Annotated in this window: 50 protein-coding genes and 3 pseudogenes (2 of these 53 running past the window's edge); 24 read left to right on the forward strand and 29 right to left on the reverse strand. The window is 63.4% G+C overall.

Annotated elements, in window-relative coordinates:
* From V1273_RS12200 to V1273_RS12210, 3 genes are all read right to left on the reverse strand, one after another.
* Positions 1–57: the beginning of a DUF1254 domain-containing protein gene (locus tag V1273_RS12200; protein WP_334367916.1), read on the reverse strand. 564 nt of this gene lie to the left of the window's left edge; the window shows 57 of its 621 coding nt (coding positions 1–57); the start codon lies at positions 55–57; its stop codon lies off the left edge, out of view.
* Entirely contained in the window at positions 54–632 is a 579-nt protein-coding gene (locus V1273_RS12205) for a DUF1214 domain-containing protein (protein WP_028348906.1), read from the reverse strand. Before V1273_RS12205 ends, V1273_RS12200 begins: the two co-directional genes overlap by 4 nt.
* Positions 633–784: 152 nt before the next feature.
* Complete coding sequence (locus V1273_RS12210) at positions 785–3070, reverse strand: transglycosylase domain-containing protein (protein WP_334409745.1); 2286 nt, start codon at positions 3068–3070, stop codon at positions 785–787.
* Positions 3071–3345: 275 nt separating this feature from the next.
* On the opposite strand from V1273_RS12210, the gene V1273_RS12215 reads away from it, so the two are divergent.
* Positions 3346–3861: a YcgN family cysteine cluster protein gene (locus V1273_RS12215; RefSeq protein WP_028348904.1), complete on the forward strand. Its 516-nt coding sequence runs from the start codon at positions 3346–3348 to the stop codon at positions 3859–3861.
* A gap of 161 nt (positions 3862–4022) precedes the next feature.
* On the forward strand, positions 4023–5597 hold the full coding sequence (locus tag V1273_RS12220) for an MDR family MFS transporter (protein WP_334409746.1): 1575 nt from the start codon (positions 4023–4025) through the stop codon (positions 5595–5597).
* A gap of 5 nt (positions 5598–5602) precedes the next feature.
* Here the strand turns inward: V1273_RS12220 and V1273_RS12225 are convergent, their stop codons facing one another.
* The 5 genes and pseudogenes from V1273_RS12225 to V1273_RS12245 all read right to left on the reverse strand — a co-directional run bounded on the left by V1273_RS12225 (position 5603) and on the right by V1273_RS12245 (position 13915).
* On the reverse strand, positions 5603–6850 hold the full coding sequence (locus V1273_RS12225) for an adenylate/guanylate cyclase domain-containing protein (protein ID WP_334409747.1): 1248 nt from the start codon (positions 6848–6850) through the stop codon (positions 5603–5605).
* Positions 6847–7236 (reverse strand): response regulator, encoded by a 390-nt coding sequence (locus tag V1273_RS12230; protein ID WP_334367921.1) that lies wholly within the window; start codon positions 7234–7236, stop codon positions 6847–6849. Before V1273_RS12230 ends, V1273_RS12225 begins: the two co-directional genes overlap by 4 nt.
* 2 nt (positions 7237–7238) lie before the next feature.
* Complete coding sequence (locus V1273_RS12235) at positions 7239–11432, reverse strand: GAF domain-containing protein (protein WP_334409748.1); 4194 nt, start codon at positions 11430–11432, stop codon at positions 7239–7241.
* 135 nt (positions 11433–11567) lie between these two features.
* Positions 11568–12252 (reverse strand): annotated as a pseudogene (locus V1273_RS12240) (type 1 glutamine amidotransferase).
* Positions 12253–12280: 28 nt separating this feature from the next.
* The gene (locus V1273_RS12245) at positions 12281–13915 is read right to left on the reverse strand and encodes a thiamine pyrophosphate-requiring protein (protein WP_334409750.1); all 1635 of its coding nucleotides are present in this window, start codon (positions 13913–13915) and stop codon (positions 12281–12283) included.
* A 291-nt stretch (positions 13916–14206) separates the two neighbouring features.
* Between V1273_RS12245 and V1273_RS12250 the strand changes: the two genes are divergently transcribed.
* Complete coding sequence (locus V1273_RS12250) at positions 14207–14371, forward strand: Flp family type IVb pilin (protein WP_334367925.1); 165 nt, start codon at positions 14207–14209, stop codon at positions 14369–14371.
* A gap of 21 nt (positions 14372–14392) precedes the next feature.
* Entirely contained in the window at positions 14393–14596 is a 204-nt protein-coding gene (locus tag V1273_RS12255; RefSeq protein ID WP_334409751.1) for a hypothetical protein, read from the forward strand.
* Positions 14597–14604: 8 nt separating this feature from the next.
* Here V1273_RS12255 and V1273_RS12260 read toward each other — a convergent pair whose 3' ends face one another.
* Positions 14605–14841, reverse strand: a complete 237-nt coding sequence (locus V1273_RS12260; RefSeq protein ID WP_334409752.1) for a hypothetical protein — start codon at positions 14839–14841, stop codon at positions 14605–14607.
* A gap of 40 nt (positions 14842–14881) precedes the next feature.
* Complete coding sequence (gene ku, locus V1273_RS12265) at positions 14882–15847, reverse strand: non-homologous end joining protein Ku (protein WP_334382931.1); 966 nt, start codon at positions 15845–15847, stop codon at positions 14882–14884.
* Positions 15848–16107: 260 nt separating this feature from the next.
* On the opposite strand from ku, the gene V1273_RS12270 reads away from it, so the two are divergent.
* From V1273_RS12270 to V1273_RS12285, 4 genes are all read left to right on the forward strand, one after another.
* On the forward strand, positions 16108–16260 hold the full coding sequence (locus V1273_RS12270) for a hypothetical protein (RefSeq protein ID WP_176722012.1): 153 nt from the start codon (positions 16108–16110) through the stop codon (positions 16258–16260).
* A gap of 280 nt (positions 16261–16540) precedes the next feature.
* Entirely contained in the window at positions 16541–17212 is a 672-nt protein-coding gene (locus V1273_RS12275; RefSeq protein WP_028348898.1) for a response regulator transcription factor, read from the forward strand.
* A gap of 98 nt (positions 17213–17310) precedes the next feature.
* Positions 17311–18684 (forward strand): ATP-binding protein, encoded by a 1374-nt coding sequence (locus V1273_RS12280; RefSeq protein WP_334409753.1) that lies wholly within the window; start codon positions 17311–17313, stop codon positions 18682–18684.
* A gap of 162 nt (positions 18685–18846) precedes the next feature.
* Complete coding sequence (locus V1273_RS12285; RefSeq protein WP_334409754.1) at positions 18847–20253, forward strand: hypothetical protein; 1407 nt, start codon at positions 18847–18849, stop codon at positions 20251–20253.
* Between the two features lie 21 nt (positions 20254–20274).
* Here V1273_RS12285 and mntR read toward each other — a convergent pair whose 3' ends face one another.
* Positions 20275–20763 carry a manganese-binding transcriptional regulator MntR gene (gene mntR / locus V1273_RS12290; RefSeq protein WP_442893818.1) on the reverse strand — a complete coding sequence of 163 codons (489 nt, stop codon included), beginning with the start codon at positions 20761–20763 and terminating at the stop codon, positions 20275–20277.
* A gap of 469 nt (positions 20764–21232) precedes the next feature.
* Here mntR and V1273_RS12295 point away from each other — a divergent pair, with 469 nt between their 5' ends.
* Entirely contained in the window at positions 21233–24154 is a 2922-nt protein-coding gene (locus V1273_RS12295; protein WP_334409756.1) for a TonB-dependent receptor domain-containing protein, read from the forward strand.
* Positions 24155–24206: 52 nt separating this feature from the next.
* Here the strand turns inward: V1273_RS12295 and V1273_RS12300 are convergent, their stop codons facing one another.
* The 3 genes from V1273_RS12300 to exbB are packed head-to-tail and all read right to left on the reverse strand — an operon-like array spanning position 24207 to position 26250.
* Positions 24207–24911: an energy transducer TonB gene (locus V1273_RS12300; RefSeq protein WP_334409757.1), complete on the reverse strand. Its 705-nt coding sequence runs from the start codon at positions 24909–24911 to the stop codon at positions 24207–24209.
* A 41-nt stretch (positions 24912–24952) separates the two neighbouring features.
* A complete protein-coding gene (exbD, locus tag V1273_RS12305) occupies positions 24953–25378 on the reverse strand; it encodes a TonB system transport protein ExbD (protein WP_334367934.1) in 426 nt (141 codons plus the stop codon).
* 5 nt (positions 25379–25383) lie between these two features.
* Positions 25384–26250: a tonB-system energizer ExbB gene (gene exbB / locus V1273_RS12310; protein ID WP_442894083.1), complete on the reverse strand. Its 867-nt coding sequence runs from the start codon at positions 26248–26250 to the stop codon at positions 25384–25386.
* 325 nt (positions 26251–26575) lie between these two features.
* Here exbB and ccmI point away from each other — a divergent pair, with 325 nt between their 5' ends.
* The 5 genes from ccmI to V1273_RS12335 all read left to right on the forward strand — a co-directional run bounded on the left by ccmI (position 26576) and on the right by V1273_RS12335 (position 31290).
* Positions 26576–27679, forward strand: coding sequence for a c-type cytochrome biogenesis protein CcmI (gene ccmI / locus V1273_RS12315; protein ID WP_334409759.1), 1104 nt, complete (start codon positions 26576–26578; stop codon positions 27677–27679).
* 41 nt (positions 27680–27720) lie between these two features.
* The gene (gene ccmE / locus V1273_RS12320) at positions 27721–28212 is read left to right on the forward strand and encodes a cytochrome c maturation protein CcmE (protein ID WP_057848143.1); all 492 of its coding nucleotides are present in this window, start codon (positions 27721–27723) and stop codon (positions 28210–28212) included.
* Positions 28209–30191 carry a heme lyase CcmF/NrfE family subunit gene (locus V1273_RS12325; RefSeq protein ID WP_334409760.1) on the forward strand — a complete coding sequence of 661 codons (1983 nt, stop codon included), beginning with the start codon at positions 28209–28211 and terminating at the stop codon, positions 30189–30191. Before ccmE ends, V1273_RS12325 begins: the two co-directional genes overlap by 4 nt.
* A 4-nt stretch (positions 30192–30195) precedes the next feature.
* Entirely contained in the window at positions 30196–30693 is a 498-nt protein-coding gene (locus V1273_RS12330) for a cytochrome c-type biogenesis protein (protein WP_334409761.1), read from the forward strand.
* A gap of 75 nt (positions 30694–30768) precedes the next feature.
* Positions 30769–31290, forward strand: a complete 522-nt coding sequence (locus tag V1273_RS12335) for a DUF1993 domain-containing protein (protein ID WP_334409762.1) — start codon at positions 30769–30771, stop codon at positions 31288–31290.
* A gap of 41 nt (positions 31291–31331) precedes the next feature.
* Here V1273_RS12335 and V1273_RS12340 read toward each other — a convergent pair whose 3' ends face one another.
* The 3 genes from V1273_RS12340 to V1273_RS12350 form a co-directional block, all read right to left on the reverse strand.
* Positions 31332–31847, reverse strand: coding sequence for an MAPEG family protein (locus tag V1273_RS12340; protein ID WP_334367939.1), 516 nt, complete (start codon positions 31845–31847; stop codon positions 31332–31334).
* Positions 31848–31859: 12 nt separating this feature from the next.
* Positions 31860–32300: a hypothetical protein gene (locus V1273_RS12345; protein ID WP_334409763.1), complete on the reverse strand. Its 441-nt coding sequence runs from the start codon at positions 32298–32300 to the stop codon at positions 31860–31862.
* A 94-nt stretch (positions 32301–32394) separates the two neighbouring features.
* A complete protein-coding gene (locus V1273_RS12350; RefSeq protein WP_334409764.1) occupies positions 32395–33132 on the reverse strand; it encodes a TSUP family transporter in 738 nt (245 codons plus the stop codon).
* Between the two features lie 113 nt (positions 33133–33245).
* On the opposite strand from V1273_RS12350, the gene V1273_RS12355 reads away from it, so the two are divergent.
* The 6 genes from V1273_RS12355 to V1273_RS12380 all read left to right on the forward strand — a co-directional run bounded on the left by V1273_RS12355 (position 33246) and on the right by V1273_RS12380 (position 41574).
* On the forward strand, positions 33246–34124 hold the full coding sequence (locus V1273_RS12355; protein WP_334367942.1) for a LysR substrate-binding domain-containing protein: 879 nt from the start codon (positions 33246–33248) through the stop codon (positions 34122–34124).
* Positions 34125–34295: 171 nt separating this feature from the next.
* On the forward strand, positions 34296–35891 hold the full coding sequence (locus V1273_RS12360) for a Do family serine endopeptidase (protein WP_334367943.1): 1596 nt from the start codon (positions 34296–34298) through the stop codon (positions 35889–35891).
* A 291-nt stretch (positions 35892–36182) separates the two neighbouring features.
* The gene (locus V1273_RS12365; RefSeq protein WP_028348885.1) at positions 36183–36863 is read left to right on the forward strand and encodes a response regulator transcription factor; all 681 of its coding nucleotides are present in this window, start codon (positions 36183–36185) and stop codon (positions 36861–36863) included.
* A complete protein-coding gene (locus V1273_RS12370) occupies positions 36847–38313 on the forward strand; it encodes a sensor histidine kinase (RefSeq protein WP_334409765.1) in 1467 nt (488 codons plus the stop codon). Before V1273_RS12365 ends, V1273_RS12370 begins: the two co-directional genes overlap by 17 nt.
* On the forward strand, positions 38310–41246 hold the full coding sequence (locus V1273_RS12375) for a bifunctional [glutamine synthetase] adenylyltransferase/[glutamine synthetase]-adenylyl-L-tyrosine phosphorylase (RefSeq protein ID WP_334409766.1): 2937 nt from the start codon (positions 38310–38312) through the stop codon (positions 41244–41246). The genes V1273_RS12370 and V1273_RS12375 overlap by 4 nt, the downstream gene beginning before the upstream one ends.
* 133 nt (positions 41247–41379) lie before the next feature.
* The gene (locus tag V1273_RS12380) at positions 41380–41574 is read left to right on the forward strand and encodes a hypothetical protein (protein WP_334409767.1); all 195 of its coding nucleotides are present in this window, start codon (positions 41380–41382) and stop codon (positions 41572–41574) included.
* Between the two features lie 34 nt (positions 41575–41608).
* Here the strand turns inward: V1273_RS12380 and V1273_RS12385 are convergent, their stop codons facing one another.
* From V1273_RS12385 to V1273_RS12395, 3 genes are all read right to left on the reverse strand, one after another.
* A complete protein-coding gene (locus V1273_RS12385) occupies positions 41609–41830 on the reverse strand; it encodes a hypothetical protein (protein ID WP_334367947.1) in 222 nt (73 codons plus the stop codon).
* Between the two features lie 626 nt (positions 41831–42456).
* A complete protein-coding gene (locus tag V1273_RS12390) occupies positions 42457–43209 on the reverse strand; it encodes an anti-sigma factor (RefSeq protein WP_334382917.1) in 753 nt (250 codons plus the stop codon).
* Positions 43206–43784, reverse strand: coding sequence for a sigma-70 family RNA polymerase sigma factor (locus tag V1273_RS12395; protein WP_334409768.1), 579 nt, complete (start codon positions 43782–43784; stop codon positions 43206–43208). The genes V1273_RS12390 and V1273_RS12395 overlap by 4 nt, the downstream gene beginning before the upstream one ends.
* A gap of 153 nt (positions 43785–43937) precedes the next feature.
* Between V1273_RS12395 and V1273_RS12400 the strand changes: the two genes are divergently transcribed.
* Positions 43938–44714 carry a DUF4394 domain-containing protein gene (locus V1273_RS12400; RefSeq protein WP_334409769.1) on the forward strand — a complete coding sequence of 259 codons (777 nt, stop codon included), beginning with the start codon at positions 43938–43940 and terminating at the stop codon, positions 44712–44714.
* Positions 44715–44804: 90 nt separating this feature from the next.
* Here the strand turns inward: V1273_RS12400 and V1273_RS12405 are convergent.
* Together V1273_RS12405 and V1273_RS12410 are read right to left on the reverse strand one after the other, a co-directional pair.
* Positions 44805–45018: pseudogene (locus tag V1273_RS12405) on the reverse strand (formate dehydrogenase subunit delta).
* Positions 45008–45421: pseudogene (locus V1273_RS12410) on the reverse strand (formate dehydrogenase accessory sulfurtransferase FdhD); the annotation flags it as partial. The pseudogenes V1273_RS12405 and V1273_RS12410, both read right to left, overlap by 11 nt.
* A 120-nt stretch (positions 45422–45541) precedes the next feature.
* Here V1273_RS12410 and V1273_RS12415 point away from each other — a divergent pair.
* Positions 45542–46432 carry a LysR family transcriptional regulator gene (locus tag V1273_RS12415; protein WP_057847652.1) on the forward strand — a complete coding sequence of 297 codons (891 nt, stop codon included), beginning with the start codon at positions 45542–45544 and terminating at the stop codon, positions 46430–46432.
* 1 nt (position 46433) lies between these two features.
* Here the strand turns inward: V1273_RS12415 and V1273_RS12420 are convergent, their stop codons facing one another.
* The 3 genes from V1273_RS12420 to V1273_RS12430 all read right to left on the reverse strand — a co-directional run bounded on the left by V1273_RS12420 (position 46434) and on the right by V1273_RS12430 (position 52058).
* The gene (locus tag V1273_RS12420; protein WP_334367951.1) at positions 46434–48743 is read right to left on the reverse strand and encodes a sensor histidine kinase; all 2310 of its coding nucleotides are present in this window, start codon (positions 48741–48743) and stop codon (positions 46434–46436) included.
* A 189-nt stretch (positions 48744–48932) separates the two neighbouring features.
* Entirely contained in the window at positions 48933–50312 is a 1380-nt protein-coding gene (locus tag V1273_RS12425; RefSeq protein WP_334409770.1) for a cation-efflux pump, read from the reverse strand.
* A 1062-nt stretch (positions 50313–51374) separates the two neighbouring features.
* Positions 51375–52058 carry an alpha/beta fold hydrolase gene (locus V1273_RS12430; protein WP_334369232.1) on the reverse strand — a complete coding sequence of 228 codons (684 nt, stop codon included), beginning with the start codon at positions 52056–52058 and terminating at the stop codon, positions 51375–51377.
* Positions 52059–52863: 805 nt separating this feature from the next.
* On the opposite strand from V1273_RS12430, the gene V1273_RS12435 reads away from it, so the two are divergent.
* Positions 52864–53109 (forward strand): hypothetical protein, encoded by a 246-nt coding sequence (locus V1273_RS12435; RefSeq protein WP_334382912.1) that lies wholly within the window; start codon positions 52864–52866, stop codon positions 53107–53109.
* Positions 53110–53341: 232 nt separating this feature from the next.
* On the opposite strand, the gene V1273_RS12440 is transcribed toward V1273_RS12435, so the two are convergent.
* The gene (locus V1273_RS12440) at positions 53342–54130 is read right to left on the reverse strand and encodes a class I SAM-dependent methyltransferase (protein WP_334367954.1); all 789 of its coding nucleotides are present in this window, start codon (positions 54128–54130) and stop codon (positions 53342–53344) included.
* 564 nt (positions 54131–54694) lie between these two features.
* On the opposite strand from V1273_RS12440, the gene V1273_RS12445 reads away from it, so the two are divergent.
* Complete coding sequence (locus V1273_RS12445; RefSeq protein ID WP_334367955.1) at positions 54695–55231, forward strand: hypothetical protein; 537 nt, start codon at positions 54695–54697, stop codon at positions 55229–55231.
* A 196-nt stretch (positions 55232–55427) separates the two neighbouring features.
* Here the strand turns inward: V1273_RS12445 and V1273_RS12450 are convergent, their stop codons facing one another.
* The 3 genes from V1273_RS12450 to V1273_RS12460 all read right to left on the reverse strand — a co-directional run.
* Entirely contained in the window at positions 55428–56075 is a 648-nt protein-coding gene (locus tag V1273_RS12450; RefSeq protein WP_334409771.1) for a hypothetical protein, read from the reverse strand.
* Positions 56075–56611: a c-type cytochrome gene (locus V1273_RS12455; protein WP_334382910.1), complete on the reverse strand. Its 537-nt coding sequence runs from the start codon at positions 56609–56611 to the stop codon at positions 56075–56077. Before V1273_RS12455 ends, V1273_RS12450 begins: the two co-directional genes overlap by 1 nt.
* A gap of 88 nt (positions 56612–56699) precedes the next feature.
* Positions 56700–57187, reverse strand: partial view of a PQQ-dependent dehydrogenase, methanol/ethanol family gene (locus tag V1273_RS12460; protein ID WP_334409772.1) — the end only. It continues 1300 nt past the right edge of the window; 488 of the gene's 1788 nt are visible here — the last part of the coding sequence; the start codon falls outside the window, past its right edge — the gene reads right to left on this strand; the stop codon is at positions 56700–56702.

Genomic DNA, 57187 nt, shown 5'->3' on the forward strand with positions numbered 1-57187 from the left:
ATGCACCACGCCGCCCAGCAGCACGCCTGCGATGATGGTGAATGCCAGCCGGATCATGGGCAGTTCACCGTGGTGATGGCGGGCATCGGCGCATCGCGCTGCGTGCGCGTCGCAACGCCGACCGGCGTATCGTAAAGCCGCAGCATCAGCGCGTAGCGCTCGATGCCGCCGGTCGGCAGCCAGTTGCCGGCCCGCGAGCGCGCCGCCACCCGGATCTCGAACCCGCCGTCGGAGCCGCGGACGATTTCCTGGCTGGTGAAGCCGTAACGTTGCAGCGAATTGGCGACCAGATGCCCCTTGCGGTCGAACAGCGTCAGCGTCCAGAACCGGGCCGCCGGCGTCACCCCGCTGACGATGACGTCGCAGCGCCCGTCGAGCGGCTTGTTCTTGTCGTCGGTGGTGGCCGTGAAGGCGATGCCGTCGCCGGTGCCAACAGGCAATTCGCCGCTGCGGGCGATCGAGGCGCGCGAATAGGGATCGATTTCGGAACTGCCGGCCTTGGGCCGTGCGGTCCAGGCGCCGATCGTGAGCGTGCCGAGATCGGTGCCGCGCGTCGCCGTCAGGTAGGTCGAGCCGAGACCTACGGCCGTGGCAAGCGCCAGTGCCAGCAGGGTGATGAAGATCAGCCGCACAGGCCAGTGCTCCGAACTCTCACGGCATCAAATTCCGCTTGAACCGGCTTCATCCGAAACCTGAAGCGCTGCTCTTGTTTCGAATATGTCGGGGCGGACGCTTCGCATCTGCTCCGAGGAACGCCGGTTAAGGTTCTGCCGGATCATGCCTTTTAATTCTTTCGCTCCGCCGGCGCGGGCCGCTCGCCAGCGGCTGCCACGTAGTTCTCCGGAAACGCCAGCGCGCCTGACGTGACCGGCTTGGAGGGCTGCTTCTGGTCGTTGGACGAGGTCTTGCCCGCGGCCCTCCCGGCCTCGTCGAGCAGTTTCTCGACGCGCACCAGAATATCCGCGCCGCGCTTCGTCAATACCGGCGGCGGCCCCGGCTTGGTCTCCGGCGCCCGTGCCGCGCCGTTGGCCGCGGCGCTGGCGGATTGGGCGGGCTGGGGCTGCTTCGTGCCCATGCCGAAGCCTGGGATCTCCTTCACCTCGACGCCCTGATGCGCGACGACCATGATGTCGTGCCAGGTCTGTGCGGGAAGCGAGCCGCCGGTCATGCGGTTGGTGGGCGAGTAGTCGTCGTTGCCGTACCAGACCGCGCAGGTGAAATTGCCGGTGAAACCGACGAACCAGGCGTCGCGGTAGGCGTTGGTGGTGCCGGTCTTGCCCGCGGTCGGGATGCCGTCGATCGCGGCGCGGCGGGCGGTGCCTTCGCTGACGACATGGCTCATCATTTCCGACATGTCGGCAGCCACCGAGGCGGGAATGGCTTGCACCGGCTTCTTGCCGTCGCGGTCGAAGCGCCAGACCAGGTCGCCGGCGCCGGTGCGCACTTCCAGCACCGCATGAGGTTTCACTGCCTTGCCCTTGTTCGGGAAGGTCGCATAGGCGACCGCGTGTTCGAGCACGGTGACCTCATCGGAGCCGATCGGCATCGAGGGCGTATCGGGCAGGGGCGCCGTGAGGCCGAACCGGCGTGCCACCTCGGTAATCTTGGCGCGCCCGGCCTTGGCCGGGTTCGCCACCTTGCCGCCGAGCGCAATCGACAGCTTCACCGGCACGACGTTGATCGAGCGGGTGATCGCCTGGGTCAGCGTCACCGAGCCGGAATAGGAATGGCCATAGTTCTGCGGGCACCAGTTGCCGATGCAGACCGGGCCGTCGACCACGATCGAGGTCGGCTTGTAGCCGTTCATGAGCGCCGTGGCATAGACATAGGGCTTGAATGATGAGCCCGGCTGTCGGTAGGCGTCGGTGGCGCGGTTGAACTGGCTCGCGCCATAGTCACGTCCGCCCACCATGGCGCGGACGCCGCCGTCGAGGTCGGCAACCACGACGGATGCCTGCGTCGCGTGGTAGTCGCGGCCGAATTGGCGGAGCTGGTTTTCAACCGTTTCCTCGGCGGCGCGCTGCACGTTCATGTCGATCGAGGTACGGACCACGAAGACGCGCTCGGTGTAGGACTTCGGGAAGGTATCGACCAGCCTGCGCATTTCCTCAAAGGCGTAGTCGAGATAGTAGTTCGGCGAATTCTCGTCGCGGCGGTCGACGGCGAAGGCCGGGTTGCGCCGGGCGCCGAACACCTGGCCTTCGGTCATGAAGCCGGCATCGACGAGGTTGTCGAGCACGATGTTGGCGCGGGCGCGGGCGGCGGGCAGGTTGATGTGCGGGGCGTATTTGGTCGGCGCCTTGAACAGCCCGGCCAGCATCGCCGATTCCGCCAGAGTGACGTCGCGCGCCGACTTGTTGAAGTAGAAATGCGCGGCGCCGTCGACGCCGAACGTCCCGCCGCCCATATAGGCGCGGTCCAGATATAGCTTCAGGATTTCGTTCTTGGTCAGCCGCGTCTCGAGCCAGATCGCAAGGAAAGCTTCCTTCACCTTGCGCTCGATGGTGCGCTCGTTGTTAAGGAACAGGTTCTTGGCGAGCTGCTGGCTAATCGACGAACCGCCCTGGCGGACGCCGCCGGCCTGCGCGTTGGTGACGAGCGCGCGCGCCAGGCCCGGAAAGTCGATGCCGAAATGGTCATAGAAGCGGCGGTCTTCGGTCGCCAGCGTCGCCTTGATCAGATTGTCCGGAAAATCTTCCAGAGGGATCGAATCGTTATGTTTGATGCCGCGGTTGCCGATCGGGTTGCCGTAGCGGTCGAGGAACTGTACCGCGAGATCGGATTTCTTCAGCCAGTCGTCATCGGCGGTTTCGCGAAACGCGGGGATTGCCAGCGCCAACATCACGATCAGCCCGCCAAGGCCGATCGTGGCGGCTTCCGAAAACGGCTCGATGAAGACCCAGCGCTTCCAGCGGCCGACATAGAAGCGGTCCATGAAGGTGGAGTAGCGCTCATACAGCTCGCGCAGGCCCTTGCCCGACGAGAACAGCGTCGAGTCGATACGGGCATCCAGATCCAGAAGGAAGTTCCGGATCTTCTGCTTCAACTCTGGAGGTACGATCTGGCGCACCGGGACCCTTGATCTGTTCTGCTCGCGTCCGGCGGGGCCGGTCGAGACGTCTTGCTTGGATGTTGCGGCAAACCCAAGGCGCTTTTACGTCCTCGGGGACTCGCCATTGTTCTATCCGAGCGGGGGCTATAAACCAATGCTCTCGCTCACCATTTTGATGGTCAGCCCTAACGCTGCCGTTGGCTTTTGGCTCCGTAGTGAGACCCGCTTGCGCCCCCGTCGCCGGACCTCCTAGAAGGGCCGCAGCCGACCGACCCGAGAAAACGATTGATTGCATGACCGCGCCGCGCAAATCGCCTTCCGGCCAGGAGGGTTTCTTCTGGAAAACCAAGACGTTGGAGGAGATGTCCAGCGCCGAATGGGAAAGCCTGTGCGATGGTTGCGCGCGCTGTTGCCTGGAAAAGCTCGAAGACGAGGATACCGGCAAAATCTACTTTACCCATGTTTCCTGCAAACTGCTCGATTCCGGCCTGTGCACCTGCAAGGATTACCAGAACCGTTCCGACAAGGTTCCGGATTGTGTCCGCCTGACGCCCGAGAACGTCCGCACCCTGAGCTGGCTTCCGCCGAGCTGCGGCTACAAGCTGGTTGCCGAGGGACGCGATCTCTATTGGTGGCATCCGCTGATCTCGGGCGATCCCAATACCGTGCATGAAGCCGGCGTTTCGGTGCGCGGACGGGTCCAGGGCACCGAGGACGAGATCCCCGACGAAGACCTCGAGGACCACATCGTGCAATGGCCGGCCTTGTTGCCGAAGCGGGCGCGGCTCAAGAAGCGGCCCAAAGCCTGAATCTCCCGTCCTGATCGATCACGGAAACGCGACGATATTCTCGCGGGATGCACCCATGCGCACGAGGCGCTGCCCCGAGAGGAATTTGCCCTCTAAGGTGCTGGCCATATGGCGAATCCATCTCGGCGGCTTTGGTCGCGCAGAACAATATTACGTCCGACATGAACCAGCACCAGCGGCAGGGCCGTGAACCTGCCGACCAGACGACATTGCCCGACGATATCGGCGACGAGCTCTCGCGCATCACGACAGAGGTCATTGAGGTCAGCGATGCGCCGCCGATTGCGCCGCCCGCGCCGCTGACCCCGGACGAGGTCCGCACCATCCTGATGAGCCTGCTGCTGACGATGTTCCTGGCGGCGCTCGACCAGACCATCGTGGCGACGGCGCTGCCGACCATCGGCCGCCAGTTCAACGACGTCAGCAATCTGTCCTGGGTCATCACCGCCTATCTCCTGGCCTCGACCGCGGTTGCACCCGTATTCGGCACGCTGAGCGACATCTACGGCCGCCGCGTCATGATCACGGTTTCGCTTGCCCTGTTTACGGTCGGCTCGATTCTTTGCGCGGTGGCGCCCAACATGCCGGTATTGATCGTTGCGCGCGGCCTGCAGGGGCTTGGCGGCGGCGGCATCATGCCGGTCGTGCAGACCGTGATCTCCGACGTCGTGAGCCCACGCGAGCGCGGCAAGTACCAGGCCTACTTCAGCGGCGTCTGGATGGCGGCTGGGCTGATGGGCCCGGTGCTCGGCGGCGTGTTTGCCGAGCATCTGCACTGGTCGATGATCTTCTGGATCAACGTGCCGCTTGCGGTCGGCGCGATGTTTCTGCTGCTGCCGAAGATGGGCAAGATCCCGGTGTTCCACCGCCGCCGCAAGGTCGACTGGCTCGGCGGCGTGCTGCTGATGGCGTCTGCCGTCGTGGTCATGCTGGTGCTCACCTGGGGTGGCAACCGTTATGCCTGGCTGTCACCCGCGATCATGGCGATGATCGGCGCCTCGGTGGCGCTGGCGCTCGCCTTTGTTTGGCACGCGCGCAATGCCGAGGAGCCGTTCCTGCCGCTGCCGCTACTCGGCGGAACAGTGGTGCCATACGCCATGGTGGCGGGCGCTTGCGCACTGGGCGCGATCACCGGGCTGACCGTGCATCTGCCGCTGTATTACGAGGTCGTCTATCATCTGACCGCGAGCGAAGCGGGGCTTGCGCTGATTCCGCTCGCCGCGATCTCCACCTGTGGTGCCGCGATCGCCGGACGGACAATGGCGCGCGCCAAGCACTACAAGCGCGTGGCCATCGTGGGCACCTCGGCGGCGGCGATCTTCGGTATGGTGCTGACCGTGACGACGCTGCCGCTGTGGGGTTTGCTGATCGTCCTGTCGCTGTTCGCGCTCGGGCTCGGCACGACGTTCCCGGTCAGCGTGGTCTCGCTGCAGAACGCAGTGGCGCGCCCGCAGATCGGCACCGTCACGGGCGCGATGAATTTCTTCCGCGCGCTGATGTCGTCGTTCACGGTCGCTGCCTTCAGCGCGATCCTCTTGATGGCGCTCGGCGCCGGTATCTCACTCGGCGAACACCGGGGACCGGCGAATGCGATCCCCGTCGCCGACATGATCACGGCGTTCCGCTACGTGTTCGGAGCCGCCGCCGCGCTCTTGGCCTGCGCCGCGGTGTGTATCATCGCGATGGAAGAACGGCCGCTGGCCGGTCCGTCGACGCCTTCGGAGATGGCGGAGTAGGGCGCCTATTCGATTGGCATGCGAGCGCCCTTCGCGCCGTTTAGCAATCGCTTGAGGTGAAAGTTGGCCAGGGGATCCTCGGCGTGCGAACCGACAAGTGCGGCAAAGGCCGGCATTGCACTGCCATCGCCGGCCTCGAGCTTGGCGAAAGCTTCGCCATACAGTGAAGTCGCTGGCGCCCCAAAACTTGCTGCCGATAACGGCTCGTAGGCGCGCAATGGTTCGCTGCGCCCACGCAGCACGAGATCCCCGATCGGCCGGCCCCTGAAGTTCTCCACCGCGTTTGCAATTGTCGCGCTGACGCAGATTCGCGTGCCGAGAAACTTGTTGGCGGCTTCGAGTCGCGCCGCCGTGTTGATGGTGTCGCCGTAAGCGGTGTAGTCAAAGAAGCGGCTGCCCCCGAAATTGCCCACCAGCGCAGGACCCGCATGAACGCCGATGCGGGTGGCACCGAAATTCACGCCTTTCGCCTTCCACCGTTCGCGAAACGCCTCCGCCCATGCGTCGAGCTCCCGCGCACAAGCGACTGCACGCGTCGCATAGTCGGGCTGGTCGCTGGGCGCATTGAACAGTACCTCGATCGCATCGCCGATCACCTTTGCCACGGTCCCCTCATGGGCAAAGACGACATCGGTCATTCCGGTCACATATTCGTTGAGCAGCTGCCCGAGGAGTTCGGGCGCGGCAGCCTCAATGAGTGAGGTGAAGCCGGTTATGTCGGTGAAGATGACCGCAACGTCGCGCCAGGTCACCTCCGTGCTGTCGCCCACACTGGCCGCAAGCCGCTTGGCGAGCTCGGGCGAGAAATAGCGGGAGAGCGAAGCATGGGCTCGCTCGGCTTCCGTCTGACGGCGACGTGCCTCGCGCAGCATTTCGATGTGCCGCAGGGTCTTATCGATCGTCGCTTCGAGATCGGCAAAATCGATCGGCTTGGTCAGGAAGTCGAACGCACCGCGATTCATCGCGGTGCGGATGTTGCTCATGTCGCCGTAAGCCGACACGATAATGGTCGATTTCTTGTCCTCGGATTCTTGCAGCTTGGCGAGCAGCGACAGGCCGTCCATTCGTGGCATGTTGATGTCGGCGACCACCAAGTCGACGTGCGGATGCTCTTCTAGCGACTGCAACGCCGCGAGCCCGTCACGCGCAAACATGAAGCTGACCAAACCCTCGCGAACCTGCCGTCGGAATTTCTGAAGGACCAGCGCCTCCAGATCCGGCTCATCATCAACCACGAGGATGGTTGCGGTCATGCGGCTTGCTCGAGTCTGGCATCGATCTTCTGACGCAGCGTCACGAAATCGATCGGTTTGTTCAGAAGGTCAGTTGCGCCGTTCTCGAGCGCCTTGCGCCTGGTGTCGGCATCGCCATAGGCCGTGATCATGATGACCGGCACCTCGGGCCGCATCTCCTTGACCTTCGGCAGCATTTCCAGCCCCGTCATGCCGGGCATGTTGATGTCGGACAGGATCAGGATCAGCGAATGCTCGATGGTTGAGCCGACGCGCGCCAAAGCGTCCGGCGCGGACCGGGCGAAGTCCATGACGAATCGCTGTGCACGCAGGTCGCGGCGGAATTGCTGGCGGAACAACGCTTCCACGTCGGGCTCGTCATCCACAACTAGAACCAGAACACTCACGGCTATCCTCTGGACTTTTCTGCAAAATTGCTTGTTCGCGGCAACACGATACGGAATTCAGTGAAATGGCCTTGTTCAGTATCCACCTCAATGGTGCCGCCATGTTGCTTCACGATGATATCGTGGCTCATCGATAGTCCCAAACCGGTCCCTTCGCCGGCCGGCTTGGTGGTGAAGAAGGGGTTGAACATCTTCTCCTTTACCTCGGGCGGAATGCCGGTGCCGTTGTCGCGGATGCGGATTTCGACGGCATCGCCGAGGTTTCTGGTGCTGGCCTGCAGCGTCGGCTCGAAACCAGGCTCGCCGCCTTCCTTCCTGCGCTTGGTCACGGCGTAGAAACCGTTGGAGACCAGATTGAGGAACACGCGGGTAATCTCCTGCGGGAACACGTCGATCTGGCCCGCGGCTGGATCGAAGTCGCGCTCCAGCGTCACATTGAAGCCGGGCTTCTCGGCGCGGGCGCCGTGATAGGCGAGGTTGAGGCTCTCATCCACCAGTGCGTTGATGTCGGACGGCCGGTGCTCGCCGCCGCCCTCGCGGGAATGCAGCAGCATGTTCTTGACGATGGAATCCGCGCGCTTGCCGTGCTGTACGACTTTTTCGAGATTACCCTTCAGGAGTTCCGTCAGCTCATCCACTTCCGCGCGGATCTTCTCGCTCACCGCGGCTTGCCCGAGCGCGTCGTGCAGCTCCTCGGTCAACTCGGCTGAAAGGGCGGCAAAATTGTTGACGAAGTTGAGCGGGTTCTTGATCTCGTGGGCGATTCCCGCAGTGAGCTGGCCGAGCGAAGCGAGTTTTTCGGTTTGCACCAAGCGGTCCTGCGCGGTGCGCAACTCGTGGAGCGATTGCGAGAGATCGTTGGTTCGCTGCCGCAGCTCCTTGAGCAGCCGTGTGTTTTCGATCGCAATGACCGCCTGGTTGGCAAAACCGGTCAGCAGTGCGATCTGCTTCTCATTGAACGGCATGACTTCCCGGCGGTAGATTCCGATCGTGCCGACCAGTTCGCTGTCCTTGAGCATCGGAACAACGAGAATGGTTCGTGCACCTGCAAGATCGACGAGGTGCCGGGTCGGCGGGTCACCCTCGGCATACAGCGCGGAAGCGCTGAGATCAGGTGTGTGTGCGACCTGCCTGGTCCGCACGATTTGCCCGAGGATACCATCAGGCCGTACGCGGAAACTATCTTTCCTCGCCGACAGGAATTCCGGCGGGACATTGTGGAAAGCGACGGTACGAAAATTGTCATTCTCGCGGAGATTCATGAGTCCGAACTGCGCACCGCAAATGCGGGTCGCATTCTCCAACATACTTTGGAATACCGGTTCCAGATCGCCTGCTGATCGACTGATGACACCAAGCACTTCGGACGTCGCCGTTTGCTGCTCCAGGGATTCGGACAGCTCCCGCGTACGCTGCTGCACCTCCTCAAATAGCCGAACATTGCCGATGGCGATCACGGCTTGGTCGGCGAAGGTCTGCAGCAGGCTGATCTGTTTGTCGGTAAACGGGTGCACCTCCGTACGCCTGAGCAGGATCGCGCCGATGCTTTCGTTCTCGCGCAGCAGCGGCGCGCTCAAAATGCTACGAATGCCTTCGCTTCGCGACAGCTCTCGCGCTTCCGGAAACTCGGCGCCGTCCTCCGAAAATACGTCGCTCACATGTATCGGCATCTTGTCCACAACCGAGCGCCCTGCGACATAGTCACGGTTAATCGCGCGCTTCTCGCCAAAAATGACGGGTATTGGGCCATGATGTGCTTTGTAACCCAGGTGATCGTCTTCTTTCAGATAGACGATAGCATCATTGGCGTCGCAAAGCTCGCAGGCACTCTCGACAATGGCATCGAGCACCGGCCCGACGTCGGTCGGCGAGGAGGCGATGACGCGCAGGATATTGGCGCTGCCGGTCTGGTAGGTGAGGGCTTCCGAGAGATCGCTGGTGCGCTGCCGGACCTCGTTGAACAAGCGCACATTCTCGATCGCGATCACGGCCTGGTCGGCGAAAGTGGCGACGAGGTCGATTTGCTTCTGCGTGAACGGCTCGACCCGCCTGCGCGCCAGTACGATCACCCCGATCGGTTCGTTCTCGCGCAACAACGGCACGCCGAGCGTCGTCCGCTGGCCGGCCAGCGTGGTCGTTTCATGCAGTGTGTATTCGGGATCAGCCACGACATCCTCGATCTGAACCGGGCGCCTCTCGAGCACGGCGCGGCCGGTAACCGTGCCGTGGTCGACGGCCAGTGGATGATTCGTGAGGAAGTCGATATAGGCCTCAGTGTAGCCGACGGCGGCTCCCGCCCGATATTCGTCGCCTACGCGGCGCATGATGAAGGCCATATCCGCATCGCAGAGCTGCGCGGCTGAATTCACCAGCGTGTCGAGCACCGGCTGCAGGTCGAAGGTGGAGCGGCTGATGGTCTTGAGCACGTCGCCGACCGCCGTCTGCTGCCGCAAGGACTCGCTGAGATCATTGGTCCGCTGCTGCACCTCGTTGAACAGCCCAACATTCTTGATCGCGATCACCGCCTGGTCGGCGAACATCTGCAGCAAGCGGGTATGTTGTTCGCCGAACGGGCCGGGCGCGACGCGGGTGACGGTGATGATGCCGATCGCCGCGCCGTCATTCATCAGCGGTGCGAAAAGCATGCTGCGGTAGCCGCGGGCGCGCGCGATGTCGCGCGCCGCCGGTTCGAGATCGGTATCGGGCAATTCCACCGGCGCGCCGTCGCGCGTCAGCTGGTAGGGCGGAAACTCCGCGAGCGGGACCGGGAACGAGGCTTGCAACACGGCATCGCCCTCCGCGTCGGTCGGCGTGAAGGCAGCCAGATGAATCCTGTCGTCGCTGTAGCGGAACACAGCGGCAGAGAAGCCGCCGATCAGGCGGTTGGCGCTGTGCGCGATCGCCTCGAACACCGGCTGCACGTCGGAGGGCGAGGAGGCGATCACCTTCAAGATATCGGCGGTGGCGGTCTGCCGCTCCAGCGCCTCCTTTGTCTCGTTGAATAGTCGCGTATTCTCGATCGCGATCACCGCCTGGTCGGCGAACGTATGCAGCAGCTGGACGTGATGCGGCGCGAAGGCGCCGGGCTCGGCGCGGGTGACACTGATGATGCCAACTGGCGTGCCTTGGTTCATCAGCGGGGTGAACAACACACTGCGAAAGCCGCGCAGGCGGGCCAATTCCCGGTTCGCCTCCGGCACACCTTCGGCCTCCGTATCGGCGAACTGAATGGTCTCGCCGCTGCGAACCAGCTCAAAGATCGGGAACTCCGCGAGCTTCCTCGGGAACGAGGCCTTCAGCGCCTCATCGGCCTCAGGGTTCGTCGGGGTGTAGGCGACCAGATGAAGTTCATCGTCGACAAAATGCAGTACCGTGGTCGAAAACCCGACCAGCAAACGCTTGGCGCTTTCTGCTATGGCTTCGAACACCGGCTCCACATCGGAGGGCGAGGAGGCGATCACTTTCAGGATTTCGGCCGTTGTCGTCTGCCGTTCCAGCGCCTCGCGCGTCTCGTTGAACAGCCGCGCATTCTGGATCGCGATCACGGCTTGATCGGCGAAGGTCTGGACAATCGCGAGCTGCCCTTCCGAAAAACGGAATCCGGCCTGCGGATGGGTAAAGATGATCGTACCGATGCCTTGCTCTTGATCGATCAACGGCACGAAAGTAATGGATCGAAAACGGCCGGCGATTGCGGCCTTGCGCGTAAACTCCGGTGTGTCGGGAGCGGTAACGTCGGGGATCTCAATGATGCGACGTTCGAGAATCGCGCGAGCCGAAGGAGAGCGGTCCGGATCGAACGGAATAGGATATACCGAGCGGGCGCGATCGACATCAAAGCCGGTGATTGAAGCTGCTGTCGCACTCCAGTGCAGCTCGCCGTCTTCGAACGTTGTGATTGTCGCGCTGCAGGGTTCGAACAGCTTTGCCGCGCTGTTGACGATCGCCTCGAACACTGGCTGAACATCGGCAGCCGATCCAGCGATGACCTTCAGGATGCCGGCCGTGGCGCCTTGGCGGTCCCGCGCGAGGTTCAGTTCCCGACGCAGATTTGCGTTCTCGATCTCAAGCTCGATCTGGCGTGCCTTCGCCTCGTCGCGCTCGGCGCGGGCGGATTCGAGGCGCGACTCCATCTCGGTGATGGCCGATTCCAGCTCATCGATCGCGACCGACTTGTTCTCGGGAAGCGTCGCCATTCCAACTATCCATGCCCGAAGCGCGGGGCATGACCGATTGGCCCCTCGCGCCGCGGTTCCAACCGGATTATTTCATCCCGGAAGCCTTAGAGCCAGCGCTCATAGAGGTCTTAAGACGGCCTTTCGGTGCTCACGTCACCTTGATCGGGCGAGGAAACGTGTGATTGCGCCCCCAAGTCTTGCGCCTTCCAAGGGCTCAGCGAGCGAGGCTTTTGCGGCTGCGACAAGGCCGTCGGGCGCATGGCCCTTGCTCCCGGCTATCTCGCAGCAGGCCAGCGCGTAGTCGACAGAGAATTCCGGATGCGTAGAGCAGTCCGGCATATTCGGTGAATGCCGATGACAGGATGGTTTTGGCGCCCGGGGGCGGCGTGACGACCTGATCCTGATGCGAGGCGGCCAGCGCTATGCGCGGGCCTTCGACGACGCCGTTGCCGGGCGCCACGTCGTAAACGTGCCGCCCGATGCCCCAGCCTTTCTCGGACTTGCGCACGGTGCCGCCCAACGCCTGTGCGATCAATTGATGGCCGAAGCAGACGCCGACCATCGGCACCTTGTTCTCGTGGGCTGCGCGCACGAAGTTCTCGAGCGGGGCGATCCACTCGAACCCGTCATAAACGCCGGCCGCGGAGCCGGTGATGAGGATCGCCTCCAGACTTTCGATGTCCGGCAGCGGATCGCCAGCGGGAATGCGGACGGTATTGAAGGTGAAGTCGGCGTCGGCGGCGCCGATCATCTGCTCGAACATCTGCGGATACGATCCGTAGAGTTCGCGGTTTTTGGGACTGACCAGCCCGGTTTCGATGATGGTGACGCGCGACATCGGCGATTGATGGTCTCTCTGCGTACCCTCAGGTCCCCGGCCTTGACACCTCGGTCTCCTTGCTGGTGATGAATTCCAACAGCACCGGGACGCCTTCCTGTGTCTTCTGGATACCGCGCCTGATGGCGGGGATGATGTCTTCCGGCTTCGTCACCCGCTCGCCATAGCCGCCGAACGCGCGCGCCATCGCGGCGTAGTCGCCGGAAATGTCGGTGGAGCGGTATTTCTCGGTCGAGATCGGCATCACCTTCAGTTCGATCGCCATGGAAAAATTGTTCAAGAGGATCGACATGATCGGGATGCGTTCGCGCACCGCGGTTTCGAAATCCATGCCGGTGAAGCCGATCGCGGCGTCGCCCCAGACGTTGATGCAGAGCTTGTCGGGTTTTGCCAGCTTGGCGCCCATCGCAAGGCCAAGGCCGTAGCCGAGCTGCGTGGTCTTGCCCCAGCCGATATAGGACAGAGGCTCGACCGATTTCCAGAACGGCGAAAGCTGGTCGCGCGGGCTGCCGGCGTCGTGGGTGATGATGGTGTTGTTGATGTCGACGGTGTGCTGCAGGTCCCACAACACCCGATAAGGGTTCAGCGGCGCTTCGTTATGCGTCAGCTTCGGCATCCATTTCGCCAGCCATTCCTTGTGAGAGGCGGCGATCTCGGCGGCGACCGCGGTTGCGTCGCGATCGGACGTAACAGTCTTGCCGATCTCTTCCAGCAAGGCATCGAGCACCAGGGCAGCATCGCCAACCAGACCGATTTTGGCCTCGACATCCTTGTTAAGATGGTTCGGATCGAGCGTGGAATGAATGATGGTCTTGCCCTTCGGCATGGCGATGCCGAACGAGGTTTCGGTGAACGAGCAGCCAATTCCTAAGATCACGTCGGCGTCGCCCAAGAATTTCGGCACCGCGCGTGGCACGGCGAGGCCGCCCGAGCCCAGCGATAGCGGATGCGTCTCCGGAAACGACGACTTGCCGCCAAGGCTGGTCGTGACGGGAATGGCGAGGCGCTCGGCCAGCCGTCTGAGCTGCGGCCAGGCCTTTGCGTAATGCACGCCCTGACCGGCATAGATCACCGGACGCTTCGCGGCGATGAGCAGGGCGGCCGCTTCCTTCACATGCAGGGGATCCGCGCCGTAACGGGTGCGCAGCACCGGTGTATAGTTGAGAGGCTCCGGCACTTCCTCGTTCCACATGTCGGCCGGGATTTCGACAATGACCGGTCCGCCGCGGCCATTCTTCAATTTGGTGAACGCTCTCCGGAAGATGTTGCAGACTTCCGCCGCGATGTTGATCGGCTCGGACGACTTCGAGAACGCCTTCATCGCCTGGCTGGAATTGAAGTTCGGGTCGATATTGGCGAGCCTGCGCGCATAGCCCATCGGCAGCACCAGCACGGGGACGGATTCGCCGTAGCATTGCGCCACGCCGCCCATCGCGTTCTCGGCGCCGGGCCCGTGCTGCATGCAGAACGCGCCGATCGAACGGCCCGAGGTGACGCGCGAGATAGCATCCGCCATGTGAACGCCGATGCGCTCCTGCCGCACCATCACCGGGCGGATGTCGGCATTGGCGGCATATTCGATGAGATGATTGACCGGATAGCCGCAGAGGATTTCGATTCCCTCGCGTTTCATGATTTCCGCGATGGCGGCGCCGAGTTTCATGACGGTCTCTCCCCCTGGATGCAGGCCGGTTTGGGTCCGGCCAATTTGCGACAGTAGGAACAGGATTTCCACGCGAGGTAAAGCGAAGCTGCACGTGCGCGCGGAAGTGCTGATATGCGTTTCGTAGCCTTTGGCCGCGATCGACCGTCAACAGGGGCGCGGTTCCTCGTCAGCCTTAATCAATCGTTCATTCTGTTCTTCAAGGCCTCTTCAACGGTTCCGCCCTAGAGTTTAATCAGTATGGCGCGGGAGAAAGTCCGGGGGGGGGGGAGCGTCGACAGGAGCTTGTCTATGCGTCGATTACTGGCACGATTTGTAGACGATGAATGCGGCGCTACCGCCATCGAATATTGCCTCATTGCGGTCGGCCTCAGCATCGTGATCGTCGCCGCCGTCGACGGCATCGCCATCGTGCTCCGCGAGATATTCACCGACGTCAGCACCGGGCTCAAGTAGCGGCAAGGCCGCACAGACATCATGCTGGAACTGCTGTTTGGGCCGCTGTTGGTATCCTGGGGGCCATCAATTCTGGCCTACGTCCAGCAACATCCGTGGCGCGTGTTCTCCGTGATATTGGTCGCAGCCTGGTTGATCGATTGGATGGTCAACGACCGGTCGTCTGGTGGCTGCGATGGCGGGCTGGACTTTGGCAGCGGGGACGGGGACGGCGGCGGGGATTGAAACCGGCGCTATTTGTCTTCTGGGTCCGCATTGAGGGCCCGCAGCATCGCGATCCGCGCGAACATCATCCAGCCGCCGCCGGTCTCGGCCGCGTTGATCAGATTTTCCACCGCGACCTGCCAGTGCGCCTCGTGCTGCACTTTCTCCGGCAAGGTCATGACATAGTCGGCGGCCTGCTGCAGTGTCGCGAGCTTACGGCCGCTGCGAAGCGGTATCGGATCATCGAACGGCGTCGACCACGGCATCGCGCGCTAGATGGTGCTATCTATCGCGCTCCTTGCCCGATCATCCGGCCTTCTTGGTGCGGGCGGCGGTACGCACCGGCTTTTCCGCCTTCTTCGGTGCTTCCTTCGCCGTCTCCTTGGCGGCGCGCTTTCCGCTACCGCTGATCGGCAACAGCATCTCGCGCTGGCCGGCGGCGGCCTTCTTCGGCTTCTTGCCCTTGGCCTTGGCGGCGGCAGGGGCGGCCTCTTTCTCGCTGGCGATGCTGCGCTTCAGCGCGTCCATCAGGTTGATGACGTTGCCGCTGGTCTTCGGCGCCGCCTTGGCCTTCGTGCTCAGGCCGTTGCGCTTCTGGTTGATCAGATCGATCAGCGCCTGCTCGTAGCGGTCCTCGAATTGCTCGGGTTCGAATGAGGCGGATTTCTGCTCGACGATATGCTTTGCCAGATCAAGCATATCCTTGGTGATCTTCACGTCCTGGATATCGTCGAAATATTCCGTCTCGTTGCGCACTTCATAGGGATAGCGCAGCAGCGTTCCCATCAGCCCCTTCTCGAGCGGCTCCAGCGCTATGATGTGCTCGCGGTTGGTCAGTACCACGCGGCCGATCGCGACCTTGTCCATGCTGCGGATGGTTTCACGGATCACCGCAAATGCATCGTGGCCAACCTTGCCGTCCGGAACGAGATAATAGGGGCGGATCAGATAGCGGCCGTCGATATCGGATTTCGGAACGAATTCGTCGATCTCGATGGTGCGGGTCGATTCCAGCGCGATGTCGTCTAGCTCATCCTTCGACACTTCAATGTAGGTGTCGGTATCGATCTTGTAGCCCTTCATGATGTCTTCGCTGGCGACTTCCTCGCCGGTCTCGGCGTCGACCTTGGCGTATTTGATGCGGTGGCCGGTCTTGCGGTTGATCTGGTTGAACGAGACCTTCTCGGTGTCCGACGTCGCCGGATAGAGGGCGACAGGACAGGTCACGAGCGACAGGCGCAGAAAACCCTTCCAATTGGCGCGAGGGGCCATGGGCTACTCCGAAAATACGCAACAGACGAACGGGAAGGATACCACCGGATCACCCCGTCTCAAACATGCCGGGCTGCGGAATCTCGGAACGGCGTTAACCCTCGAGGGGCCCGTTCTGAGCCGGACCTGCGACCTTTTTAACACGGCGACCGCGCGACACGGCCCAAATACCCGGAACATCACTTTTGATCATGCGTTGCTTTCACAGCCGGTGTCGGAGCATTCGCTGACATTACAGGCACTTACTCGAAGAGGTCCCCATGGCAACGAAACGACATGGCCAGATCGTCGAAACCCCGACCGAGGCGCGCCAAGCTGAACCCGGTCCGTCCGTGCTTGCACTCCTGACGGTATCGACCGGGCTCGCGATTCTGATCCTTGGCATCGTCTGGTTCATATTCTTCCGCACATAAGGGACTGACCGAGGCTGCGCGACCTGGGTGTTTATCCGCGCGGCTGGGCCGTGGGTCCCGCTTTTCGGGAGCCATTGCCGCAAGCAACCTGCCGGCCCCCTTGGGGCCTCCGATCGGGCATGTTAGGCGTTGGGCCTGCGGTTTGGGGGCGTACCCGGGCCCGCGGAAAGCGTCATGACGAAAAAGTCGCACTGCCCGGTGTACGTCGTTCATGGCCCGTTCACCCCGCTGAGCCTCATCATGAGAACTGATATTGTAGGGCTCACTATTGGAGGCCAGCTTGCGCCTGCTTGTTGTTGAGGACGATCCGGATCTCAACCGTCAGCTTACGACGGCTTTGACGGATGCCGGTTATGTGGTTGATCGCGCGTTCGACGGCGAGGAGGGGCACTATCTGGGCGACAGCGAGCCCTATGACGCCGTCGTGCTCGACATCGGGTTGCCGAAGATGGATGGCATCTCGGTCCTGGAGGCGTGGCGCCGCAACGGCCGCGCCATGCCAGTCCTGATCCTCACCGCGCGCGATCGCTGGAGCGACAAGGTGCAGGGTTTTGATGCTGGCGCCGACGACTATGTCGCAAAGCCGTTTCACCTTGAAGAAGTGCTGGCGCGCATTCGCGCGCTGCTGCGCCGCTCCACCGGCCATGCCCAGTCGGAACTGACCTGCGGCCCGGTCTCGCTGGATACCCGCACCGGGCGGGTCAGCGTCTCGGGCAATCCGGTCAAGATGACCTCGCACGAATACCGGCTGCTGGCCTATCTGATGCATCACACCGGGCGCGTGGTGTCGCGCACCGAACTGGTCGAGCATCTCTACGACCAGGACTTCGACCGCGACTCCAACACCATCGAGGTGTTCGTCGGCCGCATCCGCAAGAAGCTCGACGTCGACATCATCCAGACCGTGCGGGGGCTCGGCTATCTCTTGACGCCGCCGTCGCCTGGCGCCTGATGAGCCTTGCTCTTTTATTCGAGCATGATCTTATCCGAAGGCCGGTCTCCATCCGCAGGATTGGAGGCTGGGGATACGCTTTTCGGGATCTTGTTCTGATGCGCGGAAGTTCGCTCGCCACGCGGTTGTTCCTGTCGGCGACCGCGTGGGTGGTCGTGATCCTGGTCATCACCGGCGTGATCCTGTCGTCGGTCTACCGGAACGCGACCGAGCGCGCCTTCGATCGCCGCCTCAACCTCTACCTCCGCACCCTGATCGCCGAAGTCGCAACGCCGGACGAGCCGCCTGAGCAACAGTTCCAGTCGCTCGGCGAACCGCTGTTCGAACTGCCCTTGTCCGGCTGGTACTGGCAGATCGTCCGGACCGACGAGAAGGCCGAAACAAAGGCCTCGCGTTCGCTGTGGGACAAGAAGCTGCCGAAGCTCGAGGATATCGGTGCGGAGTTGACCCCGGCCGGGATCCGTCTCGGCTACGTCGACGGTCCGGAGGGCCAGGATCTGAGGGTGGTCGAACGGCCGGTCGACCTCGGCGCCGACGGCAAGTTTCTGGTCAGCGTGGCTGGCGACGCATCCGAGATTTTCGACGAAATCCGCGCCTTCGATTATTACCTCGGCGGCACTTTTGCAGCGCTCGGCATCGTGCTGCTCCTGACCACGATCTTCCAGGTCCGCTTCGGGTTGGCCCCGCTCAAGCGCATTTCGGAATCGATCGCCGACATCCGCTCCGGACGCGCCGAACGGCTTGAGGGCCAATTTCCGGTCGAGATCGCGCCGCTGGCGCGCGAGACCAACGCCCTGATCGACGCCAACCGCGAGATCGTCGAACGCGCCCGCACCCATGTCGGCAACCTTGCCCATGCCATCAAGACGCCGCTGTCCGTGATCGTCAACGAGGCCTCCGCCCACACGGTGGATCCCTTTGCGAACAAGGTTTTGGAGCAGGCTTTTGTGATGCGGGATCAGGTCGCGCATCACCTCGAGCGCGCACGCATCGCCGCGCGCGTCACCATCGTCGGCACTGTCACCGAGGTCGCGCCCGCCATCGAGGCGCTGCGGCGGACCATGGAAAAGATCCACCGGGATCGTGGTGTCACGATCGCGGTCAAGGCGGACCCGCAGGCAAAGTTCCGCGGCGAGCGCCAGGATCTTGAGGAGATGGCCGGCAATCTGGTCGACAATGCCTGCAAATGGGCGGCCTCGCAGGTATTCATCGAGGTGCGCGCGGAATTGCCGGTCGTATCAGGCACCGGGCCACGGCTGCGGATCATCGTCGATGACGATGGCCGTGGATTGTCCGCTGCCGAGCGCGCGCAGGTGTCCCGGCGCGGCCAGCGCCTGGACGAATCCAAGCCGGGCTCCGGGCTCGGGCTTTCGATCGTGATCGATCTCGCCGGCCTCTATGGCGGTAGCCTCGTCCTGGGCGACGCCCCGATCGGCGGGCTGCGGGCAGAGCTGGTGTTGCCGGGGATATGAACGTCCTATCGGGCTGAATTGCCTGGGATTGAAGGGGCGCTATCCGGCACGGCCCAGGGCGATTTCGTTATTCCTAAACGGCTTCTTAACGCGCACACTTCTAAAATCGGCGGTGGACGCGCTTTGCCGTCCGCGTGACACAAATATATCCACACCAGGCGAATGAGCCAGACATCGACAGAGCGGCTGAGGGACTATCTCGCCCAGCTCCCGCCTCAATCGCAGGCGCTGCTGATGCGGGAGTTCGAGCGCGCCATCGAGCGCGGGGAAGACCTCGCCGTCGCCAATTTCGTGCTTGAGCAATTGCGCAAGGTCGTGCGCGGGACCGAGGAAGACGACGAGGCGCGTCCGCGGACCGACGACCCGGCGCGGCTGTTGTACGGTCCACTCGAGCCATTTCTCGTCGAGGGCAATTTTCCGGTGCGCGCCGGGCAGATCCGGCGCGCGTCGCTGCTGCCGGTTTGGCAATGGCTGGGCCGCGACGGCGCGCCCGAGGCCGTGCGCGCATTCGAAACGACACTCGGCGAGATCAGGCTGAGCGGCTCCACCGCAGGTCTCGAAGCCGCGACCCGTAAATTCCAGCTCGCTGCAGCCGAGGCGATCGTCAAGATCGCCACTCCGGTGCAGGGAGACGACAGGCATCGCGCGCTCTCGCGCATCGGTCCGCCAAACGTTGTCGAGGATTTATTGTCGATCGGCGCGGTGCTGCGGGCCCGTGAGGCGATGGAGACGCTCGGCAGTCGGCTTCCGGGCCAGATTCGGGCGCTGACGCCCTCCCAGCTCGAGACGGCGACGTCCGCGCTCAACGTGCCCTCGTTGCAGACACCGCAATTGCTGCCGTTCGCGCTGTCGCTGATCATGCAGCGGCTGGTGGCGCCGTGGCAGATCATCCGTCTCGCGGTCAGGATGGCGGCCTCCGACGACGAGATTCGCGTGGCGGCCACGCCCTACGGCATCGCCGTTACGATCGCGCTGCACGATCTCTCGTTTCTCACGGCCTGCCTGCGCACGGACATCAGGCGCGGCCATTTCGACAATGTCGGCGATCAACTGAAAATCCTGCATGATGGCGTGCGGGGCTTGCGCACCGAGCTCGATCTGCGCAACGATTCCGCGTGGGGCCGCCAGCTCACGTCGATCCGCGCCGATATTTCCAATTCGCTGCAGTCGGAGATCGAGAGCGTGCCCGGCCGGGTCCGCCGCATCCTGCGTCAGCGCGCCGACAAGGATATCGCTTCGGCGCCGAAGATCGACGCCGCGGAGGTCGAAGAGATCGCCGCCCTGATCGACTTCGTGGCGGTGTGCCGCACCTATGCCAGCGAACTCGCCATCAACGAGGTCACTCTGCGGACCTATTCCGACCTGCAGCATTACGTCGAGCATTCAACCGAGAGCCTGGTACAGGCGCTGCGCGGCGCCGACACCAGAGCGCGCGCCTACCGGCAGATGCAGGCCAAGGCGGCGATCCGCTTCTGCGAAATCCTGTTCGGCCATGATTATGCGTCGCTGATGAGCCGGGCGGCCGAAAATGCCATGACCGGCGAGCGTAAGACGAGCAAGGCCGGCTAGCGCCGCCTCTGATCTATCGCGTCATGCCTTGCGTCGATCCTTGGCGCCGCGAAGAAATTCGGCGAAGGCCTTCAGCGTCACATCGGAAACATGATGTTCGATGCCCTCGGCATCAGCCTCCGCGGCTTCCTGCGGAACGCCGAGCGCCAGCAAGACGTCGACCACCAGACGGTGACGGGCGCGGACGCGCTTGGCGAGCGTCTCGCCCTTTTCGGTCAGGAACACCCCGCGATAGGGGCGGGCCGTAACCAGGTCTTCGCGCTTCAACCGCGCAATGGTGTCGATCGCCGTCGGGTGCGATACGCCCAGCCTGCGCGCGATGTCGGTCGGGCGCGCCTCGCCGGTCGTGCCAAGCAGATCGGAGATCAATTCGACATAGTCTTCCAGAACCGCGGTCGATCGCGCCGATCGTGCCTTTCCGAACCGGCGCGCCTGCGTTTGTTCCGCGGGCAGCGGCGTCATCGGTTTGGCCCGATTTGTCGAGGGCTTACGCACCACTGCACCTTCCAGGCGAATCCATCCAGACGAGGCGCGACCATGGCGTGCTGCCGACCACATTGCAAGTTGGCGGCTTGTCGCCGATCTGCAACAGGCCGGCGCCTGGCATTTGCGACTCGTTCGCAGCATCTTGACAGTTAACGGCTCAGCATTAACATGTAGCCTTACCTACGTTTTGGTGTTGCGGCTTATCAGGTGGCTGTTGCTGAAGCGCGATCGGTTGGGGATGAATATGCGCGCGAAGCGAATGGCCCTTGCGGGCACATCGGCACTGGCCGTGGTTTGGTTGAGCCACGCCGCGGCGCTAGCGCAAACCGCAGCGCCCGCGTCACCGACGCCCCAGGCCGCGCCGTCTGCCGAACCAGCCGCTCCGGCGCCGCCGGCAGCGGGGCAAGCCCCGGCGGAGCAGGCTCCGTCGCAGACCGCGCCGGCCCCGGCGGCCGGACCGCAAGCCACGCCGAGCGCGCCGGCGGAAATCGACATGCCGCAAGTGACCGTCGAGGGGCGTCAGCCTAAACCCGCGCGGCGGGCCGCGCGCAGCGAGTCCGGTCGGCGTTCGACGACCGTGGCGGCACCGCTGCCGGGCCCAACGCCCGCGCCCGTGCCCACGTCGCCCTTCAATCCGCCATTCGCGCCGCTGTCGACGATCGGGAGCAACCAGATCCAGACCGGCAGCAGCAACGGTGGGTTCGGCAGCCTGTTCACCAATATGCCCGGCGCAACATCGGCGGGGCTTGCCACCGAATCGTCGCGCCCGATCTTGCGTGGCCTGTCGGACGCAAAGGTCCGCATTCAGGAGAACGGCGTCGGTGCGGTCGACGTGTCGGACATCGCGCAGGACCACGCGGTGCCGATCGACCCTCTCGCCATCCAGAAGGTCGACGTCATTCGCGGACCGGGTGCGCTCCGCTTCGGCTCGCAAGCCGTTGGCGGCGTCGTCGATGTCAACAACAACCGGATTCCGACCGCTGCGCCGCTCGGGGGAGTGGCTGCGGAACTGAGGTCGGGTGTGACGAGCGTCAACAAGGGATGGGAGAGCGGCCTGTTGCTGGATGCCGGCGGCCGCAACGCCGCCGTTCACGCTGACATCTACGGGCGCTCCTCCGGCGATTACAGCGTCCCGAGTTACCCGTATCTGGTCCCGCCAATCCCTGCGCCTGCCTTTAACGGCAAGCAGCCGAATTCCGCTTCGCAAAGCGCAGGCGCGGCGGTCGGCGGCTCCTGGCTTTTCGACGGCGGTTATGCCGGCATCGCCGTCTCCCGTTTCACCAGCGACTACTACGTACCCGGTATTGCGACCGCGGAAGCCCGCCAGCACAACGACCTCGAGCAAACCAAGATCAGCTCCAAGGGCGAGTATCGACCGGACGCAAGCGCGCTTGCCGCGATCAGGTACTGGACCGGATATTCGGAGTACCGGCACGACGAGACCGTGCTAGCCACCACCGGCTTCCAGGAGATTACCGCCACCTTCAAGAACCGGCAGACCGAAGGCAAGCTCGAGTTCGAACTTGCGCCGTTCGCCACGCCAATCGGTGCGCTGACCAGCATTTTTGGCGCGCAAGGCGCCTACCAGCAACTCGATACGGCAGGGCAGGCGATCTTGCTTCCGGCCCAGACCAGAACAGCGGCGGCGTACTTTCTCAATGAAGTCAGGCACACGGACACGCTGCGCACGCAATTGGCGGGTCGCATCGAGGGGGTCAATGTCGCGGGAACGGCATTCACTTTCCCGCCGAATTTTCTCCCACCACCGGATGAGCCGGGCAGGGCCGCCGCCAAGCTCGACTTCATGCCGAAGAGCGTCAGCTTCGGCATCATCAAGGATCTTCCATCCTCGCTGGAAGCCAGCCTGACGCTGCAACGGATCGAACGTGCGCCGCGCGCTCTCGAACTGTTCGCCCAAGGTCCCGACGGTTCGGAGAAGACGTTCAAGATCGGCAACCCGAACCTCGGAATCGAAACCGCGCAGACCGCGGAAATCGGCTTGAAACGTACGGATGGCGATTTCAGGTTCGCCGCGAATGCCTACTACACGTCGTACGACAAGTTCATTTTCTCGCGCGCCACCGGCATCTTTTGTCAGGAAACGTTTGCTTCATGCGGCGCCGGCACCGATTACATCCAGGTCAACTACGATCAGCGTGACGCGACTTTCCGCGGCGGCGAACTGGCGTGGCAGTGGGACGCCGCGCAACTTGGCAATGGCACCCTTGGCCTCGATGGCCAATATGATGTGGTGCGGGCGACCTTCACTGACGGCAGCAACGTGCCGCGCATTCCTCCGATGCGACTAGGCGGCGGCGTCTACTGGCGCAACGACAATTGGTTCGCGCGCGTCGGCGTGTTGCACGCGTTTGCGCAGAACGACATTCCGCAATTCGACACGCCGACCGCCGGATATGATTTGGTGAAAGTACAACTCGAGCACCGGAAATTCTGGAAGGATTCGCCGTGGGGCGCGGTTGAGGTCGCGACCGGGGTAGTTGGCGACAATCTGCTCAACGCCAACATTCGCAACTCCGTTCAATTCCACAAGGACGAGATCCTGCAGCCGGGTCGTGGCTTCAAGCTGTTTCTCAACGTCAAATACGGGGTCGACCGGCCAAGCGGCCCGCCCGGCACCTGGATCGGCACGGCGAGACGGCCGGCCGGCAATGGCTACTACAAGAGCCCCGCGCTCGAAGCGGCGGCCTGGAACTGGGCGGGCATCTACGCCGGCGGCAATGTTGGATATTTGAGGGGTGAGGGCGGTACCAACGCTGCGTTCAACGACGTTGCAACCGGTGCCTCGCTTGCCGGAGCCCGCCTGTCGTCCACGCACGACACCGCCAGTATTGGCGGACAGGCTGGCTACAACTGGACGTCGGGCCGGATGCTGGCAGGCATTGAAGGCGATTTCGAATACCGCAATCAGCGCGGAAGCAGCGCCACCGCTTGCCCCGGCAACATCTGCAACCCGGCGCTCGCTCCGCTCGACGCCACCGTGACGGCGAGTCTGGACTATCGCTTGGGGTGGGTGGCCTCGGTTCGCGGCCGCGTCGGAACGCTTGTGACGCCGGACCTGCTTGCCTACGCCACCGCGGGCGTTCCGTTCGGCAAGATAACGACGTCAACGGCTATTGCAGGTTTCGACGACGCGGGCGTCGCAACCACCGCGTCTCTGGATCGGCACTTGTATCGGTTCGGCTGGACTGTCGGCGCCGGTTTCGAGACGCGGCTGGCAGGCAACTGGACCGCAAAGCTCGAATATCTCCACATGGATTTCGGCTCGGTGCGTTCGACGCCGCCTGTGGCGGTCAATACGGCGGTTGCGTTTGACGCCAACACGCGGGTGACCAGTGATGGTGTCAGGATCGGGATGAACTACAGATTTGGCAGCGGCGCGACCGTCGTGGATTAACGCATCGAACTGATGTTGTGATCAGACGGTCGGATGCCGCTTGCTATCTGCCCTATTTGACCGTGAAGCGGATCGGCTGCCTCACGACAACGAATTCGCCGGGAAACATTGCGGGCGGCGAAGGGAAGGGCTGCGCGCGCTTGAGGAGCGCGAGCGCTTCCTCGTCAAGGGCGCCGGATCCCGAACTTTGAGTTACACGCGCGCTGACAACCATTCCCTTGCGATCAAGCGTAAACGACACCTGCGCCGTCCCTTGCTCGCGCCGCGACCGCGCTGCTTCCGGATACCGCTTGTTCTTTTCAACCAAAGCAAGGACCTGGGTTCGCCATGTCACGACGGCCTCCGAATTCTTGTCATTCGGCACACCCTGGGTCGGCGCAACGGCGACCGGTGCGATCCGTTCGTTGATCGCGGGTGGTGCTGATGTCGTGGCGGCCGCCGCCTGCTGCTGCGTCACGTCAGGCTGCGGCTTGCTCTGCAAAGCAGCCGCGTCCGGATTGGCAGCGGGCGGCAACTCGGGCGTTTCATCGGGCGGCGTTTCATCGGACTTCGCCACCGGCTGCGCCTCCGACATCACCTGCTCCGGGCCGGGCGCAATGTCGGTCGGCGTCGTCGCTGGTGCTGCGGCCAACGGTGCTAGGTCGACCACGATCGCGCCCGAAGGTTCGGCAGCCACCGTGTCATCCACATCGCGCCAGGTGGCGAGCGTGGCAGTCAATCCGGCATAGACGCACAGCACCGCGAGGCTGCTGAACATCCATCGTCGAAGGTCAGAACGATCTTCGGCCGCAAGCTGCATCATGGCGATGAGGCTTGCTCCATTCCGACCAGGGCTACCTTGAGGTAGCCGGCGGCCCGCAACATGTTCATGACCTGCATCACCTCGCCATAGGGGACGAGCTTGTCGGCGCGCAGGAAAATGCGGGTGTCCTTCTGGCCGCTGGTGCTTGCATCGAGCGCGCCGGGCAGTGCGCTCCGCTCCACGGTATCGTTCCCGACGGAAAGCGACAGGTCCGGCTTCACCGTCAGATAGACCGGCTTGTCCGGCCGCGGCTGCGGCTGCGCGTTCGACGCCGGAAGATCGACGGCGATATCGACGGTCGCAAGCGGGGCAGCAACCATGAAGATGATAAGCAGAACGAGGATGACGTCGATGAACGGCGTCACGTTGATCTCATGGACTTCGGCGAGATCGCCGTTGCCTTGGTTCAGGCTGGCGGCCATGGCTGCTACTCCGCCGCTGCGAGGTGCCGCCGCACCAGCATGGTGCCGCTATCGAGGTCGCGGCCGACCAGTCGCGTAATCTCTGCGGATCCGTCCCCGAGCAGCGCCCGGTAGGAAGCGATCTGGCGTGCAAAGAGATTGTAGATCATGACGGCGGGAATCGCCGCCACCAGCCCGAGCGCCGTCGCCAGCAGTGCCTCGGCAATTCCAGGCGCGACCACGGCGAGGTTGGTGGTTTGCGACTTCGATATTCCGATGAAGCTGTTCATGATTCCCCAGACCGTGCCGAACAGTCCGACGAAGGGGCCGGTCGATCCGATGGTCGCAAGCACGCCGGTGCCTAGTCCGATGCGCCGGCTTGCCGCCGCCTCGATCTGCTGCAGCCGGGAGGCGATCCTTGCCTTGATCCCCTCCTTGTCCATTCGATCGGTGCTCAATCTCAATTCTGCCAGGGCACCCTCGAGCAACTGGGCAACTGCGCCCTCGGGGACCTGCCGCACGGCGTCTTCCACGTTCCGGACGTCGGCGAGCTCGCGCAGGGCGTGCCGGGCGTTCCGTCGCGCCTTGATCAGCTCGATCGTCTTTGCGAGCCATACCGTCCAGGTGACCGCGGTCGCAAAGGCCAGACCGATCATCACCGCTTTGACGACGACGTCGGCCTGCATGAACATGCCCCAGGGGCTGAGATCGCGAGGCAGCGCTGCAGCCGCGATCACCGTCCTTTCCGTTGCGTCCTGGGCGGCGGTCGGAAATGACAGCAACAGCAGCGGAAGTGACAGAAGCAGAACGCTGCGGCGAAGTTTCAGGTCAACTGGAATTTTGACAGGGGTGGAGGGAACAGCGCCACGTCGAAGTGCTTTCCAGGATCGCATCAATCTGCCTCTGCACGCAATTAATGTCTCAGCCCCATTGTGTAGCATCGCCTACGTCTTGGTGCAAACGCTATGGGCCGAGGTATGAGGTCTCGACGGTGCATGCAGGATCCGCTGCAATTTCCCGTTGATGGATTTGCGAGCCGCGGTCCGGCGGAGAAGCCAGGGCGAACTGCGCCGAGGAACTCCGGATCGCTGGCTGTGGCAAGCCGGTCTCCCGGCTTTTCTGCCGCAATTGTCAATTGCCGGGCTTGCCGCCGGTGGTGTAAAGCGGCGCATCGGCGCTGGCTTGGGAAGGCGCCGTTCCGCCCCCGGGAACTACTTGATGACGCTGTGGTTTGTGTTCGCGCTGATGACGGTCGCGGCGATTTTTGCCGTGCTCTGGCCATTGAGCCGCGGCTCGTCTGTGCAGGCCGGCGGCAGCGAGGCGGTCGTCTACAAGGATCAGCTCGCCGAGATCGACCGCGATGTCGCAGCCGGGTTGATCGGCCTGTCCGAAGCCGAGGCGGCGCGTGTCGAAATCGGCCGCCGCCTGCTCGCCGCAGCGGACGGGGAGCGCAACCTGCCGGCGCGCGCCAATCTTGGCCTGCGCCGTGCCTCGGCTGTCGTAGCGCTGGTGGGTTTGCCGATCGCGGCAGTGACGTTCTACCTCGCGCTTGGATCGCCGCGTCTCGGCGACTTCCCGCTCGCCTCGCGCAGCCGTATGGCGGACGCCAGCCAGCCGCTCGAAAACATGGTGGCGCAGGTCGAAGCGCATCTGGAGAAGAATCCGACCGATGGTCGCGGCTGGACCGTGCTGGCGCCCGTGCTGGCGCGGCTCGGTCGGTTCGATGACTCGATCCGGGCCTACCGCAACGCGATTCAACACGCCGGCGACAGCGCCGAACGCCGCTCCGATCTCGGTGAGGCGCTGGTTGGCAGCGCGGGCGGCGTCGTCACGGCGGAGGCCAAGGGCGAATTCGAGCGCGCGGTCGCGCAAGACGCCGACGATCCCAAGGCCAGCTATTTCCTCGGGCTCGCTGCCGAACAGGACGGCCGGAAGGCCGATGCTGCGGCGATTTGGCGGGCGATGCTGTCAAAGGCGCCGGCCGACGCGCCGTGGCGGGCGTTGATCGAGGCGGCGCTGACCCGGGTCGGCGCCCCCGCCGCGCCGGCGCTCTCCGATGATGCGATGGCCGCGGCCAGGGACATGAACGAGGCGGACCGCGGGACGATGGTCCGCGGCATGGTCGATCGGCTGGCGGCGCGGCTGAAGCAGGACGGCAGCGATGTCGAGGGTTGGTTGCGGCTGGTGCGAGCCTATATGGTGATGGGCGAACGCGACAAGGCGACGAGCGCGCGCACCGAAGCGCGCCAGGCGGTCGCGGGCGATGCCGAACGCTTGCGCCAGCTCAATGAAGGTCTGAAGAATCTCGGGCTTGATGGATAGAGCCGGATGGCGGAACCCAAAGACGAAGGCAGGGGATATTGATGACGCGCAAGCAGCGGCGTTTGACCATGATCGGCGGTTCGCTCGCGGTGCTTGCGGTTGCGGCGGCGCTGGTGCTGAACGCGATGCGCGATTCCATCGTGTTCTTTTCCACGCCGACCATGGCGGCGGAAAAGCATATCCCGCCCGGCAAGCGGTTCCGCCTCGGCGGCCTGGTGCAGCCGGGCTCGCTGGTGCGCGGCGACAACCTTGCCGTGAACTTCAGCATCGCCGACGGCAGCGCCACGCTGCCCGTCGCCTATAAGGGAATGTTGCCGGACCTGTTCCGCGAAGGGCAGGGCGTCGTCGCCGAGGGCGCGCTCGATGCGTCAGGCGTGTTCAAGGCCGATACCGTGCTGGCCAAGCATGACGAGACCTATATGCCCAGGGACGTCGCCGACGCCCTGAAGAAGCAGGGGCACTGGAAGGACGACTACGGCGCGAAGCCCGGCGCCACGGCCGCATCTGCGCCGGTGCAGGGGACCGCGAAGTGATCGCGGAAGCGGGGCATTACGCGCTGGTGCTGGCGCTCGCACTTGCGCTGATCCAGTCCACGGTTCCGATGCTGGGCGCGCGCTGGGGCGATCCTGCGCTGATGAACGTCGGTCGCTCCACGGCGCTGGCGCAATTGCTGTTCGTGGCGGCCTCGTTCACGGCCCTGGTGATGCTGCACGTCAACTCGGATTTTTCCGTCGTCAACGTGTTCGAGAATTCGCACTCGATGAAGCCGTTGCTCTACAAGACCACCGGCGTGTGGGGCAATCACGAAGGATCGATGCTGCTGTGGGTGTCGATCCTGGCGCTGTTCGGCGGCCTGGTTGCCGCCTTCGGCATCAATTTGCCGCTGTCGCTGCGCGCCCATGTGCTGGCCGTGCAGGGCTGGATCGCGGCTGCGTTCTATCTGTTCATCCTGGTCACGTCGAACCCGTTCCTGCGCATCGCAAGCCCGCCGATCGAGGGCCGTGACCTCAATCCGGTGCTGCAGGACATTGGGCTGGCCGTGCATCCGCCGATGCTCTATCTCGGCTATGTCGGATTTTCGATCTCGTTCTCGTTCGCGATCGCCGCCTTGATCGAAGGCCGGATCGACGCGGCCTGGGCGCGCTGGGTGCGGCCGTGGACGCTCGTGGCGTGGATCTTCCTCACGCTCGGCATCGCCATGGGTTCTTACTGGGCCTATTACGAGCTGGGCTGGGGCGGCTGGTGGTTCTGGGATCCGGTCGAGAATGCTTCGCTGATGCCCTGGCTCGCCGGCACCGCGCTGCTGCATTCCGCCGTCGTGATGGAAAAGCGCAACGCGCTGAAGGTCTGGACGATCCTGCTGTCGATCCTGACGTTTTCGCTGTCGCTGCTTGGCACCTTCCTGGTGCGCTCGGGCGTGCTGACCTCGGTGCACGCGTTCGCGACCGATCCCTCGCGCGGCGTGTTCATCCTGCTGATCCTGTGCCTGTTCATCGGCGGCAGTCTTACGCTGTATGCCTGGCGCGCCTCGGCGCTGAAGCAGGGCGGGCTGTTCGCGCCGGTCTCGCGCGAGGGCGCGCTGGTGCTCAACAATCTCTTTCTCACCTCCGCCTGCGCCACCGTGTTCATCGGAACGCTGTATCCGCTGGCGCTGGAAGTGCTGACCGGCGACAAGATTTCGGTCGGCGCACCGTTTTTCAACCTGACCTTTGGGCCGCTGTTCGTGCCGCTCCTGGTCGCCATGCCGTTTGCGCCGCTGCTGGCCTGGAAGCGCGGCGATCTCCTCGGCGCAGCGCAGCGGCTGACCGCGGCCGGCATCGCGGCGCTGGTCGCGATTGCGGTGCTGTTTGCATGGACCCATGGCGGAGCCACGCTCGCCCCGCTGGCGATTGGGCTCGCGATATTCGTGATTGGCGGCGCCTTGAGTGATCTTGCCGAACGCGTGGCGCTGTTCCGCGTCCCCTTGGCCACCGCGATGGCCCGTGCGCGTGGGCTACCGCGCGCGACCTGGGGCACGGCGTTCGCGCATGCCGGCATTGGCGTCGCGCTGATCGGCATCGTCTGCGAGACCACCTGGAATAGCGAATATATCGGCACGATGAAGCCGCGCGATGTCGCAAGCGTCGCCGGCTATCAGTTGAAGCTCGACGAGATCACGCAACGGCAGGGACCGAACTTCCGTGAGATGATCGCGCAGTTCACGGTTGCACTCGACGGCGAAACGCTCCAGGTGATGATGCCATCGAAGCGCAACTTCACCACGCGGAGCTCGTCGACGACCGAGGCCGCGCTGCTGACCCGCGGCGCCAGCCAGCTCTACGTATCGCTCGGCGACACCAATGCGGAGGGCGCCATCGCGGTGCGCATCTATCACAAGCCGCTGGTGCTCCTGATCTGGTGGGGCCCTGTCCTGATGGCGTTCGGCGGTCTGCTGTCGCTCTCGGACCGCCGCCTGCGCGTCGGCGCGCCCAAGCCGGCCAAGGCCGCCCGCGCGCTGCAGCCGGCGGAGTAGGGCCTTGAAGCGCCTCATTGCAGCATGTGTGCTGGTTGTCGCCGCGACGCTCTGCGGGCCGGCTCACGCCGTGCAGCCCGACGAGATCATGGCCGATCCGGCAAAGGAGGCGCGAGCTCGCGACCTGTCGCGCGAGCTGCGCTGCATGGTGTGCCAGAACCAGTCGATCGACGATTCCGACGCCCCGCTGGCGCGCGACCTGCGCCTGTTGGTGCGCGAGCGGATCGCCTCCGGCGACAGCGACAGCCAGGTGATCGATTTTCTGGTCGCGCGCTATGGCGAGTTCGTGCTGCTGAAGCCGCGCTTCACGCCGCATACGCTGCTGCTCTGGCTGCTGCCGCCGCTCGCGTTGGCCGGAGGCGGGCTGGCGCTCTGGTTCTACAGCCGCCGCCGTTCGAATGCCGGCAGCGCGACCGATCCTTCGCTGTTGCATCTGACGGAAGAGGAAGAGGCGAGGCTGGAGCGCTTGCTCGCAGCCGATGCGCCGGACAAGAAGCCTTAAGCCCACCGTTGCAAGCGGGCAGGCTTCAGCTATGACTTCCCTGTCAAAATAAACGTAACGAGGGAGAAACCGGACATGGCCTTTTCACTCTACGACGCCAGCGTGGCGAACTATCTGCAGACCCTTGGCGCGGTCAGCGGTTTCCTCGACCGCGGCCTCGTTCATTTCCGCGAAAAGAACATCGATCCGGATAGCATGGTCGAGGCGCGTCTGGCGCCCGACATGCTGCCGCTGCGTTTCCAGATCATCTCCGTCGCGCAGCATTCGCGTGGCGCTATCGAGGGCGTGCAAAGCGGAGAGTTTCGTCCGCCCGCGTCCAGCACGCCGTACGATTATGCGGGATTGCAGGGATTGGTCGCGCAAACCCGCGAGGCTCTGGAGGGCTGGACTCCGGAGGCAGTCAACGCGCTCGGCGGCCGCGACGTCGTCTTTCACATCGGTGATCACAAGCTGCCCTTCACCGCAGAGGGCTTCCTGATGTCGTTCTCGCTGCCGAATTTCTATTTCCACGCCACCACCGCCTACGACATCCTGCGCACCAACGGCGTGCCGCTCGGCAAAAGGGATTTCATGGGGCGGCTGAAGATGAAGAAGTGAGCGCGGCACCCGCCGGCTGCGGAAAATTCAGTTGATGCAATTCAGCTCCGCAGGATGTTCCAGCCCGCCCAGGCGAGAATGCCGATATTGAGATACATCGTGGCCGCCATGCCGAACGCCCGATAGAGCGGGTGGATCCGGTAGCCGATCCAGAATGCAAATCGGGCAACGATGAAGACAATTGTGGCCGCTGCAATGACCTTGATCTGGCTCGGCGGTAGACTGACGCTCAGAGCCAATGTGCCGATCACGAACAGCACATATTGCTGCAGCGTGTTGTCGAGCACACGTCCGTTGACCAGCGTCGCCTGATCCTCCTTGTGCAGTGTCGGATCGATCGCTTCGCTGAGGAAGCGGTTGTTGGCAACTGTGATAGTGCCGACCATCAGCGGAATCGCGGCAAGGGCGTTTGCCTTCAGGGCGTAGGCAAGCCGACTGGCGACATCGGCCAGGGCCGAGGTATCCGCCCAGATCAGCGAGATACCGGCGATTGCAGCCACCATGGTCAGCGCGCCGCTGGCGGCGCCGATCGCAACGGTTTTCTGTTCATGGGTCATGGGGCGTCTCCACTATCGATAGCCGCACGAAATCGGACCGGCGTGAAGCGCAGCGCTGTCCGGCATCCGGGCCGAGATCGCGGCAGACATCTGCAGCACGACGAACAGGCCATGCAGCGCCGTGGTGACGTAACCGACCAGCAGCATGTCGGACACAATGAAGAGCTGCCAGAATATCAGATTGGCGGTCCCCAGCAGAACATGAATGGCTGCAGCCGCGAGGTGCCAGCCGCGCGCTGGCTGAGCGCGCCACATCAGGATGCCCATGATGAAGGCTAGGCCGTGCGCCTCGATAAAGCCAAGTCCGGCATAGGGCGCCTCGGCCACAACACGCGCGACCGGCCCAAGGCCGAAGAAGATTCCGCGCACGTCGCTTGCAAAGCCGCCCGCGGACGCTGCGAGGAGAAACGTTGCATTGGCGCTCAGGATGATGTGTCGGATGGCGATAGTCATTGGAGACCTCCGTTGTGACGGTGCGTATGAGATGAAGACCTGAGGTGAATTGGCAGGGAGGACACCGGTTTTCTGTCAATCTGCACGGCGCAGGTCACAGCAGCACCACGCCTTGAATCAGATAGACGGTGGATACCGCGCCGATCACGTAGCGCGACCAGGTCCGGAATCGTGTCTCGCTGATCGCCTCGATCACGAACCGGGAAAGGTATCCTCCGGTGATCGCAAGCGGAATCGCCGCGATGACGGCGATCGGCGACAGGGTCTCGCCGCCGGCAAGCAGGTGGCCGAAATAGGCGGCCTTCAGGAAGTGTCCGATCACTTGCGCTGCGGCCTTGGTGGCGATCAGTTGCCGGCTGTTGAGCGGCGAGCGCACGAAGAACACGTCGAGGATGGGACCGGAAACCCCGGCCAGGAGCTGCAGCACGGTGCACAGGGCGCCGCAGCCGTGACCATGGCTGGGCTTTCCAATGTCGGGCGCGAGTCGGCCGGGAAGCAGAAGTCCCAGGAAGGGGCTCACGCCAACGATAATTAGGGCTATCGCCTTGCTCGCCTCAAGCGCCATGGCGCCGACCGCGGCTGCTGCGACGACGGCGCCGGCGGCATAATGGGCAACGATCCGCCAATCGATATGCGCGCGCCATTGCCAGGCCCGCCAGCCATTCGAGGCCACCTGCACCAGGCCGTGCAAAATCATGGCCGGCGCAAGAGGCATGAAAATCAGCAAAATTCCCATCAGTATCATACCACCGGCCATCCCGAAGATGCCGGAGATGAAGGAGGTCGATACGATGGCGGCGGCGAATCCCGCCGCGAGCGGGAGGCTGAGCATGGGCGTCGTCCGGTTGAATCCGATGCCGTTCAATGCGCGTTTGACAGGAGCTTCGCAAACGCGTTTAGTTCAGCCATAGGCTAAGGAAAAGTTAGTCTAAGGGTTGGCTTCCCATGCGCCGTCTGCCTTCGCTGAATGGCTTGCGTGCCTTCGAGGCCGCGGCGCGCCATGGAAGCTTCGTGGGTGCGAGCCAGGAACTGAATGTCACCCAAGCGGCGGTGAGCCGCATGGTGCGGTTGCTCGAGGCCCGGCTCGGTCTCGAGCTGTTCCAGCGGCTTCCCAACGGCCTTGCGCTCACCGCGCAAGCAAAGGCGCTGCAACCGAGCCTCACTGCGGCGTTCGATTCGATCGCTGCCAGCGTCGAGCAGGTTGCAGCGATGCGGACCACGCCGGTCTTGACGATCGGCGTCGGACCTTCCTTCGCGGTGCGCTGGATGATTCCGCGCCTTGCGAGCTTTTACGGCACGCATCCCGACATCGAGGTGCGGCTCGCGACCGGTGGCGCGATCAATCCCTTCAAGGACGACTGGACCTGCGGAATCCTGCTCGGCAATGGCGATTGGCCCGGACTGGCGGCCGAGCCGTTGTTTTCGGCTGACCTCTTTCCCGTATGCACCGCCGCGACGGCACGGCGGCTTGGCAAGCCGTCGGATCTGGCCAACGAGAACTTGCTGCAGGTCGTGCATTCGCCGGAAGACTGGCCGTTATGGCTGGCCGCAGCGGGTGTCAAACTGCGCCGCAAAGCGCTCGGCCCAAGCTTTGCCAATTACGGAATGGCCTTGCAGGCTGCGCTCGATGGCGTCGGGGTTGCCATCGGCTTGCGACCGTATGTGGAAGATGACCTCGCGATGAGGCGCCTGGTTGCGCCATTTGCGATTTCTGTTCCCAAGGGACAGGCTTGGTACCTGGTGTATCGTCCGTTCCGCGAAACCGATCCGGGTCTCATCGCCTTTCGCGACTGGTTGCGAAGAAGCTTCCAGGCGTCGTCTTAACCGGCTGATTTACCTGCGATATTCTGCCGCATCCACAAGTCCCCGCATTACCAAAGTTTAATTCCCTAGCCAGCGCGCGGTAAGGCGGCAGGCCCCATCTTCCGATGTGACAGGTGCCAACCCCCGCACCGTAGAAGAATGAAAAATTCACGCTCTGGAGATTTTACAGACATGACCGAACGTCCCGTCGATCTTTCCTCGCTACCGTCAAACGGCGCAGCCCGCCGTTCGCTGTTCTCCGCCCGCAAATTCGCGCTGATGGCCTCCGTCGTCGCCGGCCTTGGCGCTGCCGTGTATGGCTTCTCGCCGCAGCAGGGCCCGGCTGATATCTTTGCCAGCGCGGCGCAAGCGCAGGTCAATACAGAGGTTCGCAAGGTCGAGCGGCCGATCGGTTTCGCCGACATTGTCGAGCGCGTGAAACCGTCGGTGATTTCGGTCAAGATCAACATCGCCGACAAGAGTTCCAAGGACGACAGCGCCAACAAGGACGAGGACTCGCCGTTCCCGCCGGGCTCGCCGATGGAGCGCTTCTTCCGCCGCTTCGGCGGTCCGGATGGCTTGCCGCCCGGCCTGCGTGGCGGACCACGTGGCCCCCGTGGCCCGGTCACGGGTCAGGGTTCCGGCTTCTTCATCTCGCCTGACGGCTATGCCGTGACCAACAACCACGTGGTTGACGGCGCCGACAAGGTCGAAATCACCATGGAAGACGGCAAGACCTACACCGCGAAGGTGATCGGCACCGATCAGCGCACTGATCTGGCGCTGATCAAGGTCGAGGGCCGCTCCGATTTCCCGTTCGCCAAGCTGTCCGATAGCAAGCCGCGGATCGGCGACTGGGTGCTCGCGGTCGGCAACCCGTTCGGCCTCGGCGGCACTGTGACCGCCGGCATCGTCTCGGCCTCCGGCCGCGACATCGGCAACGGTCCGTACGACGATTTCATCCAGATCGATGCGCCCGTGAACAAGGGCAATTCCGGCGGTCCGGCGTTCGACACCAATGGCGAGGTGATGGGCGTCAACACCGCGATCTACTCGCCGTCCGGCGGCAGCGTCGGCATCGCGTTCTCGATCCCTGCCTCGACGGTGAAGTCGGTAGTCGCCCAGCTCAAGGACAAGGGCTCGGTCAGCCGCGGGTGGATCGGCGTCCAGATCCAGCCGGTGACCTCCGAAATCGCCGACAGTCTCGGCATGAAGAAGGCCCAAGGCGCGCTGGTGGCGGAACCGCAGCAGAATGGTCCGGCAGCCAAGGCCGGCATCCAGTCCGGTGACGTCATCACCGCCGTCAATGGCGAGCCGGTCAAGGATGCCAGGGAACTCGCCCGCACCATCGGCGGTCTCGCACCCGGCACCGCGGTCAAGCTCAACGTGCTGCAAAAGGGCCAGGACAAGGTCGTCAACCTCACGCTCGGCCAGTTGCCGAACACGGTCGAGACCAAGGCCGACATCGGCAAGGAAGACAAGGGCGGCGCAACCAAGGGAACTGACGTGCCGAAGCTCGGCCTGACGGTTGCGCCCGCCAACAGCGTGGCCGGCGCCGGCAGGGAGGGCGTCGTGGTTACCGAGGTGGACCCGAAGAGTGCGGCGGCCGAGCGCGGCTTCAAGGAAGGCGACGTCATTCTCGAGGTCGCCGGCAAGACCGTCGGCAGCCCGAGCGAAGTCCGTGAGGCAATCGACGCCGCGCGTACCGAGAACAAGAACAGCGTTCTCATGCGCGTGAAGAGCGGCGGTTCGTCGCGCTTCGTCGCGGTGCCGCTGGCGAAGGGCTAAACGAGGACTAGATACCAGATGGAGGGTCACGCCGGCATTCGTCGCCCCCGCCGACGTCTCCTTCCGGGGAGCGGGTCCAAAACTCGCTCCCTCTGGCAACCTTCCTTCGGAATACGCCCCCCTCCGTCGGAAGGGCCTAAGGGCGGTGAGGTCCCCCAGCCTCATCGCCCGCTCTTTTCACTTGATTGCGATACTGCGCGGTCGCCTTGCATGTGCAGGGCGGCCGCGCCATGGTGAGAGGAACCAAATCCTGTGAGCGCTCCCGCAGCAATCCCCACACCCGTCACTCAGATGCGCCTGTTGATCATCGAAGACGACCGCGAGTCCGCCGACTATCTGGTCAAGGCGTTCCGTGAAGTCGGCTATGTCGCCGATCTCGCCAGCGATGGCGAGGAGGGACTATCGATGGCCGAGAGCGGCGATTACGACGTGCTGGTGGTCGACCGCATGTTGCCCAAGCGCGACGGACTGTCGGTGATCGGGAGCTTGCGCGACAAGGGCATTCGCACGCCGGTTCTGATCCTCTCCGCGCTCGGCCAGGTCGACGACCGCATCAAGGGCCTGCGCGCCGGCGGCGACGACTATCTGCCAAAGCCCTATTCATTCGCCGAATTGCAGGCCCGCGTCGAAGTGCTGTCGCGCCGCAATGTCGGCCCGGCCGAGGAGACCACCTACCGCGTCGGCGATCTCGAGCTCGACCGTCTTTCTCATCGTGTCGCCCGCGGCAAGGACGAACTGACGCTGCAGCCGCGCGAGTTTCGCCTGCTCGAATATCTGATGAAGCATGCCGGCCAGGTGGTGACCCGCACCATGCTTCTCGAAAACGTCTGGGATTACCATTTCGATCCGCAGACCAATGTCATCGACGTGCACATTTCGCGGCTGCGCTCCAAGATCGACAAGGGCTTTGATCGGCCCTTGCTGCACACGATCCGCGGCGCCGGATACATGATCCGTGACGGCCTTCGGTAAACTGGTCCGCACGACGGCGTTTCGGCTGACGCTGGTCTATCTGTTTTTGTTCGCGCTGTTTGCGGCGTCGCTGCTCGGCTATTTCGCCTGGAATACGCGGCGGCTGATCAACGAGCAGATCACCGCCACGGTGAATGCCGAAACCGCGGAGATTACCGACATCTACACGCGTCGCGGCCTGCGCGGCCTCGTCTTCACGCTCGGCAATCGGGCGCTGCGGCCGGGCGCCAACCTCTATCTCGTCACCACGCCGGAGGGAAAAGCGATCGGCGGCAATGTCGGCGCGCTGGCGCCGGGTGTGATGGCCTCAACCGGCTGGTCGGAGACCGGCTATCGCCGGCTCGACGAGCAGGACACCGCGGATCACCGCGCGCTGGTGCGCGTCACCGAACTCACCAACGGTTTTCGTCTCTTGGTCGGCCGCGACCTGGAGGAGCGCCGCCGGCTGTTCGGCATCGTCGCCAACGCCGCGCAATGGTCGCTGCTGGTCGTCATCGTGCTCGGCATCGGCGGTGGCATCTTCGTGGCGCGGCGGGTGCTGCAGCGGATCGATGCCATGACCGGCACCACAAGGCGCATCATGGCGGGCGATCTCTCGGGGCGGCTGCCAGTCGGGCGCTCCGGCGACGAGCTCGATCGTCTCGCGGAAAACCTCAACGCCATGTTGGAGCGCATCGAGACCCTGATGATGGGGCTGAAGGAAGTCTCCGACAACATTGCCCATGACCTCAAGACGCCGCTAACGCGCTTGCGCAACCGCGCCGAGGAGGCGCTGGCGAGTTCGGGCAGCGAGGCCGAATACCGCGCAGCGCTGGAGCGGACCATCGAGGAATCCGACGGCCTGATCCGCACTTTCAACGCGCTGTTGATGATCGCGCGCGCCGAGTCCGGGCAGGCGCGCGGCAACATGGATGATTTCGACGCGGCCGACGTCGCCAAGGGCATCCACGAATTGTATGAGCCGCTGGCCGAGGACGACGGCATGACGCTCCGCGTCAGAACCGCGACCGCGCGGCTGCATGGCAACCGCGAACTGATCAGCCAGGCGCTTGCCAATCTGGTCGAGAACGCCATCAAGTACGGCAAGCCCTCGCCGGTGGTGCAGCCGCTGGACCCTGCCGCCGCGGCGCGCACCCGGGAGATCCTGATCGAGGCGCGGCGCGAAGGCGACCACGTGCTGCTCAGCGTCACCGATCATGGACCGGGCATTCCCGAAGGCGATCGCAAGCACGCGGTCGAGCGATTCGTGCGGCTTGAGGCGAGCCGCACGCTGCCGGGTTCCGGCCTCGGGCTCAGCCTGGCGTCCGCAGTGGCGACCTTGCATGGTGGCGAACTCAGGCTCGGCGATTCCCGGCCCGGCCTGACCGCGACGCTGGTAGTCCCGGCGCTATCTGCCGCGGCCAACAGACTTGCGGCTCAAACGCAGGATGTGCCACAGAAGGTGGCATGAATTCCTCCGCCTTGGCCGCGCGGTTCGTCAGCGGGCCGCATGTCGCAGCCAGCAGTAACGCCGAACAACGCCTGGGAGACTGGCTCGCCGAACTGGAGCCGGAGCAATCGGCTGAGATCATGGCGTGGCTGGATCGCCCGCTCGCCAGGACCATCCTGCTTGGCATCGCCGAGTTCTCGCCATACCTGTTCGACTTGATCCGGACTGACGCCGCTCGGCTGCTGCGTTTGCTGGCATGCGACCCGGAACCACATCTCACCTCGCTGATCGAGAAAGGCACGCGCGACGTACTCGCGGCCGCGGGCGAGGCCGACGTGATGCATCTGCTTCGCCGCATGAAGTCGGAAGCCGCGTTGTTGATCGCGCTGTGCGATATCGGAGGGGTCTGGCCGGTGATGCGGGTGACGGCGGCGCTGACCGATCTTGCAACCGTGTCCGTGCAGACGGCGCTGCGCTTCCTGCTACGTCAGGAGGTCACGCGCGGCCGCATGACGGCGCTCAATCATGACCGGCCGGAGGAGGACAGCGGATTGATCGTGCTCGCGATGGGCAAGATGGGCGCGGGCGAATTGAACTACTCCAGCGACATCGACCTAATCGTGTTTTTCGATCCCACCCGCACCTCGCTGGTCGCAGACATCGAGCCGGCGCCGTTCTTCGTGCGGGTGACGCAGGCGCTCGCCCGCCTGCTGCAGCAACGCTCCGGCGAGGGTTACGTGTTCCGCGTCGATCTGCGCCTGCGGCCCGATCCAGCCTCGACGCAGGTGGCGATTTCGACCGAGGCGGCGCTGCACTATTACGAGCGGGAAGGTCGGACCTGGGAACGCGCCGCGATGATCAAGGCGCGTGTTTGCGCCGGCGACGCCAAAGCGGGCGAGGCGCTGATCGCGGAACTGTCGCCGTTCGTCTGGCGCAAGCATCTGGATTTTGCCGCGCTCGCCGACGTCCACGACATGAAGCGGCAGATGCAGACCTATCGCGGCCAGAGCGAGATCGCGGTCGAAGGTCATAACGTCAAGGTCGGCCGCGGCGGCATCCGTGAGATCGAGTTCTTCGCACAAACGCAGCAGCTCATTGCCGGCGGTCGCCATCCGGAACTGCGGGTGCGCCCCACGCTCCATGCGTTGCAGGTGCTGGCGACCAGCAACTGGATCAGCTTTCAGGCCCACGACGAGTTGACCGCGGCCTATGAGTTCCTGCGCCGCGTCGAGCACCGACTGCAGATGATCGCGGACGAGCAGACCCATGCACTGCCCGAAGATGCCGAGGCTGTGGAGCGTTTTGCGAACTTCTTCGGCTATGAGAGCCGGGCGGCCTTTGCGAAGGACTTGCTCGGCCATCTCAACGTCGTGCAGGGGCATTACGGCAAGCTGTTCGAGGGCGATCCGACCGGCACGGTGAAGCTGCCGCAGCTCAATTATGCCGGCGGGCCTGAGGATGCGCGTCTGCTCGATCACCTGACGATGCTCGGCTTCAAGAAGCCCGTCGCGGTGGCTGGCACCCTGCAGCACTGGATGCAGGGCAACTATCGCGCGCTCCGCAACGAGGCGACCAAGGCTGCCTTCATCGAATTCGTGCCCGGCCTGATCCTCGGTCTCGCGCATGCCGAAGATCCCGACGACGCCGTGACCACGTTCGATCGTTTTCTCGGCGCATTGCAGCGCGGCGGCCGGCTGATTTCACTGTTGAGCCAGAACCGCGACCTGGTCGCGCTGGTGGCCTTGATCCTCGGCGCGGCGCCGAGGCTCGGCGACATGCTGGCGCGCCAGCCGCAGATCATGGACGGCTTGATCGATCCTCGTTTCTTCGGCGCGATGCCGGACCGGAAGGAATTGTCGGCGCGGCTGGCGGCGACGCTGAAGGACGCGGACTCTTACGAAGACTTCCTCGATCGCCTGCGGCTGTTCGGGCAGGAGAGCCTGTTTTTGATCGGCACGCGGATCCTGTCCGGCACGGTTTCCGCCCAGCACGCTGGCGTCGCCTTTGCCGACGTCGCCGAAGGCATTGTGCACACCGTGCATGGCCTGGTGAGAGACCAGTTCGCGACCCAGTACGGCCGCATCAAGGGACAGGAGACCGCGATCCTCGCGATGGGCCGGCTCGGCAGCCGCGAGATGACGGCATCTTCCGATCTCGACCTGATCCTGTTGTATGATTTCGACACGGACAATCCCGATTCCGACGGCGAGCGATCGCTGCACGGCGCGCAATATTTTACGCGGCTGACCCAGCGGCTGATCTCAGCGTTCACGACGCGGACCAATTACGGCGTACTCTATGAAGTCGATATGCGGCTTCGGCCGTCGGGCCGCGCCGGGCCGCTGGCGTCGCGGATCGATTCCTTTTCCGATTATCAGGAACGCGAAGCCTGGACCTGGGAGCACATGGCGCTGACGCGGGCGCGAGTGATCTCGGCTTCGCCGGCGTTTCGGAAGGAGATCGAGGACGCGATCCGCAGTGTGCTGACGCGGCCGCGCGATGCGGCCTCGACCGCCGGCGACGTCGCGGACATGCGCCGGGCGATTGCGCTGGAGAAGGGCGAGGACGACATCTGGAACCTCAAGCAGGCCGCCGGCGGCCTGGTCGACATCGATTTCATCGCGCAGTATTTGCAGCTCGTTCACGCCTCGGAAAAGCCCGAGATCCTCAGCGTTTCCACGCTGCAGGTGCTTGACAACGCCGCACGCCTTGGCGTGCTGGCGCCATCCGACGCCGAGATTTTGCGTTCGGCGGCGCGGCTCTATCACGACCTGACGCAGATCCTCAGGCTTTGCGTCACCGGCAAATTCAAGCCGGAGACGTCGGGAGAGAACCTTTTGCGCGTCATGGCGCGCGCCGGCGACACGCCGGATTTCTCGACGCTGGAAGCGCGCCTGTGCGAGACGCAAGGCGAGGTACGGCGGGTGTTTCAGGCGCTTGTCGGCGGCGGTTGACGTTTCCGTTCGATTTGCGTTGCGATGACATTTGTGTCCGAAGCTTGAAGCCGTTCCCGGTCGCTCCCAAGTGTAGAGGTACGATCGTCGCCGCCGGTGAGATCGCCCGGAACCACCGTCATTCGGAGGCTGGATGCATACCGAGATCAACATTTTCGACAGGCCCATCGAGCGCATCAGGAAAACCTGCGAGTTGACGGGCTTTGGTGCCGATTTCGACCGCAAGCTGCCGGAACTCGAAACCTACCTTGAAAGGCTGATGGCCGAAGGCGAAACCAGCGAGGAACGGCTGACCGTGAGCGGTCTGACCTTTGTCAAGCAGGCATAGCAGGGACTTTGCGTGAAGCCCTGGCAAGGCGGCGTCAGGAAATTTCGTCCGGAAGCCTCCAGGCCGGATCCGGCGCGCAATACTCTTCCCTGATTTCTTTCACGTGATAGCGGGTCAACAGAATCGCCCCGCCGGCTTCGTCGGCAACGGAAAGATCGGAAATCAGGGAAGCGTCGAGGGCTTGCTTCCAGACCTCTGCCTCAGTCGGCAGGCCAGGACCGATTTGCCTGTCGTCGGCAAACAGCGCGTAGGGCACGAGCCTCTCCCCAATCAAAACCCCGCCAGCTATCTAAGATAACTGACGGGGCTTTTGAGCTGATAATTCCGGTGGATTTCTCCTTTTCCTGAACTACCTGCTCCCTCCTGCAACGCCGGACGATGGATATCGTTCCCAACCTTTTCGGTTGCAGGTGAAAAATGGCGCCCTGCCGATCGACCGTCCTTCCTGATTTTTCTGATGGGAACGGTGCACCAATGGCGGCTTTCGGACGTTCGCCTCAATCGCGTGGAACTATTGCCGCTTTTTCCTGCTTGAGAGCGGCGTCTTCAACCCTTGGAGCGGGACGGCCCATGCGCAAACTACTATTTGGAATCGCACTCACACTACCAATCGCTTTCATGTCCCCGGCAACGGCGATGCCCCGCGGCTACCCGCTGATCCACGACTCTCTGGTCAAGGGAGATCTGATCGAAGTAAAGGGCGGGCACGGCCGCGGGCATGGTTGGGGCCGCGGCCACGGTTACCGTCCGTTTGGTTGGAGCCGCGGCCGAAAAGTCGGTTGGCGCGGCCGTGGCTGCCCGCCGGGTCACTGGAAGAAGGGCTGGTGCTGAAACCGGACGGCCGGCCACTTTCCCTCTAGGGCGGCTACAAGGCTAGGGCGGCTACAAGGCCCGTGCCGCGTTGCCCTTGAACAGGATTGGGCCGGTCGGTCGTCCGATGGGTGAGCCGCCTTCGGGCTCCAGCGTGATCTCGAACAGTTGATCTTGCGCGGTTTCCGGCAGCGACTCCAGGTCGAGCTGCAGCGTGCGCGACTGACCGGTGAGGCCGATCGACTTCGGGCCGATCGCGCGATCCCACAAGGTCCAAACCTGCAGCGTTCGGCCGGGAGGAACCTCGATCGGCCGCAACGGTATCAACTCGACCCGGCCGTTCGAAAAGGCGTTGACGATGGCGCCGGCCTCTTTCGTCGTGTCGTTCACCAGCACGGCGACGTAAATCGGCTTGCGCTGGGCGAGCGCGATCATGTCATGACGAAGCTGGCGCGACGTCGCTAACGCACCGATCATGATTGTCGCAAAAAGCAGTGCGGCGAAGGCTCCGCCGATACCGAGGCCGCGCCAGAACCGGATGTTGTCCCACAGTGTGGCGCCGCGCAGCGCGGCGCGTGCGGAGGGCAGGGCGTCGATCGGCGCGATTCTGGTTGCATCCACGATGCGCTGCCAAAGCGCCGGGCTCGGTGGAGTTTCCTCGGCAGTGAGATCGAGGTCCGCAAGCCGTTCCCGCCACGCGCTGACAGCCTGAGCAAACGATTGGTCGGTTGCGATGCGCCGTTCGGCGGCGGCGTGCTCTGCACCGTCAAGGAGGCCCATCACGTAATCGGCGGCCATGGCGTTATCGGCTTCGTGCGGGTTCATCCCATGCACTCCTGCAACGCAAAGAGGCTACGCCGTACCCAGCTCTTGACCGTGCCGAGCGGAACCTTGAGCCGTCCCGCCAATTCGCCGTGGCTCATACCGTGAACATAGGCGAGCACCACGACGTCGCGACGGGGGCGGTCGAGCTGCTCGAGACACCGGCGCAACGCGCTGGTCTCCGGCATCCGTGACAGAGTGGTCTCGCAGTCGACATCCGCGACGCTTTCATCGGATGCTTCGTAGCGGTGCTCATCGCGATGAATACTGAGGGCACGGTTGCGCACCACCGCATAGAGCCACCCCCGCGCGCTGCCGCGGCGCGGATCGAAGCCGGCCGCGCCGCGCCAGATCCGGATAAAGGCGTCGTGCACCGCTTCTTCCGCTAGGTCCTGCCGAAACAGGATGCGGCGCGCGATGCCGACCATGCGCGGCGCCTCGCTGTCGTAGATCACGCGCAATGCGGTGCGGTCGCCGGCCGCGCAGCGCGCCAGGGCCGCGGTAAGCTGCGCCTCGCGCTCCCCATCGAACAGGGCAGGAGCCTGCAGGTTGGCGGTGATGGTGCCATTTCCAGTCATGTCTATGCCCTTGCATAGTTGTTCTACCTTGAGATGCGGCATTTGGATGCATGTGTCGAAAATAATTTTCAGTGTGCTGCATCCGTTTCGCCGCGCCGCCGGTACCCGCTGTGTTGGTCCCGAGAGGATCATAGCAACACAGGGAGCTCACCAATGAATTATCGTTCGATTTTCGCCGCTTCGGCCGCACTATTGCTGTCATCCGCAGCCGCCAACGCCGCGCAGGTCGCAGCCCTGATCGGCGGCGACACCATTGCGATGGTCGATACCGCGCAGAAGAAGGCGACCGGGTCGGTCAAGGTCACCGGCATTTCCGGTGCGCTGGTCGGCATCGACGTACGTCCGGCTGACGGCATGCTCTATGGACTGGTCGACGATGGCACCATTGTGACCATTGCGATGGACGGCAAGGCCACGACGAAATCCAAACTTGACACCATGCTCGCCAAGGGCGTAGCCGCGACGGTCGATTTCAACCCGGTGGCGGATCGCCTGCGTGTGATGGGCGCGGACGGGATGAACCTGCGGGCGAATGTCGATGACGGCAAGGTGACCAAGGACGGCGATCACAAGTTTGCCGATAGCGACATGCACAAGGGCGAAAAGCCGAACATCGTCGCCGGCGCCTATATCAATTCGGTGAAGGGCGCAAAGGAAACGGCATTGTTCAACATCGACGGCACCATCGGCGGATTGATCAAGCAGGCGCCGCCGAATGACGGCGTGCTCGGCGCGATCGGCAAGCTCGGGATCAAGGCGGATACCGTCGGGTTTGACATCTGGTCCGACGGTAACGGCAAGAACGAAGCCTGGCTGATGGCGGGCGGCACGCTCTACAGCATCGACCTCGCGACCGGAAAGGCGACCGAGGCTGCAAAGATCGCCGGCGTCAGCGGCACGGTCAAGGACATCGCCATCATGGGAATGTAGCCGACCGCTGCCATCTCCGGACGCCGGGATTCTGCCGGTTGCTTGCGCGACCGGCAGAACTTTCCGGTGAATTCGGGCTCAGCCAGGTGCTTACGCCTTCTTCAACGTCTCGAGCGCGTTGCGGACATTGGGATCGAGCCCGGTCCCGCCATTGTCCAGATGGGCGAAGATCGCCTTGCGCATCCGCGGGTCCCAGAACTTTCTGATGTGCTCGGCTATGCCGGGGCACGGCCTTATCTTGTCCCTGGCTCTGAAAGAATTTGCCGAGTTGATTGGCCATGTAGATCAAACGGTCAGGCGACATGGGCGGCTCCGGCAGCGCCAGTATGTTGTGCAACCGCAATCCGCTGTGGATGCGTGAAGATCTCAAATCCATCCGCATGTGCGATGGCCGCGAGCGTGATACCGGCGGCACCCGCGATGCGAACGGCAAGCGCGGTCGGTGCTGACACCGCGACCATCAGCGGGGCGCCGATCGCGGCGGTCTTCTGCACCATCTCGACTGAGACGCGGCTGGTCAGCAGCACTATGCCGGCGGCGGCCGGAATGGCAGCCTGCGCCAGCGCGCCGGCGATCTTGTCGAGCGCGTTGTGGCGGCCGACGTCCTCCCGCAACGCCACGAGGCCGTGCGCAGGCGTCCAGAATGCCGCCGCATGCACCGCGCGGGTCTGGATGTTGATCTGCTGCAATGGGATAAAAAATTGGACAATATGAATGTCGAATTTCCGTCCCTCGGACGCCGTTTTGAAGTATTGGCGCCTTCGCGCCCGTGCTATTTGTGGCACTTGGGCGACCGCCCATACGGCCAAATTTCGTGGGATTTCTCGGTGATCGACAAGCTTGAACTTCTGCTGGCGCTGGCAAAGGAGCGGCATTTTGGGCGGGCGGCGGAAGCCTGCGGCGTCACCCAGCCGACCATGTCGACCAGCCTCAAGCAGCTTGAGGAAATTCTCGGCGTCATGCTGGTGCAGCGCGGCTCCCGGTTCCAGGGCTTTACGCCGGAGGGCGAGCGCACGCTCGACTGGGCGCGGCGCATCGTCGGCGACGCCCGCGCGATGCGGCAGGAGATCAACAGCCTCAAGGACAAGCTCTCCGGCGAAATCAGGATCGCCGCGATCCCGACCGTGCTCGGCATGGTGGCGCAGCTCACCACGCCGTACCGCGCGCGATACCCGGACGTGCGCTTTCGCATCCAGTCCTGCACGTCGGCCGATGTGCTGGGCCTTCTCGAAAATCTCGAGGTGGATGCCGGGCTGACCTATATCGAGAACGAGCCGATCGGCAAGGTTCGCACCATTCCGCTCTATAACGAAAGCTATCGCCTGCTGACGGCGCCCGACGCCATGTTCGGCGACCGCAAGCAGGTCACCTGGAAGGAGGTCGGGCAGGTGCCGTTGTGCCTGTTAACGCCGGACATGCAGAACCGCCGCATCATCGATCGCGCGCTGGCCTCCGTCGGAGCCGAGGCCACGCCGACGCTGACCTCGAACTCGCTGCTGGTGCTCTACACGCACGTGAAGACCGGGCGCTGGGCGAGCGTGATGCCGGCCAAGCTTGCGGAGACACTGGGGTTGGCTGACTCCGTCCGCAGCATTCCGATCGTCGATCCCGTCGTCGACTACAGCATCGGCATGGTGATCCCGCAGCGCGATCCGATGACGCCGCTGATCGCAGCGCTGGTGCAGGTCGCCCGCGAGGTGGCGCCGACCCTGGCGTAGATCAGGCCGCCTCGGCCTCGGCCCTTGCTTTCGGCTTCGGCTGTTGCGGTTCGCGCGGCAGCACGATGCGGACGACGGTGCCGGTGCCGAGCTTGGAGCGCAGCCGCATCGTGCCGCCATGCAGGCTGGTCAGCGACCGCGCGATAGCTAATCCGAGGCCCGATCCCTGGTAGGTCTTGGTGAGCTGGCTTTCGACCTGCTCGAACGGCTTGCCCAGCCGCCGCAGCGAAGCGGGCGCGATGCCGATGCCGGTATCGGCGATCATCAGCACGATCGAGTTGGGTAGCACATGGCTGCGCACCGTGACCTTGCCGTCGTCGGGGGTGAATTTTACGGCATTGGACAGGAGGTTGACGAAGATCTGCTTGACCGCACGGCGGTCGGCCATCACGGAAATGGTGCTTTCGATATCGGCGTCCAGCGTCAGGTGCTTGTCCTCGGCACGCCCGGATACCACGCGCAGCGACTCTGCCAGGATCTTCGACAGATCGAGCTGCTCCATGTCGAGCTTCATGCGGCCGGCCTCGATCTTCGACATGTCGAGGATGTCGTTGATGACTTCGAGCAGGTATTTGCCGCTGGTGAGGATGTCGTGGCAGTACTCTTGATATTTGTCGGAGCCGAGCACGCCGAACATGCCGCTGCCCATGATCTCGGAGAAGCCGATGATGGCGTTCAGCGGGGTGCGCAGCTCATGGCTCATATTGGCGAGGAATTTCGACTTCGCCTGGTTGGCTTCCTCGGCGCGGTTCTTCTCCTGCGAATATTTTTCCGCCAGATCGGCCAGCTCGGCCTGCGAGCGCTTCAGATCGAGCACGTTGGCGCGCAGGCGGGCGTCGTTTTCGATCAGCTTCTGCTCGTGCTCCTTGATCCGGGTGATGTCGGTGCCGACCGAGACGTAGCCGCCGTCCTTGGTGCGGCGCTCGCTGATATGCAGCCAGCTTCCGTCGTCGAGCTGCGCCTCGAATGTGCGGGCTCCCGGCGCTTGCGCGCCGGTCTCCTGCAGTCTGGTGCGAACCTCCGGCATGCTGCCGACCTCGATTACGGTCTCGTACGACGTGCCGGGGGTCACCGCCGTATCGGGCAATTTGTGCAGGCGCTGGAAATGCGAGTTGCAGAGCACGAGGCGATCTTCCGCGTCCCACAGCACGAAGGCTTCCGGAATGGTTTCGATCGCGTCGCGCAGCCTGAGGTCGGCTTCCACGGTCTTCTCGGCGAGGCTCTTCTGCTCGGTGATGTCGACCGCGATGCCGATCAGATGCAGCCCGCCATCGGCCGAGGTGTGACTGAGCTCGCAGCGCACGCGCAGCCAGATCCAGTGGCCGCCGGTGTGCTGCATGCGGAAGCTCTGGTCGATGTGGGTGATCTTGCCGGCGATCATCTGGTCGGCGATCGCGAACAGGTCGATGTCGTCGGATTTCACCAGCGCGTTGACTTCGCCGAAGGTGAGGAGGTCGTTGCGGGAGTCGAGGCCGAGCATCGTGAACATCGATGCCGACCAGAAGATGCGGCCGCGCGAGAGGTCCCAGTCCCACAATCCGCAGCGGCCGCGGTTGAGCGCGGTATCGATCCGGCCGCGCACTGCGTCATTGATCAGGTCGCCCTCGCGGGCGCGGGTCGATTGCCAGTGAAAGGCGAAGCCGAGGATCAGCACGACAAAGCCGGTGGTGGCCGACAGCGTCACCGACAGAGCGGCATCCGAACCCCACAGCGGCTCGTTCCGTTCCTGGATGACGATGACCATGCCCGGCAGTGATTTGACCAACCGCGAGATCGCCATGGCGCCGTTGCCGTTCGGCAGCGTCATGTCGCTGACGACGCCCTGCTGGCCGGGCGTGGCGAGCAGTTGCGCCGTGCTGATGACGTCGAGGATGCGATCGCCGCCAAGGCTGCCTTCGACGGGAACGCGGGCCAGAATCCGGTGGTCCGAGCCGGTGATGATGACGTGGCGGCCGCTCGCAGCGCCCCAGGCCGGGATCAGGTCCGGCAGCAGGCTCTGCAGCCGTTCGATATTGGCGGCGCGATCCTGCCGGACCGACGCGAAGCGGTCGAGCCGTTCGGCTAGGAGCTCGGTGAGCGCGGAGAGATCGCGCTTCATGGCGGCGCGCTTCTGCCGGCTCTGGTCGATCACCTGCACGAAGGCGCCGAGGCAGATCGTGATCAGGAAGGCGATGATGAGCGTGGGCACGGCGCGGCGAAGCGCCGGCTCTGCGGTGAGCAGCCGGTGGTAGGCAGGTTTTGCGATCGATTGCGCCAATCCTTTGATCGAATCGGATTGGACACACGCGTTCGCCGCATGCGCGCGCGCCATGCTTTAGACCCCCGCCGAAGGCTCTTTTGCACATTGTCCGGAAGCACCCCGTAGCTTCCGAATCATGCCGATTTGAATCCACTTTTTTCGGGCTGTCGAGAGTCAACGATTCGTTAATTCGAAATAAATCTTGTCCAACACGAATTAAGGCACGCTCGATGCGAGTCCGAAACGGGAACGGGCGCAAACCTACGCGCGCGGCGGTTCGGCATGGCTGATGACGCGCTTGATCGACGGGAACGCGTGGCGCAGCGCGCGCTCGATCTCGTCGACGTTCTCATGCACCTTGATCACGCTCATCGACGGTGCGGCGCGGCAATGGAAGTTGACGATTTCGCCCGCATCGGTGTCGCGGACCCGCACATTGTGAATGTCATGGATCGCGCCGTTGCCGCCGGCAAAGCGCGACAGCGCGGCCTTGATGGTTTCGACGCGCTCAGGCGCAGCGTCGGTGCCGTGCGGCAATTCCGGCCCGAGCGGCTCGATGTGGGTGTCGACCTCGACGTCCTCGCCAAATTCCTCGCGGATGCTGCGCTCCAGGTCGTGGGCGATGGCGTGCGCGGCGGTGAGTTCCGTGTCGCCGTCGACTTCGAGGTCGATGCCGACAATCAGCCGGGCGCCGAGATCGTGCACCGTGACGTGGTGGACGGCGAGGCCGGAATTGCGGGCGATCACCATGATGCGCTCGCGCACGCTCTCATTGTCGCGCGCGACCGGCACCGCGGTGAAGGTGAGGTCGGCGTCGCCGAGCGCTTGCGTGACCGCGACTTGCGCGGTCTTCTTGATCGCCTCGACCCGGTCGATCGGGTAGGTGCGCGGCACTTTGACGATAGCGTCGATGAAATGCGTCGGCCCGACCATGCGCACGCGCACGCGTTCGACACCGACCACGCCGGGCACCGCGCGGATCGCCGCGGTCGCTTTTTCCGACGCGCCCGCCGGCGCGCGGTCGAGCAGGGTTTCGACGGTGGAGCGCCCGAGCCTCAGGCCGAGGATCGATATCATGACGGCAACGGCGATGGCGGCAACCGAGTCGCCCCAGGCATAGCCGAGCCCGGTCAGCGCCAGGCCGGCGATGACGGCGACGGATCCCAGCACGTCGGAAGCGAAATGCAGCGCGTCCGCCGCCAGCGCCTGGCTCCGCGTCTGCCGCGCCGTGCGATGCAGCGCCCGCGCGCGCCAGAAATTGACCGCGATATCGATCACCAGCACGACGAAGGGGACAGCCGATATCGTCGGCGGCGGCGCACCTTCGCGCAGCCGGCTCCAGGATTCGACCAGGATGCCGCCGGCCAGCACGTAGAGCAGTGCGATGACGAACAGCGCCGACAGGCTCTCGAACTTGCCGTGGCCGTAATGATGTTCCTCGTCGGCTGGCTGGTCGGATACCCGCACCACGAGCCACGTGATGACGGTCGCGATCACGTCGACGGAGGAATGCAGCGCCTCCGAGATCAGCGCGAGCGAGCCGATCGCGATACCCACCGCGAACTTCGCCGCAGCCATGCCGGCGCTGGCGAAGATCGAGATCGCCGCGACGTTGGTTTTTATGGTGGGGATAGTGGTCATGGCCAGCGGTTTAGCAGGGCGCTGTGTGGGATTAAAGCTGACAGTTGGATGCGCAATCGCCACTCACTTGCAGGAGCGATTTGTTGCGAATTGTTCCGAGTTGATTTTCGCGTCGTCCCTGCGAAAGCAGGGACCCATAGCCACCGATGCCTGTTGTAGGCGAAGCTGTAGCTCCAGCGTCGCGCAACATGGACATCTGTGGTTGACGATAGGCTTGCGCGCATTGGACACGCCTCCGCATTCTCGCGGCGCGATCCGCCCGAGCTTTGCAAATTCATCCGCCCTACTGGAAGAGGGCGCAGGGAATGCCGGGTGCTTGCTGCACCCGCGGTCTCGTGTGCAAGTAGCGCAAAAGAAACGCACACGAGCATACAGGTACAGCCGAGGCACTCCGGCATTCCCTGCGCAGTGGTTTTACGGCTTATACCGCGCTCTCCCTGGAGACGAATTCCTCTTGCCTCCATCGCTGCCGGATTAAAGGCTTGTCGAACCCGGTTGGGCTCGACGCACCTCCGTCAGCTTGACACCAGCCACGGGTGCCAGGACCACACGGTTTTGCTGTACGCTTCAGCGCCGTACGTCCTGCGCGCCGTGTCCGCTCACGGCCGAAGAGCCGCCCTGCGAACAACTTCTCGCGCCGACGCTGCCGCGTCCACCGCATCCCGCCCCACGTTCGTGACGATGGCCAACGCCCCTCTTGTCGGGACAGGACGGCGGGATTTGTAAGCGTGATTTGGGTCTGCGGCGAAGCTGAATATTTTTGATGCGACGACTGGACGGGGCAAATCACGTTGAAGTTGTTAGCGAAAATTGATTATTCGAGAAAAATCGATTTTTCGTGCACGCCGGTTATTTGCCCAACCAGCAGGACAGAGCCGCACTGCCATTGCTAGCTTCTGAACCGATAGAACCAAGGCGGCGCACTGAAAAACATCGGCCAAGCAGGGGACTAATGCCGACTAAAACCTGTGCTGCATGAGTCGGTAGCTGGGCTATAGCAGACACCACATTGGTCTTGCCTGTGTCGGCTTTTGAGCCGACGGCTTGTCGAGCTCGCATGCCCTATTTCACGAGGTAGGCAAGCAGGAGTTCGGCGAGCTCGCGTGGATGGGAGAGCGCAACCAAGTGGCCGCCTGGGATTTCGTCGACGGTCTTGCCGAGCCGCTCGTGCGCCACGCGTGCCTGAAAGTCGCGCGGAAAGAACCGATCGTCTTGACCGGCCACGACGTGAATCGGAACGTCAGGCCACGCTTGGAAGTTCGCGGGCTCGCTAAAGGCGATCTCGGACTCCCGGCGCTCGTGCGCGGCTCCTTCTTCGGCGATATCCTTTGGCACATCATGAAGGAAATACGTAGCGAGATCGAACTCGACGCTGTAGCCACCACGCTTGGCTGCAGCCTGCCGCGCTTCGAGCCACCCAGTATGGCCCCACCACTCACCGGCCGTTTCGCCGGGAAGAGGGATCATCGCGTTCACGAAGGTGAGCATGCGAATCGGCGTCCGAGCGCGAGCGCACACGAGCGCTGCCGTGAATGCGCCCATCGATTGAGCAACGATCACCACGTCTTTTCGCTTTCCGATCAAGGCGACGACGAGGTCGGCGTAGGCGTGTAGCCCTGCGTGAGCGTCGTCACCGGGTAGATCGACGGCGAGCGCCTCGTGACCGGCTTGCCGGAGCAATGGTAGGACGCGATGCCAATACCATGCGGCACCGCCAGCTCCAGGGATTAGAACGAAGGTGGTCATCAATGCCAAGCGAGTTTGCTGCGAAATAAGTAGGGCTTCGGCACGTCCCGCCGGACACTATGGTACTGCACGGTCGCGGGGCGCGGAAGGGGTGCATGTCGCCTTCGGTACATCCGTATCCATCCGGTGAAGGCCCCCGGGCCTCCAACCGCACTATCATTCCCATCTCGAACACCAGAGCTGCTGACATGACGTTGTCAGCAGCCGGCGACTACAGTGCCGACCGCGGGGGATCGATGAATGGCTTATCGGCTGCAGTGCGTCGGCGCTTCGGGCAATTCGTTCAAGGTCGCATTATTCCTCAATTGTGCCTACGGGCTTCGCGACAGGTATCGTCCGCTTGTTTGGCCCCAGCGGACATGCCAACCACTCCGATTGGTGTGTCTGCTTCCGGGGGAGGCCGGACATGGCGAAGTAAACCGCCACGTCCGCCAACTGACCACAGCCTGAAATTTTCGATCCCAGCCGGCTCCGCTGACGTTCGAAAAATTACTAGCGCGCAACAAATCCCGCACCTCGTGCGCATAAAACATTGACGGGCTGAATTTTCTCTGCGTTTAGATCATGACATTCGTCGCGGGTGAAATTGCCTGCACTCTTAGAGGACCGTAATGCGCAACGCACGCACACACATCGCAGAGACTGCCGCCCGCGTCCGGCCGCTTATTCGGCTGGCCGATTGGTCGTGCATGTCCGTGATGGCGTGGGGCCCGAACTTTCAGCTCGAAGCGGGGCTGATCCGCAAAGCAAGAGTGTAACTCTCGGCGCAGGGCCGCTCCCTCCGCCGAACCGGCAGGAGGGCAAGATGAACGCCCGCAACGACGTCAAGAGACCATCCGATCAGAGCTTGGGCGCGAGGCCTTTGCTGGCAGCGGCTCGACGGCGATTTGCCGCGCGGGTTGATTTTCTCGTGGCTCGCTGGCTCGAGCGCTGCGCCACGAACGCCGAGGCCGCACAATGGTTGTTCAAGACCGATCGGAAGCCCACACGTGAGTTCGGGATGGACGTGAGCCTTGTCGTTTCATCTCCACGTTGGGATGAGTCGCCATGACGGGGGCAGGGGGGTGGGGATAGCTTCAAGGTATGGAGAGAGGCTGCCCAGATGGCAGCCTCCCTTAATCTGTTGCAGATCACCAGTGGTGACCTGATGCGTCCTCAAAGCAAGGCTCTCCCTGTTCAATGTCGACTCTTCACGAACCGGATCTGACGATGTCTGCTTACGCGGGCAAGGCAGATCTCCCGGTTGCATCTCCGGACTTCCGAGTTTGACCGAGGCTGCTCAGCTACTTGGGCCGGCGCCCCCTTATCGCATGCGCGCGTGCATCACATGTTATGTGGTCATCGGCGCCTGCTGGTAGGCGAGCACGCACCCGTAACCTGAGCGTATCAACGTCCCTCGATTGCATAGCGGCAACCGTAGGCCCAAGCGAAGGGGACTTGAGATTTGTCATCCAGAAATCGTCAAAATTTGCAAAGGTCCGGCTTACGGTGATCTCCCGCGTTTGCACGTCCTCGAGGCCTGCACCGATCCACAAGTCGCGTAACGCTTCCATTCGAGACGCGTCCATCCGTGGTGGGCGCGGAGGCGCAATGCCCATTGCCTGTATCTCAAGGAGGATTGGATCTAGCGGAAACCCGCCACCCAGCATGTCCCACATGTAGGTCGCGACTGCACCGCCCGGGCGAACTACTCGAACCATCTCGCTAACGCCCTTCGCGGGGTCCGGAACGAACACAAGTACCAAGGCCATCACGCCTGCATCGAAACTGCCATCGCCGAAGGGAAGCGCCATAGCATCGCCCTTACAATACTGTGCCAGGCGCGACGCAGTTCGTGTGCGTGCAAAAGCGAGCTGCGCGTCAGATGGATCAATACCTTGGACCTCCACGGGGCTACATCGCTCGACCAATAGCTCAGTGAAGGCCCCGTTGCCGCAGCCGACGTCGATCCACCGCAAACCCGGGGATGGCGCCAACCAATCAAGGAAGATTTGACCAGCGAGTCGGCTCCAGACTCCCATCATCTGCTCATAGGCGGCACCGTCATCGAATCGAATTTCTTGTTCGACCATTGCTGAAGCTCCTGCCGCGGCCCCCAATTGCACCGCTCAACGGTACCATTACCCTAGTCGTGTTGCCACAGCCGCGCGGACGCGCGCTTGGCCTGAAATTGGCTTATTGCAGACGTGGCTGGCGGCGCGGCCCATGTCAGCGCGCAGCGCGCAGGGCGGATTAGCCGCAGGCGTAATCCGCCGCTGCATCTGCAGCAAGATGGCGGGTTACGCTGCGCTAATCCGCCTACGACTGTTGTTACGCGTCAATCAAGAATCAGGGCGACCAACACGTCGCTCCTGCTCCCGCTTCCTGCGTGTAACGCAGTCCACACTCCTCGTCCGGATTGCTGGTATGCCGGTAAGCCACGAGCCAGTCGGCAAAGACAGCTTGCGGGGCTTGGTGGTCGACGGTCGGGTCGTTGAGGAGGCCGAGCGGTTCGCATGTGATTGCCAATCAACAAACGAAGGGGTTTGTTCAAGTAGATGGGCAACCAAAGGGGCGAGGTAAGAGTTCTGAGAGGGCAATCATGGAGGTATTGGCTCCGACAAAATCGTAACCTGCAACCCATCTGGGAGGAAACCATGAGGTATCATCTCAATTCATCGTGGATGTGCGGTTGTGTTGTGCTTGCCTTGGCAGCCCCGGCGGCCTCTGTGTCGGCCGTGGCGGAAGAATCAGGCCAATGGTTCGGTCGAGCCGTTCTGGTCACCCTATCGAGCAAGAGCGTGAAGCTGGAACACCGGGCTGACCATACGGTGTCGGTCACTGAATACGACGGTGCCGTGTTCAATGCCGACGGCAAGCCCTTTCTCGACAAAGCCCGCTATCAGGTGGTTGATCAAACGGATGCTGGCATGTCCAGCGGCGGCTACAAGACCTTCACGGAGGCCGATGGATCCAAGGTCTTTGCCAAGTACGTCCTGAAAGACGCGAAGCCGCGGGAGTTCCGCGGGACATTCCAGTTCACCGGCGGCACGGGTAAGTATGCGGGGATCACAGGCAGCGGCGATTACCATGTCGTCCTGATCAGTGACACGGCCTTGTGGGATGAACTCCGTGGCGAGTACAAGATTCCCGGTGACAAGCCGACCACGGGGAGCGCAGCGCCTCCGCGGTGAACTGCTGAAATTCGGCATTTGATTTCCGCTGCTGGCACATTTGAGACGTGCCACGGAGCCCACGACAATCATTGCCGGTCGACATTCCGCGGATGACGCCTTGTCGAGTACGCCATCCGCACCTGCAATCGGTCTTCTACGAAGAAACGAGCCTTAAGCCTTCAGGTCCGTGATCCGCATGATCGCGACCGAGCTGCTAGTTCTTGGCTCGCAGGATGCTGATGCGAGATTCGTCGACAAAATTCTTGCTGTCCTGATCGGACCGGCGGAAGAGGTTGCGTTCGACAACGAGTGAACGGCCACTGATCGTCTTGGTGCAGCGCTCCTTGAGATAGATGCCTCCCACTGGCTGGTCTCCTGCACCCGGCTGGCCCTCGGTACATGCCCAGCCGTCCGAGCCGTAGCGCGATCTAGCCTGTAGCCCCAGGAGAAACGCCTTCTTCCGGATATAGAGACGCGCCGTCGGATCGGTCTCGATCTGCAAGCCGGCAACGTGCGCGGTATCGTCGATCAGCAGGGTGAGGATCGCCGGATGACCCGCCACCATCGTGCCGTCGCGGCTGGTCGACGGATCGTAACCAAATCGGATGGCCCGTGTTCCATTCGCGTCGGCAGGGCAGTCGCGCCAGTTCTGCCAGCCAGCCAATGTGCGCTTCGGGTCCGCCGCGCAGTAGAAGTCGACGTAACCGGTCTCCGGCAACTCGGCCGCAGCCATTCCGAGGCGAATGTCACGCAGATCGTTGCCGCTGAATTCTTCCGCACCAGCCGGAGAGCTCGCGAGCGTGACGGCCTGCCAGGCAAGCAGGCCCGCAGCAAGAACGCCCGGCAGCTTCAGTCTGCGCATCACTGGCCCTTCCCGGTGCTGGCGGTCGCATCATCTGGCTTCTGCGCTTGGTTCTTGTAGACGTCGCATACCCGCGAGGTGCTTGAGAAGAAGGCGACGCATTCCGCGTAAGTGGGTTCGCCGGCTCCCTTGATGTGGGCGATCATGTAGTCGGCGACGGCTTCAATATCCTTCGGCCGCAGAAACGTTCCGCCCTCGGGCGGCATCTGTGCCCCCGCGTCCTGGCGGTTCATGCCGTGGCATTTCACCTCATCGTAGGCGCCGCGCATAAAGAATGGCATCCCGGTGCCCGGCCGCCCGCAGCCGACGATTTCAATGATCTGATCGCGTGTCAGCTCGGACTTGCGCAGCGACAGCGCATCGCCGCCGTAGCCGCCGCCGCCATTGCCGTGCCATTTGTGGCAGCCCACGCAATTGGCTTTACTGAAAACGGCCTTGCCGGCATTGGTCGGATCCGAAGCTGGCGCTTGCGCCGACTGACCGAAAGCTGTGGTACCAATCGAGAAATTCAGGGCGACGACGCTCACGATCAGCATGCCTGCCGCCGGGAATCTGCTGAAGATCATCATTGCGTCTCTTGTCGAAGGAGGGCCCGCGGTTGGCGGACCCTCCGTTTTTTGGATGTCAGAGTGCGAATACGTAGAGCATCGATCCCGGCTGTATCTTCTTCAGTTCGGGCGTCGAATCGATGAACCACTTGTCCCAGGCGCCGCCCAGGCCGACCAGGATGGCAACGTACTGTTTGCCATCGACCGTAAAGGTCATCGGCGGTGCGTTGACGCCGCCGCCCGTGTTGAACTCCCAGAGCTTCTGCAATGACTTGGCGTCAAGCGCCATCACTTCGCCGGACGGCTGACCGGTGAAGACGAGGTCGGGAGTTGCAAGCATGCCGCCCAAATTGGGGAACGGCGTTTCCATTTTTTGGGCGATCTTGCCGGTCGTCACATCGATCGCAGTCACGCTGCCGGTGATCCTGAATGGCTGGCTCGGGCCGCCGCCGGTCCAGAACTCCCGCGGTTTCAGTTTTTCCGGCGTCATCACCTCGACTTTGATGCGATTGCAGCTCTCGATCACCGGGATGTACCAGAGCTTCAAGTCCGGATTGTAGGCCG

The sequence above is a fragment of the Bradyrhizobium sp. AZCC 1721 genome, from assembly GCF_036924715.1.
In the GTDB taxonomy this organism is placed as follows: Bacteria; Pseudomonadota; Alphaproteobacteria; order Rhizobiales; family Xanthobacteraceae; genus Bradyrhizobium.

Excerpts from the sequence above, each read along its gene's own strand:
- V1273_RS12215 (WP_028348904.1), top strand. The coding sequence starts at position 3,346 with ATGACCGCGCCGCGCAAATCGCCTTCCGGCCAGGAGGGTTTCTTCTGG.
- V1273_RS12220 (WP_334409746.1), top strand. The coding sequence starts at position 4,023 with ATGAACCAGCACCAGCGGCAGGGCCGTGAACCTGCCGACCAGACGACA.
- V1273_RS12225 (WP_334409747.1), bottom strand. The coding sequence starts at position 6,850 with ATGACCGCAACCATCCTCGTGGTTGATGATGAGCCGGATCTGGAGGCG.
- V1273_RS12235 (WP_334409748.1), bottom strand. The coding sequence starts at position 11,432 with ATGGCGACGCTTCCCGAGAACAAGTCGGTCGCGATCGATGAGCTGGAA.
- V1273_RS12245 (WP_334409750.1), bottom strand. The coding sequence starts at position 13,915 with ATGAAACTCGGCGCCGCCATCGCGGAAATCATGAAACGCGAGGGAATC.
- V1273_RS12250 (WP_334367925.1), top strand. The coding sequence starts at position 14,207 with ATGCGTCGATTACTGGCACGATTTGTAGACGATGAATGCGGCGCTACC.
- V1273_RS12255 (WP_334409751.1), top strand. The coding sequence starts at position 14,393 with ATGCTGGAACTGCTGTTTGGGCCGCTGTTGGTATCCTGGGGGCCATCA.
- V1273_RS12260 (WP_334409752.1), bottom strand. The coding sequence starts at position 14,841 with ATGCCGTGGTCGACGCCGTTCGATGATCCGATACCGCTTCGCAGCGGC.
- ku (WP_334382931.1), bottom strand. The coding sequence starts at position 15,847 with ATGGCCCCTCGCGCCAATTGGAAGGGTTTTCTGCGCCTGTCGCTCGTG.
- V1273_RS12270 (WP_176722012.1), top strand. The coding sequence starts at position 16,108 with ATGGCAACGAAACGACATGGCCAGATCGTCGAAACCCCGACCGAGGCG.
- V1273_RS12280 (WP_334409753.1), top strand. The coding sequence starts at position 17,311 with ATGCGCGGAAGTTCGCTCGCCACGCGGTTGTTCCTGTCGGCGACCGCG.
- V1273_RS12285 (WP_334409754.1), top strand. The coding sequence starts at position 18,847 with ATGAGCCAGACATCGACAGAGCGGCTGAGGGACTATCTCGCCCAGCTC.
- V1273_RS12295 (WP_334409756.1), top strand. The coding sequence starts at position 21,233 with ATGCCGCAAGTGACCGTCGAGGGGCGTCAGCCTAAACCCGCGCGGCGG.
- V1273_RS12300 (WP_334409757.1), bottom strand. The coding sequence starts at position 24,911 with ATGTTCAGCAGCCTCGCGGTGCTGTGCGTCTATGCCGGATTGACTGCC.
- exbD (WP_334367934.1), bottom strand. The coding sequence starts at position 25,378 with ATGGCCGCCAGCCTGAACCAAGGCAACGGCGATCTCGCCGAAGTCCAT.
- exbB (WP_442894083.1), bottom strand. The coding sequence starts at position 26,250 with ATGCGATCCTGGAAAGCACTTCGACGTGGCGCTGTTCCCTCCACCCCT.
- ccmI (WP_334409759.1), top strand. The coding sequence starts at position 26,576 with ATGACGCTGTGGTTTGTGTTCGCGCTGATGACGGTCGCGGCGATTTTT.
- ccmE (WP_057848143.1), top strand. The coding sequence starts at position 27,721 with ATGACGCGCAAGCAGCGGCGTTTGACCATGATCGGCGGTTCGCTCGCG.
- V1273_RS12335 (WP_334409762.1), top strand. The coding sequence starts at position 30,769 with ATGGCCTTTTCACTCTACGACGCCAGCGTGGCGAACTATCTGCAGACC.
- V1273_RS12340 (WP_334367939.1), bottom strand. The coding sequence starts at position 31,847 with ATGACCCATGAACAGAAAACCGTTGCGATCGGCGCCGCCAGCGGCGCG.
- V1273_RS12345 (WP_334409763.1), bottom strand. The coding sequence starts at position 32,300 with ATGACTATCGCCATCCGACACATCATCCTGAGCGCCAATGCAACGTTT.
- V1273_RS12350 (WP_334409764.1), bottom strand. The coding sequence starts at position 33,132 with ATGCTCAGCCTCCCGCTCGCGGCGGGATTCGCCGCCGCCATCGTATCG.
- V1273_RS12355 (WP_334367942.1), top strand. The coding sequence starts at position 33,246 with ATGCGCCGTCTGCCTTCGCTGAATGGCTTGCGTGCCTTCGAGGCCGCG.
- V1273_RS12360 (WP_334367943.1), top strand. The coding sequence starts at position 34,296 with ATGACCGAACGTCCCGTCGATCTTTCCTCGCTACCGTCAAACGGCGCA.
- V1273_RS12365 (WP_028348885.1), top strand. The coding sequence starts at position 36,183 with ATGCGCCTGTTGATCATCGAAGACGACCGCGAGTCCGCCGACTATCTG.
- V1273_RS12375 (WP_334409766.1), top strand. The coding sequence starts at position 38,310 with ATGAATTCCTCCGCCTTGGCCGCGCGGTTCGTCAGCGGGCCGCATGTC.
- V1273_RS12380 (WP_334409767.1), top strand. The coding sequence starts at position 41,380 with ATGCATACCGAGATCAACATTTTCGACAGGCCCATCGAGCGCATCAGG.
- V1273_RS12390 (WP_334382917.1), bottom strand. The coding sequence starts at position 43,209 with ATGAACCCGCACGAAGCCGATAACGCCATGGCCGCCGATTACGTGATG.
- V1273_RS12395 (WP_334409768.1), bottom strand. The coding sequence starts at position 43,784 with ATGACTGGAAATGGCACCATCACCGCCAACCTGCAGGCTCCTGCCCTG.
- V1273_RS12400 (WP_334409769.1), top strand. The coding sequence starts at position 43,938 with ATGAATTATCGTTCGATTTTCGCCGCTTCGGCCGCACTATTGCTGTCA.
- V1273_RS12420 (WP_334367951.1), bottom strand. The coding sequence starts at position 48,743 with ATGGCGCGCGCGCATGCGGCGAACGCGTGTGTCCAATCCGATTCGATC.
- V1273_RS12425 (WP_334409770.1), bottom strand. The coding sequence starts at position 50,312 with ATGACCACTATCCCCACCATAAAAACCAACGTCGCGGCGATCTCGATC.
- V1273_RS12430 (WP_334369232.1), bottom strand. The coding sequence starts at position 52,058 with ATGACCACCTTCGTTCTAATCCCTGGAGCTGGCGGTGCCGCATGGTAT.
- V1273_RS12435 (WP_334382912.1), top strand. The coding sequence starts at position 52,864 with ATGAACGCCCGCAACGACGTCAAGAGACCATCCGATCAGAGCTTGGGC.
- V1273_RS12440 (WP_334367954.1), bottom strand. The coding sequence starts at position 54,130 with ATGGTCGAACAAGAAATTCGATTCGATGACGGTGCCGCCTATGAGCAG.
- V1273_RS12445 (WP_334367955.1), top strand. The coding sequence starts at position 54,695 with ATGAGGTATCATCTCAATTCATCGTGGATGTGCGGTTGTGTTGTGCTT.
- V1273_RS12450 (WP_334409771.1), bottom strand. The coding sequence starts at position 56,075 with ATGCGCAGACTGAAGCTGCCGGGCGTTCTTGCTGCGGGCCTGCTTGCC.
- V1273_RS12455 (WP_334382910.1), bottom strand. The coding sequence starts at position 56,611 with ATGCTGATCGTGAGCGTCGTCGCCCTGAATTTCTCGATTGGTACCACA.